40 protein-coding genes and 9 pseudogenes are annotated in these 50,192 nt (G+C 67.4%); 24 read left to right on the forward strand and 25 right to left on the reverse strand.

From position 1 onward, the window contains the following. The first annotated feature begins 576 nt into the window (after positions 1-576). From ACIBK0_RS46410 to ACIBK0_RS46425, 4 genes are all read left to right on the forward strand, one after another. Positions 577-2,970, forward strand: a complete 2,394-nt coding sequence (locus ACIBK0_RS46410; protein ID WP_399094832.1) for a Helicase associated domain protein — start codon at positions 577-579, stop codon at positions 2,968-2,970. 244 nt (positions 2,971-3,214) lie between these two features. Continuing rightward, positions 3,215-3,568 carry a hypothetical protein gene (locus ACIBK0_RS46415; protein ID WP_399094835.1) on the forward strand — a complete coding sequence of 118 codons (354 nt, stop codon included), beginning with the start codon at positions 3,215-3,217 and terminating at the stop codon, positions 3,566-3,568. 409 nt (positions 3,569-3,977) lie between these two features. Next, entirely contained in the window at positions 3,978-4,706 is a 729-nt protein-coding gene (locus ACIBK0_RS46420) for a hypothetical protein (RefSeq protein WP_399094838.1), read from the forward strand. A gap of 249 nt (positions 4,707-4,955) precedes the next feature. After that, positions 4,956-7,445: a DUF3376 domain-containing protein gene (locus ACIBK0_RS46425; RefSeq protein ID WP_399094841.1), complete on the forward strand. Its 2,490-nt coding sequence runs from the start codon at positions 4,956-4,958 to the stop codon at positions 7,443-7,445. Positions 7,446-8,282: 837 nt separating this feature from the next. Here the strand turns inward: ACIBK0_RS46425 and ACIBK0_RS46430 are convergent. The 6 genes and pseudogenes from ACIBK0_RS46430 to ACIBK0_RS46455 all read right to left on the reverse strand — a co-directional run. Beyond that, positions 8,283-8,630 (reverse strand): annotated as a pseudogene (locus tag ACIBK0_RS46430) (DNA gyrase subunit A); the annotation flags it as partial. A 295-nt stretch (positions 8,631-8,925) separates the two neighbouring features. Further along, positions 8,926-9,615 (reverse strand): hypothetical protein, encoded by a 690-nt coding sequence (locus tag ACIBK0_RS46435; protein ID WP_399094844.1) that lies wholly within the window; start codon positions 9,613-9,615, stop codon positions 8,926-8,928. Positions 9,616-10,134: 519 nt separating this feature from the next. Further along, complete coding sequence (locus tag ACIBK0_RS46440; protein ID WP_399094847.1) at positions 10,135-11,019, reverse strand: RimK family alpha-L-glutamate ligase; 885 nt, start codon at positions 11,017-11,019, stop codon at positions 10,135-10,137. Positions 11,020-11,131: 112 nt separating this feature from the next. Next, complete coding sequence (locus tag ACIBK0_RS46445; RefSeq protein WP_399094850.1) at positions 11,132-11,296, reverse strand: hypothetical protein; 165 nt, start codon at positions 11,294-11,296, stop codon at positions 11,132-11,134. Between the two features lie 112 nt (positions 11,297-11,408). Then, on the reverse strand, positions 11,409-11,960 hold the full coding sequence (locus ACIBK0_RS46450) for a hypothetical protein (RefSeq protein WP_399094853.1): 552 nt from the start codon (positions 11,958-11,960) through the stop codon (positions 11,409-11,411). 118 nt (positions 11,961-12,078) lie between these two features. Next, a complete protein-coding gene (locus tag ACIBK0_RS46455; RefSeq protein WP_399094856.1) occupies positions 12,079-12,720 on the reverse strand; it encodes a Crp/Fnr family transcriptional regulator in 642 nt (213 codons plus the stop codon). Positions 12,721-12,899: 179 nt separating this feature from the next. On the opposite strand from ACIBK0_RS46455, the gene ACIBK0_RS46460 reads away from it, so the two are divergent. Next, a complete protein-coding gene (locus tag ACIBK0_RS46460; RefSeq protein WP_399094859.1) occupies positions 12,900-14,942 on the forward strand; it encodes a CHAT domain-containing protein in 2,043 nt (680 codons plus the stop codon). After that, positions 14,935-16,263: a hypothetical protein gene (locus ACIBK0_RS46465; protein WP_399094862.1), complete on the forward strand. Its 1,329-nt coding sequence runs from the start codon at positions 14,935-14,937 to the stop codon at positions 16,261-16,263. Before ACIBK0_RS46460 ends, ACIBK0_RS46465 begins: the two co-directional genes overlap by 8 nt. A gap of 49 nt (positions 16,264-16,312) precedes the next feature. Here ACIBK0_RS46465 and ACIBK0_RS46470 read toward each other — a convergent pair whose 3' ends face one another. Then, a complete protein-coding gene (locus ACIBK0_RS46470) occupies positions 16,313-16,870 on the reverse strand; it encodes a GNAT family N-acetyltransferase (RefSeq protein ID WP_399094865.1) in 558 nt (185 codons plus the stop codon). A gap of 102 nt (positions 16,871-16,972) precedes the next feature. After that, positions 16,973-17,278: pseudogene (locus ACIBK0_RS46475) on the reverse strand (ISKra4 family transposase); the annotation flags it as partial. Between the two features lie 556 nt (positions 17,279-17,834). On the opposite strand from ACIBK0_RS46475, the pseudogene ACIBK0_RS46480 reads away from it, so the two are divergent. Then, positions 17,835-18,320: pseudogene (locus ACIBK0_RS46480) on the forward strand (DUF5753 domain-containing protein); the annotation flags it as partial. A gap of 71 nt (positions 18,321-18,391) precedes the next feature. Here ACIBK0_RS46480 and ACIBK0_RS46485 read toward each other — a convergent pair. Beyond that, positions 18,392-19,300 (reverse strand): recombinase family protein, encoded by a 909-nt coding sequence (locus tag ACIBK0_RS46485; protein WP_399094868.1) that lies wholly within the window; start codon positions 19,298-19,300, stop codon positions 18,392-18,394. 447 nt (positions 19,301-19,747) lie between these two features. Next, positions 19,748-20,827, reverse strand: coding sequence for an alkene reductase (locus ACIBK0_RS46490; RefSeq protein ID WP_095850196.1), 1,080 nt, complete (start codon positions 20,825-20,827; stop codon positions 19,748-19,750). 324 nt (positions 20,828-21,151) lie between these two features. On the opposite strand from ACIBK0_RS46490, the gene ACIBK0_RS46495 reads away from it, so the two are divergent. Beyond that, a complete protein-coding gene (locus tag ACIBK0_RS46495; protein WP_099923278.1) occupies positions 21,152-21,655 on the forward strand; it encodes a MarR family winged helix-turn-helix transcriptional regulator in 504 nt (167 codons plus the stop codon). Positions 21,656-21,790: 135 nt separating this feature from the next. Here ACIBK0_RS46495 and ACIBK0_RS46500 read toward each other — a convergent pair. Together ACIBK0_RS46500 and ACIBK0_RS46505 are read right to left on the reverse strand one after the other, a co-directional pair. Further along, positions 21,791-22,018 (reverse strand): annotated as a pseudogene (locus ACIBK0_RS46500) (transposase); the annotation flags it as partial. A 16-nt stretch (positions 22,019-22,034) separates the two neighbouring features. After that, positions 22,035-22,169 carry a hypothetical protein gene (locus ACIBK0_RS46505; protein WP_399094873.1) on the reverse strand — a complete coding sequence of 45 codons (135 nt, stop codon included), beginning with the start codon at positions 22,167-22,169 and terminating at the stop codon, positions 22,035-22,037. A gap of 447 nt (positions 22,170-22,616) precedes the next feature. Here ACIBK0_RS46505 and ACIBK0_RS46510 point away from each other — a divergent pair. Next, a pseudogene (locus ACIBK0_RS46510) lies at positions 22,617-22,922 on the forward strand (MFS transporter); the annotation flags it as partial. Here ACIBK0_RS46510 and ACIBK0_RS46515 read toward each other — a convergent pair. Continuing rightward, on the reverse strand, positions 22,876-25,872 hold the full coding sequence (locus tag ACIBK0_RS46515; protein WP_399094876.1) for a Tn3 family transposase: 2,997 nt from the start codon (positions 25,870-25,872) through the stop codon (positions 22,876-22,878). The pseudogene ACIBK0_RS46510 and the gene ACIBK0_RS46515 sit on opposite strands and share 47 nt — an antisense overlap. Before the next feature lie 96 nt (positions 25,873-25,968). Between ACIBK0_RS46515 and ACIBK0_RS46520 the strand changes: the two are divergent. Further along, positions 25,969-26,130 (forward strand): annotated as a pseudogene (locus tag ACIBK0_RS46520) (transcriptional regulator); the annotation flags it as partial. Beyond that, positions 26,123-26,347, forward strand: coding sequence for a DUF397 domain-containing protein (locus ACIBK0_RS46525; protein WP_399094879.1), 225 nt, complete (start codon positions 26,123-26,125; stop codon positions 26,345-26,347). The pseudogene ACIBK0_RS46520 and the gene ACIBK0_RS46525, both read left to right, overlap by 8 nt. Before the next feature lie 274 nt (positions 26,348-26,621). Here the strand turns inward: ACIBK0_RS46525 and ltrA are convergent, their stop codons facing one another. Both ltrA and ACIBK0_RS46535 read right to left on the reverse strand, forming a co-directional pair. Further along, positions 26,622-27,869 carry a group II intron reverse transcriptase/maturase gene (gene ltrA / locus ACIBK0_RS46530; protein ID WP_399094882.1) on the reverse strand — a complete coding sequence of 416 codons (1,248 nt, stop codon included), beginning with the start codon at positions 27,867-27,869 and terminating at the stop codon, positions 26,622-26,624. Between the two features lie 566 nt (positions 27,870-28,435). Then, positions 28,436-28,732, reverse strand: coding sequence for a transposase (locus tag ACIBK0_RS46535; protein WP_399094885.1), 297 nt, complete (start codon positions 28,730-28,732; stop codon positions 28,436-28,438). A 67-nt stretch (positions 28,733-28,799) separates the two neighbouring features. Here ACIBK0_RS46535 and ACIBK0_RS46540 point away from each other — a divergent pair. Further along, positions 28,800-28,976, forward strand: a pseudogene (locus ACIBK0_RS46540) (SAM-dependent methyltransferase); the annotation flags it as partial. Between the two features lie 107 nt (positions 28,977-29,083). Beyond that, positions 29,084-29,365 carry a hypothetical protein gene (locus ACIBK0_RS46545; protein WP_399094888.1) on the forward strand — a complete coding sequence of 94 codons (282 nt, stop codon included), beginning with the start codon at positions 29,084-29,086 and terminating at the stop codon, positions 29,363-29,365. 208 nt (positions 29,366-29,573) lie between these two features. Here the strand turns inward: ACIBK0_RS46545 and ACIBK0_RS46550 are convergent, their stop codons facing one another. Then, complete coding sequence (locus ACIBK0_RS46550) at positions 29,574-30,050, reverse strand: hypothetical protein (RefSeq protein WP_399094891.1); 477 nt, start codon at positions 30,048-30,050, stop codon at positions 29,574-29,576. 160 nt (positions 30,051-30,210) lie between these two features. On the opposite strand from ACIBK0_RS46550, the gene ACIBK0_RS46555 reads away from it, so the two are divergent. The 4 genes from ACIBK0_RS46555 (at position 30,211) to ACIBK0_RS46570 (ending at position 34,348) form a co-directional block, all read left to right on the forward strand. After that, positions 30,211-30,993: a hypothetical protein gene (locus tag ACIBK0_RS46555; protein ID WP_399094894.1), complete on the forward strand. Its 783-nt coding sequence runs from the start codon at positions 30,211-30,213 to the stop codon at positions 30,991-30,993. 744 nt (positions 30,994-31,737) lie between these two features. Beyond that, the gene (locus tag ACIBK0_RS46560) at positions 31,738-33,453 is read left to right on the forward strand and encodes a hypothetical protein (RefSeq protein ID WP_399094897.1); all 1,716 of its coding nucleotides are present in this window, start codon (positions 31,738-31,740) and stop codon (positions 33,451-33,453) included. Continuing rightward, the gene (locus ACIBK0_RS46565; protein ID WP_399094900.1) at positions 33,450-33,854 is read left to right on the forward strand and encodes a hypothetical protein; all 405 of its coding nucleotides are present in this window, start codon (positions 33,450-33,452) and stop codon (positions 33,852-33,854) included. The genes ACIBK0_RS46560 and ACIBK0_RS46565 overlap by 4 nt, the downstream gene beginning before the upstream one ends. A gap of 308 nt (positions 33,855-34,162) precedes the next feature. Then, the gene (locus tag ACIBK0_RS46570; protein ID WP_399094902.1) at positions 34,163-34,348 is read left to right on the forward strand and encodes a hypothetical protein; all 186 of its coding nucleotides are present in this window, start codon (positions 34,163-34,165) and stop codon (positions 34,346-34,348) included. 528 nt (positions 34,349-34,876) lie between these two features. Here the strand turns inward: ACIBK0_RS46570 and ACIBK0_RS46575 are convergent. The 3 genes from ACIBK0_RS46575 to ACIBK0_RS46585 are packed head-to-tail and all read right to left on the reverse strand — an operon-like array spanning position 34,877 to position 36,479. After that, complete coding sequence (locus ACIBK0_RS46575; protein ID WP_399094904.1) at positions 34,877-35,731, reverse strand: helix-turn-helix transcriptional regulator; 855 nt, start codon at positions 35,729-35,731, stop codon at positions 34,877-34,879. 6 nt (positions 35,732-35,737) lie between these two features. Then, positions 35,738-36,253, reverse strand: a complete 516-nt coding sequence (locus ACIBK0_RS46580) for a DUF6879 family protein (protein WP_399094906.1) — start codon at positions 36,251-36,253, stop codon at positions 35,738-35,740. Then, complete coding sequence (locus tag ACIBK0_RS46585) at positions 36,228-36,479, reverse strand: hypothetical protein (RefSeq protein WP_399094909.1); 252 nt, start codon at positions 36,477-36,479, stop codon at positions 36,228-36,230. Before ACIBK0_RS46585 ends, ACIBK0_RS46580 begins: the two co-directional genes overlap by 26 nt. 244 nt (positions 36,480-36,723) lie before the next feature. Between ACIBK0_RS46585 and ACIBK0_RS46590 the strand changes: the two genes are divergently transcribed. The 3 genes from ACIBK0_RS46590 to ACIBK0_RS46600 all read left to right on the forward strand — a co-directional run bounded on the left by ACIBK0_RS46590 (position 36,724) and on the right by ACIBK0_RS46600 (position 38,121). Then, on the forward strand, positions 36,724-36,912 hold the full coding sequence (locus ACIBK0_RS46590) for a hypothetical protein (RefSeq protein WP_399094912.1): 189 nt from the start codon (positions 36,724-36,726) through the stop codon (positions 36,910-36,912). Continuing rightward, the gene (locus tag ACIBK0_RS46595) at positions 36,909-37,118 is read left to right on the forward strand and encodes a hypothetical protein (RefSeq protein WP_399094915.1); all 210 of its coding nucleotides are present in this window, start codon (positions 36,909-36,911) and stop codon (positions 37,116-37,118) included. Before ACIBK0_RS46590 ends, ACIBK0_RS46595 begins: the two co-directional genes overlap by 4 nt. A 379-nt stretch (positions 37,119-37,497) precedes the next feature. After that, positions 37,498-38,121, forward strand: a complete 624-nt coding sequence (locus ACIBK0_RS46600; protein ID WP_399094918.1) for a DUF5753 domain-containing protein — start codon at positions 37,498-37,500, stop codon at positions 38,119-38,121. 36 nt (positions 38,122-38,157) lie between these two features. Here the strand turns inward: ACIBK0_RS46600 and ACIBK0_RS46605 are convergent. Next, a pseudogene (locus ACIBK0_RS46605) lies at positions 38,158-38,892 on the reverse strand (transposase); the annotation flags it as partial. An 81-nt stretch (positions 38,893-38,973) separates the two neighbouring features. On the opposite strand from ACIBK0_RS46605, the pseudogene ACIBK0_RS46610 reads away from it, so the two are divergent. Both ACIBK0_RS46610 and ACIBK0_RS46615 read left to right on the forward strand, forming a co-directional pair. Then, positions 38,974-39,135 (forward strand): annotated as a pseudogene (locus ACIBK0_RS46610) (hypothetical protein); the annotation flags it as partial. A 33-nt stretch (positions 39,136-39,168) separates the two neighbouring features. Next, positions 39,169-39,438, forward strand: coding sequence for a hypothetical protein (locus ACIBK0_RS46615; RefSeq protein ID WP_399094942.1), 270 nt, complete (start codon positions 39,169-39,171; stop codon positions 39,436-39,438). A 40-nt stretch (positions 39,439-39,478) separates the two neighbouring features. On the opposite strand, the gene ACIBK0_RS46620 is transcribed toward ACIBK0_RS46615, so the two are convergent. Next, positions 39,479-43,402: a P-loop NTPase fold protein gene (locus ACIBK0_RS46620; RefSeq protein ID WP_399094921.1), complete on the reverse strand. Its 3,924-nt coding sequence runs from the start codon at positions 43,400-43,402 to the stop codon at positions 39,479-39,481. Between the two features lie 111 nt (positions 43,403-43,513). On the opposite strand from ACIBK0_RS46620, the gene ACIBK0_RS46625 reads away from it, so the two are divergent. Both ACIBK0_RS46625 and ACIBK0_RS46630 read left to right on the forward strand, forming a co-directional pair. Next, on the forward strand, positions 43,514-43,849 hold the full coding sequence (locus tag ACIBK0_RS46625) for a WD40 repeat domain-containing protein (protein ID WP_399094924.1): 336 nt from the start codon (positions 43,514-43,516) through the stop codon (positions 43,847-43,849). A 408-nt stretch (positions 43,850-44,257) separates the two neighbouring features. Then, a complete protein-coding gene (locus ACIBK0_RS46630) occupies positions 44,258-45,028 on the forward strand; it encodes a hypothetical protein (RefSeq protein ID WP_399094927.1) in 771 nt (256 codons plus the stop codon). 107 nt (positions 45,029-45,135) lie between these two features. Here the strand turns inward: ACIBK0_RS46630 and ACIBK0_RS46635 are convergent, their stop codons facing one another. From ACIBK0_RS46635 to ACIBK0_RS46650, 4 genes are all read right to left on the reverse strand, one after another. Beyond that, positions 45,136-45,618, reverse strand: a complete 483-nt coding sequence (locus ACIBK0_RS46635) for a hypothetical protein (RefSeq protein WP_399094930.1) — start codon at positions 45,616-45,618, stop codon at positions 45,136-45,138. Positions 45,619-45,789: 171 nt separating this feature from the next. Continuing rightward, on the reverse strand, positions 45,790-46,605 hold the full coding sequence (locus ACIBK0_RS46640) for a hypothetical protein (protein ID WP_399094933.1): 816 nt from the start codon (positions 46,603-46,605) through the stop codon (positions 45,790-45,792). A 1,006-nt stretch (positions 46,606-47,611) separates the two neighbouring features. Beyond that, a complete protein-coding gene (cyaB, locus tag ACIBK0_RS46645; RefSeq protein ID WP_399094936.1) occupies positions 47,612-48,211 on the reverse strand; it encodes a class IV adenylate cyclase in 600 nt (199 codons plus the stop codon). Between the two features lie 92 nt (positions 48,212-48,303). Beyond that, positions 48,304-49,707, reverse strand: a complete 1,404-nt coding sequence (locus ACIBK0_RS46650) for a hypothetical protein (protein ID WP_399094939.1) — start codon at positions 49,705-49,707, stop codon at positions 48,304-48,306. Between the last annotated feature and the right edge of the window lie 485 nt (positions 49,708-50,192).

A 50,192-nucleotide genomic window follows, 5' to 3' on the forward strand; every position in this document is an offset into this window, starting at 1 on the left:
CCCGCGGAGCGGGTACTGCGGCGGCAAGCCGCCGCAGAGTGAACGGCTCCGCTGACGCTCCGCCAAATTCCCGCGCAAGCGCGGGAATTGAATTCCGCAAGCGGAATTCTAAAAGAGTGTCAATTCGCGCAAGCGCGAATTGAGGGAGTCCCCGCAAGCGGGGCCTCTAGGGCTGGCGGCAAGGGGTGGGTGCATCGTGTGCGGCACTGTGTAAACCCTGGGAATCCCAGCCATCACTGTTGCAACGGAGTTGACGGATCATCAGATTCTCGTATGCCGGCGCCGCGTACAGGGAGCAGGCTCCGCTGCGCTCCGCCTAAACCCCACTCCCCCGGATTCCAACCCATGGGTTTTCTTCGGCTTCTCGGGATAACATGACGGACCATCATCCTCTTGCTGAAGGTTGTGAGCTGACCGTCCCGGTCTCGGTCGACGAATCTCTTGGAGGGGGATGCATCATGATGATGCACTGTGTAAAGTTTGGAGTTACAGCGCACCACCATCCGAGAGCCCTCCGGCTCCCGGGATATCCCGTCCGGCTGCGTGCCACATTCCGCGAAAAGGAGATCACCGGGAATGGCCGTGAAACTCCGTGATCATCAGATCGAGGCCGTTGACGCCATTGTGCGCGGCCTCGACATCCCGCCCGCCGGGATTCCTGTGAGGGGGCTGCGTGGGCAGGTCCATGCGGCGTGCGGGACCGGGAAGACCGTCATGGCGGCGGCCGCGGCGCGGCGGCTCGTTCCGCACGGGCGGATGCTGGTGCTGGTGCCGACCCTGGAGTTGCTCACCCAGACCGTGAGGGCCTGGTACGCGGCCGGGCATCGGGGGCCGGCGGTTGCGGTGTGCTCGCTTCAGGAGGATCCGGAGCTGTGGGATCTGCGGGTGCGGTGCACGACGAACCCGATCCAGCTGGCGCTGTGGCACGGCACCGGGCCGGTGACCGTCTACGCCACCTATGCCTCCCTGGGGGTGTTGGCGGAGGCCTTCGAGGGTGTCTACGGGCAGCAGTTGGCGCCGGTGGACCTGGCGGTCGTGGATGAGGCGCACCGGACGTCCGGGTCGCTGGGGAAGGCGTGGGCGGACATCCACGACCAGGCGGTCGTCCCGGCGGCGCGGCGGTTGTATCTGACGGCGACGCCGCGGATCTGGCAGGAACGGCCCCCTTCCTGGGAGGTGACGGAGGGTGTGCGGGAGGCACTGCCGCAGGAGATGGCCGCCTCCATGGACGACGAGACCATCTTCGGACCCGTCCTCTACAAGCTGTCGCTCGCGTCGGCCGTCGCCCGCGGCCTGCTGGCGCGCTACCAGATCATCGTCGTGGAGCTTCAGGACCCGGTGGTCACGCCGGAGCGGCTGCGGGGGCCGGAACGGCGGGAAGAGGAGGTGCGTGGGCAGCGGCTCGGGGCGCTCCAGGCCGCGCTGCTGCGGACCATGGCGGACCACCGGCTGCAGACCACCATCACCTTCCACCACCGCACCATCGAAGCCCAGGCCTACGCGGAAGGACTGGAGCGGGTCGCGGCCAAACTGCACGCCGACAACCCGCAGAAGTACCCGAAGACAATCTGGGCCAACTGGCTGTGCGGTGAACACGTCCCCGAACGCCGGCGCGAAGTCCTGGGCTCCTTCGCCACCACCGCGCGGCGGGCCGTCCTGTCCAACTGCCGCGTCCTGGGCGAAGGCGTCGACATCAGAAGCGTAGACAGTGTTGCCCTGCTGGATCCCAAGGGCGCCCCGCACGACATCGTGCAGGCCATCGGACGGGCACTGCGGCAGAAGCCCGGACAGGGAAAGCTCGCGTCGCTGATCGTTCCGGTCTTCCTCCAACCCGGCGAGCAACCCGAGGACATGTTCACCTCCAGCTCCTACCAACCCCTGGTGAAAGTCCTCCAGGGACTGCGCGCACACGACGAAGAAGCCATCGAACTCCTCGCCATCCCACAAGACAGCAGCACACGATCAAAACCCGTCACCAACATCGGTGAACCACCCAAAAAAGACGAAGAAGAAAGCCGCCTCCTACTCCGCTTCGCAGCACCGCGCGACCCGGTCATGGTCGCGGACTGGGTGTCCTTCAACGTCATCGACACCGAACGACAGGACTGGGCACGCGGCTGGGCAGCACTCCGGAAGTTCGTCGAACGGGAGGCGCACGCACGCGTGCCCTACGACCACAAAGAGGGCGCCTACCCCCTCGGACAGTGGATCGCAGAGCAGCGCCGCGCCTACGGGGCCGGACAGTTGAACGGGAAGCGGGCCGAGCGGCTGGAGCAGCTCGGGATGGCGTGGGACGCCGCCGACGCACAGTTCCAGGAAAGCCTCGCCGCCGCACGCGTCTACCACGAACAACACTGGACACTCTGCGCCCCACGAACCGCCACAGCCCTCGACAAGCCGATCGGGCAGTGGCTCTCCAACCTCCGCAGGCCAGGCGCGCTGGCCGGGCATCCGGAACGGGAAGCCGCGCTCCAGGCGATCGACCCGGACTGGAACCCCGCATGGCCCGCCACCTGGCAACGCCACTACACCGCCGCACACGAACTCCTGCGTGAGGAAACCGGACTGACCGAGCCGACCGAGGTCCTGCCCGGCGTCACCGTCCACGGCATGGACATCGGACGATGGCTCCACCGACAACGCCAGCACAACGTCTGGGCGGCGCTGAAGGCCGGGCAGCGCGAGCGCCTGGAGGAACTCGGCATCACCCCGCTCCCCCCGGAACAGGAGGCCCCCGTGAAGACCCCCAAGGCGGCCTTGGGCGCCTTCGAGCGGGGCCTGGCGGCCCTGGCTCAGTACAAGGGCCGAACGGGCTCTGTGACCGTCCCACGGGGGCACGTAGAGGCGCTCCCCGACGGGACCGAGGTCAAGCTCGGAGTGTTCCTGTCCAACACCAAAACCCGCAGGTCAAAACTCACGGCCCAACAGCGACAGCAACTCGCAGAACTCGGAGTCAACTGGGTCGCGTAGCAGCGGGGCAAGGAGCTCGGAAGACGGCCAGAGGACATGCCGAGACATGCCCGACGCTCCGACTGGCCGCTGCCAGTCACCATAGAGCGGCCAGGCCAGCCACGAACCACGCGGGGCTGGTCGCAGAGAGCAACGACCGGGGGCGGACTTCACTCATCTGGGTCACAGGACGGCCACAGCGCTCAGACACACCTCTCACGCGGCGCATGATGCTCCCTCAGCGCACGCCAGTCCTGGGGGGACCATGAGCCAATTGCCACCGAACGCCTGGGGCCCACCCCCACCCCCGCCGCCCCGGCCCCAGAAGACAGTCGGGAACGTCGCCATCACCGCCGCCGCCGCAGCAGCAGCGTTCTTCGTCGCAGGAGCCATCGGCCAAAGCCTCAACGACGAGCCCAGTACCAGTGCGTGCAAGGCCGCCCTGCAGCGCAACTACGACACCACCGAGACCGAGATCAAAGCCGGACTCGCCCCGGGGCCAAAGGACATGCCCATCGAGTGCGTCGGCGTCGACAACGTCACCCTCGAACGCTACGCAGGCGAGATCGCCCGCCAGGCGCTCGAAGACGCCTTCAGCAGCGCGACAGAGCAGCCGTAGCCAGGACCAGCAACCCACGCAACGGGCGCCCCTACCGCCGCCTCGTGGCATCGCACGCCCTGACCGCCTGGAGGCACAACCGGGAAACCGGCGAGGTCTTCTGGTGGCTGCCGCCGACAGCCAGGGCGGGACATCGGCGGGGGCCCAGCAGACAGCCGCCGACCCCCTGAAGGTATGCAGCAGACACCACCCACGGAGCATCCGGCTCCCTTCCCGGCGTGCTAATCACGGCGCCATCGTCACGCGCCGCTGCCCACGATGCCGCAGCCGGGCCAGCTCGGGCGGGGTGGACAGCCGCGCGGGCAGCGCCGGCGCACAGGCGAAGGATCGGCGAGTGGCTCTGCCGGATGCGATCACCTGGGACAAGAGGTAGTCGTGGGATAGGAGGTGTTCGAGGCAAGGAGCGGCCATGGGAAGCAGCCTGAGCCGAAGAGAGAGACGCGCCAGAGCGGCCAGGAAGGCCCAGCGTAGAGCAGGACAACAGCGTAAGTCTCGACGATGGTGGCGCCGCATCCCGTGGAAGAAATGGGGTACGGCGGCCGGGGTTCTCGGAGCCATCGGCACCCTGGCCTTCACAGGTGTCGCGACCTACTACCAGGCATCTGTCTCAAAGGACCAGCTCAAACAGTCCAAGGCGGATACAAAGCGGGCCATCCGAAATCAGGGGATGCACATCACCTACTGGACAGACCGTGGACCGGACGGTTCACAGAACTTCCATGTGATGAATAGTTCGCCAGACCCCGTCATCAACGTGATCGTGTCCTTTGCCGTGGCCATCGTTCCCGAAAAGCCAGATTCCCAGCCGCGGAAGGGCGAGTCGCTACCCGCGTTCATGTTCGAGGCCGACCTGCCGGGGCTTGCTCCATGCTCGGCGCTGGTGTTCACCGCCGGCATGCTCACTTACCGGGACGCTCACGGGAGAAACCGGGTTCGCCCACCAGACAACTGGCCCTTGTTCGGGCGCGGAATCCAGTTCACGGATAGTGCCGGCCAGACGTGGCTTCGTTCGGGGGGGGACCTTTCGCTTCATGATCCGCGTGACGCCGAGTGGAGGCAGAGCGTGCCTCCGGACTCGTTTGGAGAGGTGAAGGGCGTGCCGAAGCAGGAGCGGCCAGCCTCGTGTAGCTCCAGCTGAGGAGTACTGAGGTAGGAAGGGCCGCCACCGGACACCTCGTTGGTGCCGGGTTCGGTGATGGAGAGTTCGGCACACCGGCCGGGTGCCGGGGATCCCGGCCGTGCAGGTGCATTCGGCTGATCTGTGAGCGCGCATGCCTGTCTGTGTCACCAACAGCGTGCAGGATGCCACGACATGGGAGCACCAAGTTCCGTTCCGCACGGCGCCACGCGAGGAGAGGCGCGGCGGGAGGTAAGGCTTGCGCTGGTCATGAACGGCGGGGTGAGTCTGGCCGTCTGGATGGGAGGTGTCACGCATGAGCTCGATCTGCTGCGCAATGCCTCGGCTCACCCCCCTGGGTCGGCCTGTCCCGGCGAAACCCAGCAGATCTGGAGCGAAGTGCTGGCCGCGGCTGGAGAACGGGTGGTCATCGATGTCGTGTCGGGGACATCGGCTGGCGGTCTCAACGGAGTGCTGCTGGCTACTGCGATCGCTCGGGGCCGTGCGCTTCCCTCACTGCGTGACGTATGGGAGAAGTCGGCCTCGCTCACCCGGCTTCTCGATGGGGCGACCACGTCGAGCATCCTGAACGGGGAGACTTTCACCGCCGAGGTGGCCGATGCTGTCGCGCTGATCGAGGGGTCCGAGACCCGCGATCACAACTCGGTGGAGTTGCTCGTGACTGCCACGGCGCTGGGAAGGTCGGGCTTTCCGTTCAAGGACAGCTTCTCCAATCCGTTCGAGGTCCAGGACCACCGTCGTCTCTACCGGTTCCGGTACGGGGACCGATGGACGTACGTCCGGACGGGGAACGGGTGGGATTTCGAGCGGGGGCGGCACGATGAGTTCACGGCAGACTTCACCAAGCGGCTGGTGCTCGCTGCCAGGGCCTCCGCCAGTTATCCCGCTGCGTTCCCACCAGTCGACAGCCAACCTCTGCAGGACCTTCAGCTGCGCCGTCGGCCATTGTTCGAATCAGATGCCGGCTGTGTCATGGACGGAGGAGTCCTCAATAACGCACCGTTCGAGCCGGTGCTGGCTGCCATCACGAGCCGGGAGATCGCGTACAGCCCCATTCGGCGCGTGCTGGTCTACGTCGTGCCGTCCGTAGGCATGGGCTTGGCAAGCCCTAATGATCCCACCGCCTGCCGTGACATCCCCATCTACAAACCGCCGATGAGCGCGCTTCAGTACCCGACCGAGGCGAACCTGCGCTCTTCGGTAGAGGAGATGCTGACCAGGCTGCAGGGCCGAGCCTGGGACATGCCTAGCGACCTACTGGCCCGTATATGGCAGGAGGCGCGTGAATCCGCAGGTTCGACGGAGGGCACCGGTCTGGCGGACCACCTAATCGAAGCCGCCCAAGGCCTGCTCGGGGAGTACCGCCGCAACCGCGCCTACGCGGTCGTGCTGGACGCCCGTCGACGCCTTGCCGACGGCAGCACCGAGGTCACCTTTGCCACCGCCGACGACGGGGGAATCGAGGGCTGTGCCAGGATTCTGCTCCGCCGGAACGATCTTGCCTGGGGCCCACGCTGTCATTCGCAGGAGTTGACGGGGGGCTGGGATGCATGGCGTTGGGGACTGGCCGCGGCGGAACGCCTGCTCCAGCGCCTGAGTGTGCACCTGCGCCATTTGGCCGATCACGAGCCCTTCGGTAGCGCGCCGTATTCCGAGGTCGCACAGGCGGCTCTCGTAGAGGGGGACCGGCTCGTCACCGATGCCCTCAGAAAGGTGCTGGCCGTGATTGAGAAGGCCGACGCCGACCTGCAGGAGAAGGTGGCAGCTAAGGATCAGCCCGTTGCCGCCGAGGAGCTGGCCTCCTTGATCGACCGGATGTATACGGATCTCCACCTGCCGGACAAGCTGCTGCAGACTGTCATTGAGGCGAGCAGCGCGTACGTGGCTGCCGTCGACGGGGCCGGATTGGGCAACGGCTGGACTGCCGAGATGGTCATCACCCGCTGTCTCGCCATCGAAGTCGTGACGCGGGTGTACGCGACGCCGGGGAAACTCCTCACACCCCTGCCGCCGGAGTTCGCGTTCCTCAGACTCGGCCCGGACAGCATGGGGCCCCTGGTCGACGATCCGACACTCGCGCGTCTCGGGGACAAGAAGCTGTACGGCTTGCGGCTCGGGCACTTCGGGGCCTTCATCGATCCGGAGTGGCGCAGGTCGGATTTCGCCTGGGGTCGCCTGGACGCCGCGCACCACCTTCTGTCGCTCTTTCCGCTCTCCTCCCAGGATCGGCAGAAGTTCGAACGTCGACTGCACCTCGCGATCGTGAAGGAGGAGGCGCCCAGGGCCGACGACGCGCCCCCGCGCGAGGAGCAGGCCCTCAGATGGCTGCAGGAGCATCTCGCCCAGGCAGGAAGACCAGACATCGACATGCTGCGAGACGTCGCGGAGACCGACAACGGCAAGCAGTTGATGCGCGACCTGGCCGGGGCACTCGTCCGGATCGTCGACAGCACCCTGCCACCCGACACACCGGACGGAGGGATGAAACGCCCCTGGCGCAAGGCCGTTCAGGTGGGACGTGTTGCCTTTGCCTCCCATCCGCCGACTCGAGGCCCTGGGGCGTGGCTGCTGCGCGCTCTCACAGCCTGGCCTCGGCTCAGGGCTCATCGGGCGCTGCGTGCCGACCCCCGTGCGCTTCACCCCGAGGTACTTAGTGCGTTCCTGTATAGCGTCGCGGGCGGTGTCGCTGTTCTTATCGGCCTTGCGGTGCTGATCACCTGGCTGGCAAGTCGTCGTTAATCCCGAACGCGCCGGGACGGCCGGCGGGGCGGATCCGGGTGAGGTGTTCGCTCTGGCGCGTGCGGTGCTGTGCGGGTGGTGGGGGCGGGAGGAGTTCTGGGAGCGGGAGCAGGTGTTGGGGGCCCGGCTCGAGGAGGTTGTAGCCGCTACGCGCTGGTGGGGCGCGGAGCAGTGGCGGTGGCGGGTGCCCTGGTGGAGCCGGGCGTACGGCAGCTGGTGGCCGGTGAGGGGGCGGGTGGGCTTGTGCGGGGGCGGGATGTGGATACGCGCCTTGCCGCGGTGCTGGGTGAGCGTCTGAAGCGGCGGTGGCTTGTTGAACTGGAAGCGGACCGGCACGGGGCGTTGACGTCCTGGGTGCGGGCGGTCGTACGGGAGCAGCGTCGTGCGATCGGATCACGGCCGGGGCAGGGGCGTGGGTTGTGGTGGGTGCGCGCCGTGCACCGGCCGGTGGAGGTGGGGGCGGGTCTGCGGCTCCTGGCCGGTTCCCCGGGCTCCGTTACGGATGCGGGTGTGAGTGGGGTGCAGTGCCCTGCGGGCGGAGATGGGTGGGAGGTGGGACCGGTGGTGCCGCGGTGGGAGGGACGAAGCGGCAACTTGCAGCAGCGGCATGCTCAGCAGTTCGCTGAAGGACTCAAGCATGCTCGCCGTCACGTGCGCGAGGTCGGGCATCTGGCCCTCGCACACACGGGTTCCGGTGTACGGGAGGGAGGACCTTGATCGTGAACTCACCGCGCTGGGACATGCCGACCGGTACCGCGGCCCGTCTTGCACATCAACTCCGGCGCCACCGCAGCCGCCTGCGAACGCGGAGGATGTACGGGCACGGCGACCCATGCCACCGTCGACCAGCGGCAGGCGCATCGAGAAGGGCTGGGCCAGGCGCACCAGCGCGTCGTAGATCGACGCGTCTCCGTGCGGGTGGAGCTTACCCATGACCTCACCGACGACGCGGGCGCACTTCACATAGCCGCGATCGGGGCGCAGGCCCATCTCGTTCATCTCGTACACGATGCGGCGGTGCACGGGCTTGAGGCCGTCGCGTGCGTCCGGCAGGGCTCGCGAGCAGATGACCGAGTACGCGTACTCGAGGAAGGAGCCCTGCATCTCGTCCACGACGTCGATATCGAGGATCTTCTCCTCGTACGAGTCGTCGGGCGGCGGGGTCTTCGTGCTGCGGCGGGCCATCGCGAGCCCTGCCGGACGCACGTGACGGCCTCAAGCCCGTGCACCGCCGCCTCGTGCCGCCGGCACCGCCGACGCGCGCGCCGCGTCGTACCTCTCGCTGATCGGTTGTATCGCCGCCGAGGAACCGACCACGGGAGCGGCTCCCTCCCCCACCAGTTGCTCGATGACGGTGAGCCGCTCGTGCTCGAGGTTGTCGGCTCCTGGATGACCAAGGACGTGATCACGTGAACGCACGGGAGGGCCCCCGCCGCTGGATGCGGTGGGGGCCCTCCCGTGTGCGGGTGTGGGTGGGTGGTCAGTCCTCTCGTCGGATCATGGTGCGCATCGGCCGGGTGCGGCGGATGCGGCGCTTGGCGGAGTGTTGCAGGGCCTTGGCGGCGACCTTCTCGCGCATGAGGCCGGCGTAGAGGACGCGGCGGGCCTCGCACCACTGGTGGTACTCGGGCTCGTCGCTGGTCATGCCGAGGCCGGCGAGGATGCCCTTGAGGGCGTCCTCGGTGGGCAGCATCTTGGCGTTGAGGACGTCGGAGATGCTGGCCAGGGCGACCGGGGTGCCAGCGGCGGCGGCGCGGGAGGCCATCTGCTTGTAGGGGGGATTACCCCTCCACAGGCGCAGGTCTCGCAGTGCGATGGCGCAGTCCTGCAGGTTCAGGACGTGGGTGGGCAGCAGGCGCTGGTAGGCGGCGCGCTGTGTGGGGTCGGCGGGGACGCCGGCGGCGCGGCGCTGGCGTTCGGTGGCGCACATCTCCCATTGGGGGCGCCAGTCGTCGGGGTTCTCGCCGACGGCCGGCAGGTACTCGAGCAGGGTCTTCCACGAGGGGCACCCCGTGGGGTCGGTGGCCCGGGACAGCGTGGCCATGGACAGGCCGGTGATCTTGGCCAGTTCCTTGAGCGTGGTGTTGGCGGGCCGGAGTTCGGCGAGCTGCCGGGCGAGGCGGGCGTGCTTGCCGGTGGGGGTGGCGTTGTCGCGCCGGGGTCGTGCCATGTTCGCGTCTCCCTTCGAACCGGGAGTGCTGGTGGCGGGGGGGGGGGGGGGGGGGGGGGCGGCCCCCCGCCCGGGGGGGGTGGGGGGCCCCCCCCGGGGGGGGGGGGGGAGCCCGGGGGGGGGGTGTGGGCGGGGGGGGGTGGGGTTGGGGGCGGGGGGGGGTCCCTTGTGGGCGTCCCCCTGGGGGGGGGGGGGGGGGGCGGGGGGGGGGGGGGGGGCGCGCCCCCGGCACCAGTCACGTCTCAGTTCGCGCCGCCGGCCTGGTCGTCGGTCGGAACCGTGGTGGAAGGGGGGACACGGTGCGTCGGACATGACGGATGCGGAGTGGGCGGCCATCCGGACAGATCGCGCAGGCGAACCCGGCCGGCGACGACCCTCATGAGGCGGTGGTGCCTCTGATCGACCCGGCCGGGCTGCTGTCACACGACGATCCAGGCCGAGTCGCCCATCCCGAGGCCCGGTACTTCGACTGAGGCGAACCGGCGGTCACCGGACTGAGCGACTGATCCGCGCGGGGTTTCAGCCCTGCAGCCAGTGGGCGATCGCCGCGGATATCTGCGACGCCTCGGGATCGGGCAGAAAGAGCCACTGCCCGCCGGGATTGAGATCGATGAAGTACGTGCCGCTCTCTGTCTCGATCCAGTCCTGACTGGAGTACCTGACGGACATTGCCGCCGACAGATCCACTGCCCGCTGTTCGATGTCCGGTGCCTTCAACGGCCGCCACGACGTGTGCGCGGCGACGCTCCTGCGCCAGTCCAGAGGGATGCCTTCTGCCAGGATCTGGAAGGCCCAGGCCTCATCGCACACCGTCACGACCCGCAGATGTCGTACGGCCCTGACGCGTTCTTGCAGAATGAATGGTGCGCCCGCCAGGAGTTCTGCGACCGATGGGTCCTGTGGGTCCACTGGGGCCGCGAAGACGATCCGCGGATCGCCCTGCTCAAGCCAGTACTGCGGGGGGCCGAGGGGTTTGGCGACGAGAGGTCCCGGCAGAGACGACACCTCGGACGCGTCGTTGGTGACCATCAGCGGCGGCACGTCGATACCTGCCCCAGTGGCGGTCCGGCACTGCACGATCTTGTTCTCGGCGGCGAGCAACGCGTCCAGGGACGTCAGCCACTCGCAGGCGGGGTTGCGCAGCAGCGACACCAGCAGCGTGCGCCACGCGCCCTGCACCGCGGCCTGCTTGCTTCCCCATCTCATCCCTACGTCCCAGTCGGCCGGCGCGGGGCGCCGGATCCAGCCGCGGTGGGCGTCCTGGATGTGGGCGGCTCCGTGACCGTTCGTGGTCTCCACGCCGAGGCGAGTTGCGGAGACCACGAACGGGATGCGCTGGACACCGGCCGCGTCGAGGACGACCAACGGTCGGAGCGAGGAGACGCGATCCGCCACCTCACGCACGTGGGGATCGGATTCCTCACCAATGATCACCACTGGGGTGCGTGGGCCAGCGTGACGGCGGTCCACCGGGCCGCAGGATTCGTTCACCGCTCGTGCCACAGCGCATGCCCCGTCAGCTGAAGGTGAACGGGTCATTGTCCGTCGTCTCGACCGACATAGTCGTCGTCCTGCCGGGAACGTCGGCGAAGTCGACGGCCTCGGCCAGTGTGTCGTAGAGACTCGGCGGGAGCTGCCGCTCCGCGGTCACGGGTGCGTCATCCAGTCGATCGGCGCTCATAGGGTTGCCTCTCTTTCCTTTCGATCCCGGGTCGTGCCGATGTAGTGCGAACGGAGCCGGATAGCGGCTGACCCCATCGGAGGTGCAGCCGGGGGTGGTGCCTTTGCCGGGCCTATGCGGCCCTCAGCGACCCCGATCCGCCCTCCGTGCGGTCGTCGAAGATGTCGTCGGCGAAGACGAGCAGGGACGATCCGATCCCCTTGATGAAGGCGTAGTTCAGCGTTCCCCCCACGACAGCCCCCACGAGGGGAATGAGCCGGCCCACCACGCGGGCGCTCAGCCGCTTCAGCACCTCCTGCGCCACCTTGATGACCAGGTACTCCAGGCCCTTGGCACTGGCTTCCACGCCGACCGACAACGCGACGATCTTCATGAACTCCTCGAAGCTGACCGCGTACCGGCCGGTGCGGTGGTAGATCACCGCCAGGGTGACCTTGAACTGCTGGGCCACGGTGTTGGCGATGTCCGCCGGAATGCCCAGCGCCAGGGTCAGACCTCCGCCGGACCCGGCAGCGACACCCGTGGCCGCCGCCAGGCGGGCACAGTGGTCGATGTACCCGTGGATGCCCCGCTTGTCGACCTCCTGCTTGATCTTGAAGGAGTCGAGGTTTCGATGGATGAACTCGAAGGAGCTACCCAGTGGTCCAAAATCTTCTGCGCCCATCAGCCCTCCCTGGCAGCGGCATTCGCAGGTTTCCTGATCGCTGACATGAGGTTGTCGGTTCCTTGGGCGCGCCGTCTCCATCAGAAGACGGAATCGCGGCGACCCGGTGCGGTGGCGACTACGGCCTCCTGTTTCCCAGCTGCCGGATCGCGGTGCAGTCGGGAATCTCCACCCACCGGTATCCCGTCCGGATGACACCGTGCTGGGCGAGCGTGCGCAGGGCACGGCTGACACTCACCTCGGCGGCTCCTATCAGCGTGGCCAACTCGTACTGCGTGAGCCCGACACGGCAGGGAGTCCGGCTGCCGTTCTCCTCGCACCACTCCGCCAATACCCGGCACAGCCTCACCTGTACGGGTACGCCTGCGAAGTCGACCCGCCGCCGTGTGGCGGCCCGCAGCCGCTCGACCACCTGACGACTGACGGCGGCCAATGCCATCGGGTGCCGGTGCAGGAAGGCCCGGAACTCCTGCTGGGAAATGGCCTGGACTCTTGCAGCACCGACAGCCGTCACCGTGGCCACGCGAGGCCGCCCGTCGATTGCCGCCATCTCTCCGACCAGATCGCCGCTGTGACGTACTGCCAGCAGCGTCGACCGGCCGTCCGCGGTCGTGGCACTGACCTTGACGGATGCGTCGACGAGCAGGATCGCATGTGTGGTGCTGTCCCCTTCCGCCAGCAATTGCTGCCCGTCCGCATAGCGGCGCCGGGAGCCGAGGGTGAGCAGAGCATCTCCGGTTCCCGCGGGAAGTGCGTACATCAGACTGTTAGGTGGCCACGGTCCACGCCGGCCAGATGTGCTGGAGCTCGACAAGGCCAACGCCCCCTCTCATTACCGCCCGTGGGCTGTATCCCTTCGACTACGCTATGACAGGACTTCGGCACAATCGGACACTTCTGCCATAGCGCAGATCGTCCAACCGCCAGGGGGAGGGGTTTATGGACGACGGTGTTGCCGATCGTGCCTCTCGACTCCTGCAGCACGGCGCGGAACTGATAGGCCGGGATGCGCTGATCGAGGCGGAGATCGCGCTTCGCAAAGCTGCCGACCTGTTCCCCGTGGACGACCTCCGACGGTCCACCTGCCTGGAGAAGCTGGGCAAGATCCGCGTTGCCCGCGGCAAGCTCGAACAAGCCGCGGCCTCCTTCCGATCTTCCTTCATCGTGGTGGCCGCCAACGCGTATCGCGAGTACACGGGCTCGCTGGAGGTGCGGCGTATTGCCGCGTCCTGCCTCGGCGAAGCGGTGGGCCTGTCTGTGTCCCTGGCGCTGATGGCGTCCAACCCGAAGATCACCGCTTCCGCCATGCGGCAGGTCATGACCTGGAAAGCGATCACCGCTGCACTCACCAAGGTCGAACCGCCGCGAGCCGGCCCGCTGTTTCCCCGTCTGTCGGAGACCTGGAGCCGCCTGCCGGCCGATGGCGTCCTCCTCGAGTTCTTGCGCTACGCGCCTCACGACTTCACCGCTCCGCTGGAATGTGCGGGGCAACTGCCCGACAGATACGCCTGCTTCGCCCTCGGAGGCTGGGCCGACGACCGTCGGGTCACCCTCATCGACGTCGGGCTCGCCAAAGAGATCGACGACTGCGTTGCAGACGTGCGGGAGGAAATGTCCGGGCTGGCCTCCTATCACGGCGGCTGCGTCTCCATGCCCGTCGCGGAGATGCGTCGCCTGTTCGAAGCCGAGGACGACGGGTCCGACGGGCCACCCGTGACCGCACAGATGCAGGTGACCTACAGCCGCTCGCATCAGCTCATCGAACACACGGTCACCATCGACGCCGTCTCGTTCCGGCAGCTGATGTGGGACCTCAGCAACGGCACAAGTACGTTTCCGCAAGAGCAGTTGCATCGCCTGTACGGACTTCAGGCATCGGCCGGCAAGACCGAAAACCCTGACCCTCCCCATCCCCCGGAGCCGCCCTCCAACGTGAGGGGTCGGGCATCACGTGCTCTGGCCGCAGCCGTACTCGAGCCTCTGCGCCCCCTCGTGTCCCGGGCCCGCCGAGTCATCATCGCTCCCGATTCCGAACTGTGGCTGGCACCCTTCGCCGCTCTGCCCAATACCGACGGCAGTCCATGGCTGACCGATGCCACCCTCACCTTCGTCAACCACGGACTGGAACCGACTACGGACGACTCGCTGGCGGTCGGCGCCGGGGATCCCCTGGTCGTCGCGGACCCGGCCTTCGGCGCACCGGACGGCAAACGGAAACGGACAGTCTTCGCGCCGCTTCCCCACGCCCTCGAGGAGGGGAAGATCGTGGCATCACTCCTCGGAGTCGCCGTCACGACGGGCCTCGACGCCACCGACATGCTGCTGCGCAATGTCCGGTCGCCGCGTGTTCTGCATCTGGCCACCCACGCCTTCGCCGTCCGCCATCAGGAAGTCCCCAGTAGGGGTCTCCCCAACGTGAACCACGTCGGCCGATTCCGCGGATTCGAGCTCCTCACGCACTCGGACAAGCCCTGGCATCGCTGCGGAGTGGCGTTGGCCAACGCGGCGCTGTGGGAATCCACGGGTGAGAGTCTGCCGAAACCGGGTGACGGCCTGCTCCTAGGATCTGACATCGCCGGACTCTCCCTGAAAGATACGGCTCTGGTCGTACTCAGCGCATGCGAGACCGGACTCGGCGAGGTCGGGGCGGGCGATGTGCCCTGGTCGGCTGGTCACGCCTTCCGCCAGGCCGGAGCCAGAGTCGTCGTCATGAGCCTGTGGCGCGTTCCGGACGGAACGACCCGGACGGTGATCCAGGAGTTCTACCGCCGTCTCGCTGCCGGCGCCTCGCCGGCGCACGCGCTTCAGCAAGCGCAGAGGAAGGCTTGGTCGGAAGGACTGCACCCTCGGCACTGGGCCGCGTTCGTCTGTCTCGGCGTTCCTGCCCACACACTTCGCCCGTTCGCCCTTGTACCGTCCCAACACCGTCACTGCCGTGGAGTGGCCAGACGCCGTAGGGGGTTCCGTGGACCACGTGGCTGAGGTGGAACTCGTCCTCGTCGACGACAGCAGCCGTTCGTTCGACACGGCTCCCCAAGAGGTCGACATCGGCGCCGTCAAATTTCAGGGCTGGCAGATCCATGCCGTCACGCCGGTGCCCGCGGATTTCCGTGACCATGACGTCTACGTCATCAAAGTGAACACCGACCTGGCCTTACGTCCGTCCTCCTCACCGCCACAGTGGATGGAGTTCGGGTTCACATTCCAGGACAGCGGAGTGTATGTAGCCGACATGGTGCCGAAGGCCGTCAGCTTGCCCGAACCCGCCCGCAGTTACGCAGTGACCAGACATCTCGCCTTCATCGCCAATCCCGATACCACCTCCCGGACCGGCTGCTCTGGGGACATGGTGATGAACGACCTTGTCGTTCCGGCGCTCACACCGACCATTGAAGCGCTCGGAATCGGCAGCAACTCGGTGCGGTGGCGCCACAAAGGAGACACCCACGGGGTCCCTAGTGGCTCGCGCAGCGGCTGGCTCCTGCTGTTGGTCCCCTCCGGCCTGCGTGAACTGAAAGTACGGTCCGACGCCGCCTACGCACTGACACCGTTCCAAGAAATGGGGTTCTCGCCGAAGGGCAGACCCGCAGCGTTCGTCGTCCAACTTCCCCTCGGCAGGACCCCCGAACCCCGTCCGGCCTCGGCTGACGTCACTGGCCGGCGTCAGATCAGGCTTGGCTTCGCCCTCGACGTCCAGGGCTACAGCACCCGCTCCGGCCCCCGGCAGAACGAGGTACAGGACCGAGTGGCTCGGCTCGTCCGCGAGGTGCTGCACGAGGCCGGGGTTCCCGATGAGCGGACGGACGTCCAGCCCACGGGTGACGGCATGAATGTGGTCCTGCCGACCGACACGGACTGCGTCGATCTCCTTCCCCGGCTGATGACCGGTGTGGCCCGGCATCTGGCCAGGGACAACAGCATCCACGCGGACAGAATCCGATGCCGTATGGCGTGCGACATCGGGCCCGTCGCCCGCTCGGCGCTTGGCTTCTCCGGCCCCACGGTGGTGAGGTTCTGCCGCCTGGTAGACAGCCGACAGCTACGGGATGCTCTGGAGAACAACGAGAAAGCCGACCTCGTCGTGGCCGTTTCCGACTGGCTCTACGAGAACGTCTTCCGCCCCGGATATGCAACCGCCGACCGCGGTCCCCTCGGCAACCGCGTCCTCCGCGACGGCACGCCTGGCAAAGGCCCCTTCGACGAAGAAGCCTTCACGCAAGTCCTCGCCGTGGCCAAGGGCTACCAGGCCACCACATGGCTGTGGAGCGTAGATGGGTGTAGCTCTGCCGCAGGGACTGTTTGAGTTGGGGAGACGTCACGGCGGGCTGTGATGCCGGGCTGGTCTCTCCCACTCAAAGTTTGCCTATTGGGTGCAGTTGGGCGAACTCGTCAGCAAGCATGCCCATCATGACGAGGTCGTGGTAACGGCCGGCGAGGAAAACGTGATCGCGGAGGCGCCCCTCTTCGACGAAGCCGAGCCGACGATGAAGCTCCAGTGATGCCTCGTTATGGGCGAAGATCCGCGCTTCGCACTTGTGATAGCGCCGCTCGGCGAACATGAAGTGCAGCAACAGCACCACGGCTTCTGCCGCGTAGCCTTTGCGGCGGTGCTCAGCACCGAGCGTGACGCCGTACTCGAACCAGCCCGCACCTGGATCGGCGTGGTGCGAGCCGATGGCCCCGATTATTTCCCCCGTGTCGACGGCCTCGATCGCCAACCGGAAGCAGTCGCCATCGGCCTTGGCCAGGGCCTGTTCCCTCGCCCAGACACGGAAGCCCTCAGCGGAACGGGGTGGGTGCAGCACGTCCCCCAGCCGCTCCTCGTCCTCGGCGAAGCACAGGAACGCGGTCCAGTCGTCGGGCTCGATACCGCGAAGGCGTATCCGCCTGCCCCTCCAAAACAATGTCATCCCCTATTGGATCAAGGTCCGAGATCTCGTGTCCATGCTTTCCGGAACTCCGGATGGCGAGCACTTCGCTGCTGCCAAATCCTGGCCGAGGGATGGTGTTGATCAGGCGGCGAGAGCATATCCGTCCTGGTGGACGCGGCGGTGCTCGCGGGCGAGGTGAAAGCGCCAGTAGGTGTCGAAGTCGCCATTGCTGATGAGGGCGCGGAGCTTCAGGAGGGCTTCAGCGCCGGCCAGTCCCCAGCGGACGCCGGTGATATCGAGCCGGTCGGCAATCAAGTGCCGGCAGGCGCCCTCGATCACGCCCGTCGCGATCGGCCAGCCCGCGGCCAGTGCGCGCTCGTAGTGCAGAAAGGGCGCCTTGCTTCTCAGGTAGCGCACGCAGACGTCGGCGCCATGACGCTTCTGGGCGCACCGGGCACCCTCACCGTCCCCAGGGCCCACACGGAGACGCTTCCGGACTGGACGCCCGTCCGGCTGGGCATCTGGATCTCCATACCAAGAACCGGAGGGCGAAGCTCACGCCGGAACAGTTGGCGCAGCTGGCGAAGCTGGGGGTGAACTGGGCGTGAGCCGAGCAGTCAGAGGCTTATCGGGGCGTGAGTTCCTCGACGCTGCCTGTGCTCGCCTCTCTCCCCGCCATCCGCGAGCTGTTCCGCACCCACTACTCGGCGGGAAGTGGGGTTTCGGAAGCACAACCAAACGCTACAACTTCCGGCAATCTTCTGCGTGTTGTCGGAACCTTGTCCAGGACCGGCAGCCAAGCGGAGATAACTGTAACGAAGTTGGTGGCCAACTTCAGCGACATGGTTGGGGTAAGTCCTCCTCCTCGCGGCCGGTCCCTGTTACGCCCCTCCCGTCCCGCTGTTCGGGTGAACAAGGCGTGCCGCCCACGCTCGTGGCCTCCTCCAGCGCTCACCCCTGCAAGGCGCACGGGCAGTGGCGGGTGGCAGACCCTACTGCGGGTCGCGTCCATAGCACGGGAAACGTCCTGTCCAACTTCCTGCCGAAGAAGGACGACAGGGCGGTTGCCGATCACTTCGAAGCTGCGCGCGAATTCGAACAACAGGCAACGATGATCCGCGAGTTCGCCTTGTCCTACATGCCCGGCATCCTTCAGACCCAGAGGTACGCGCGGGCAATTCTGAGCACGACCCCGTTTCCGCCTCTGAGCGAGCAAGAGTGTGACAGGGCAGTGGTCACACGGCTGGAGCGCTCCGAAATCCTCAACGACCCGGTGACACCCGTCGTGTGGGCCCTGCTCGACGAGGCGGTCTTACGCCGCCCGGTCGGCGGCACGGATGTCATGGCGGAACAGATCATGCACGTTGTCCGCCTGGTGGAGAGCGGGCGCGTGCGTGTGCATGTGATGCCGTTCGGTCTGGGGGCTCACCCGCTCCTGCAGAGCATGGTCACGCTGATGTGGTTCGAGGATCAGCCACCGGTGACCTACGTGGCCCCGAAGTCCTAGCTCGGACACCAGGGAACATGTAACCCGCCAGTAGCCTTCTGGGCGGTATCTGGTCACTCGCCGAGGGCGTTGACGCGGTTCTCGTACTCGCGGCGGGCCTTGCGCTGTGCCGGAATGGCTCCGGTACCGTCCAGGCTCTGGCAGCGGTCGAGGAGTTGGCGGTGGAGCGCGGGTACGGCGGTGACGCGCAGGGTGTAGCCCATGCCGCGCCGTACGGCCTGGCCGTGGTCGAGTGCGGCCCGCTCGGCGTCGTCCAGGTCGGTCGCACGCAGGAAGTCGGCGACCTTGCCGGGCATGTCGAGGGTGATGGGCAGCTCCGGGGCCGGAACGGAGTCGTCGACAGTGACGTGCTCGGGCAGGAGGTCGGCGACGGCGGTACGGATGGCGCCGCGGCTGACCTTGTGGTCGCGGGCCAGGGCAGCGATGGACTGGCCCTCCAGGTACGCGGCGCGCACGTCGGTGACCGCCTCGCCCGCGAGGGCGGGGCGGCGTCCCCCCTTGTTGCCCTTGGCCTCGGCGGCCCGCAGTCCGTCGCACGTCAGCTCGCGTTGAAGATCGCGCTGGAGTTCGCCGGCGGCCGCGAGGGTCTGCACCATGAACTTCACGGTGGACAGCAGTTCTCCGGTGCGCGGGTGGCGGGCGGTGAGGTCAATCCCGGAGAACGCTCCGTCGTGGATGCGCAGCGCCACCTGATCGCGGTGGAGGACGTCGAGGACGTCGAGAATGTGCCCGGTGCCGCGCACCAGACGGAACATCTCGGAGATGTGCACGGTGTCGCCTGGCCGCGCGTAGGTGAGGAGCTCACCGAACTTCGGGCGCTGGAGCGGGTGGAGGCGGCTGGAGGTGCCGCCGTCCTCCTCGAAAACGATCGGGTCCTCGATCCCGGCCTCGGCGAGAACGAGGTTCTGGCAGTCGGTCGACTGCTGGTCGGTCGACACCCGCTTGTAGACGAGATTGGCCACGCTGTTCCTCGCTCTGTGCCGCCGCATCAGACCCAAGATGTCATCTAACCCTGTCGCCAACCGCCATCGGATCTCATTGGATCCGACGTGCCGTCAGGCCCCGGAAAATCCCGTGTTCATTGGACGCCCGCCACGCCTGTCGTCATTCGTTCGTTTGCCGACAGTTAGGGATGTCGGCGAGCCCCAGAGCGACGATCACCTGGTCGGGGCCGGGTTCGGGTTCTGGCGCCTCTACCACGGACAGCACCTCGGGGCCGCCGAACTCAGTGACCTGCACGACTCGCATCAGTCTTTCGTTTCATTGTTCCCGCCAGAAGGGAGACGGCCTGCCCAAGGGGGCAGGCCGTCTGGCTGGTCGACGGCGTCCGTAATCAGGGCGGCAGCGGCGTCCGACTGGGTGCTCTGGTCCTCTGCGCCACCGGGATGGGGTGCCGCGCCCCGGGGCGGTCAGGCAGGAAGGGAGGGGTAGTCGGTGTAGCCGTGCTCGTCGCCGCCGTAATACGTGGCGCGGTCGGGTTCGTTGTAGGGGCCGCCGGATGCGAGGCGACGGGGCAGGTCGGGGTTGGCCACGAACAGTGCGCCGAAGGCGAGCATGTCCGCGGCGCCGTCCTCGATCAGGCTCAGGGAACGGTGGTCGGTGGGGTCAGCGGAGGTGAAGGGGTTGAGGATGAACGTGCCGGGCCAGTCCTTGCGCAGGACCCCCGTCAGGCTCTGGTTGGAACCTTCGAGTATGTGCAGGTAGGCCAGGCCCAGTGGGGCGAGAGCTGCCGCCACGGTCGTGTAGGTCTCTTCCAGGTTGGCCTGGTCCGTCTCGTCGATGTCGTTGAAGGGGACCCCGGGAGAGAAGCGGACGCCGGTGCGGTGCGCGCCGATGGCGTCGGCGACGGCGCGGGTGAGGTCGATGGCGAAACGGGCCCGGCCCGTGGTGTCGCCTCCCCATCGGTCGGTGCGCTGATTGGTGTTGGGGGCGAGGAACTGGTGGATCAGGTAGCCGTTCGCCCCATGGAGCTCCACCCCGTCGAAACCGGCGGCGATGGCGTTGCGTGCCGCGTCGGCGAAGTCGGCGATCGTCTGCACGATCTCCTCGTCATCCAGCTCCCGTGGAGTGACGAAGTCCTGGAGGCCCTCATGGGTGTATACCTGCCCCTTCGCTGCGACGGCGGAGGGCGCCACCGGTACCAGGCCCGCGGGCAGCAGGCTGGGGTGGCCGATGCGGCCGGTGTGCAGCAGCTGCGCGAAGATCACTCCGCCTTCGCGGTGAACCGCGTCGGTCACCTGACGCCACGCGGCGACCTGCTCGGCGGAGTGCAGGCCCGGAGTGTCGGGGTAGCCCTGACCGACCACCGACGGCTGAACGCCTTCGGTGATGATCAGCCCGGCGCTTGAGCGCTGGGCGTAGTAGGTCGCCATCAGCTCCGTCGCACTGGCCCCCGGCCCGTAGGCCCGGCTTCGGGTCATCGGCGCCATCGCGATGCGGTTGGCCAGACGCTTGCCGCCCAGCTCGATCGGATCGAACGCAGTCGTCATGATCTTCCCTCTGGTCAGGGCCGCCCGGTCGGCGGCCCACTGTCGATGCGCACCATCGCCGCATCATTGCCTGTCCGAACAACTAAATCATGTTTCGGCTTCCCGTCCTGTCATGTGAGCCCAGCCACACCTCGTGCGTGCACCCGTTTCACATGCGGAAATGTGAGAGCTCTCTGGGCGCGACATGACGCAGGGGCGCGTTATCCTCACTGAGTACGGCGCAAGAGAAGCCCGGATTACTGTCCGGCACAGTTCTGCCCGGAGAGGAGCCTTGTGGTGAGCCCGAGCCCAGACGGGGAAGGGTCGAGCAGTCAGCCGGCCCCGGTGACACCGGCCGCCGCCTCGGTGCCGGTACCTGTCGCCACCCAAGGGGGACCTGTCAGCCATGCCATCTTCCGCGTCGCCCGCCTGCACCGCATGATCGGTGGACAGCTTCTGCGTCCGCTCGGCCTCCATCCCGGCCAGGAGATGATCATGATGCACCTGTGGGAACGCGGCCCTCAGCGGCTGACCGATCTCGTACATCTGCTCGACTCTGACGCTGCCACAATGACCCGCAGCATCAAGCGCCTGGAGAACGCCGGCTTCGTCCGCCGCCGCCCCCATCCACAGGACAAACGCGCGATCATCATCGAACCGACTTCCGCCAGCCAGGCGCTACGCGCGAAGGTCGAAGAGTTCTGGTCCGAACTCGAAGACGTGACGACGAGCGCCCTCACTCCCCATCAGCACGCCGAGGCGCTGCGCTCCCTGCAGCTCATCGAGGACACACTCGCCCGCGTGGCAGCGCGGAGACGGTCAGTCAGCCGGCGAAGTGACGACGCCTAGTAGTACTTCGGTAGGTCTGAAGTGATCGAGAGCGCCTTGGCTGACGTGTGGCGGGTAACTCGCGGTGGCAGGTGGGGCATTCGCCGGTCCAGGCCCGTATCAGGTCCTGGATGGCGTCGAGGACTCGGCAGAAGGTCAGGCCGGCGTCTCGACTTCTGGGTCGAGGCGCCGGAGGCTGCGGAAGGCGTGGGCGGCGGTGACGAGGGCGACGTGGTGGTGCCAGCCTCGCCACGTGCGGCCCTCGAAGTGGTCCAGGCCCAGGCCGTGTTTCATCTCGCGGTAGTAGTGCTCGATCCGCCAGCGGATCTTGGCCAGGCGGACGAGGCGGCGGATCGCGGTGTCGGGTGGAAGGTTGGTGAGCCAGAGGGGGCTGCTGCGGTCACTGCTGGTACCTGCTCATCAGGCGCTGAAGGTCCTCGGCGAAGGCCTGCCCGTACCGGTCGGCGGACATCTCGTGAACGCGCTTGGCCAGGATCTCCGCGTCCTGGGCATCGGCGGCGAACTGGCCGAGCACGGACCCATCCGGGCCGCAGATGGGGTACCGGTAAGAACGCTGTCACCAGCCGCAAACGAGGGGCGTCACGTCCGGCGACGTGCAGCGGGGTCGCGCTCGGCGACGTGCCGGGCGACGGCATCGACACCGGGACGCGCGTACCGCTCCAGGGAGCGGACGGAGGCATGGCGAGAGCGGGCCAGCAGCATCGGCGTGGAGGTGCCCCGCTCAGCATCGTGCGTCAGCGCGGAGTGCCGGAGTCGGTGCAGCGTGAAGCCCTCCAGCGCCTCGATCGGCCTCGGGGATCAATGGAACCGTGGTTATCGGTGAGAACGATCATGGTCCCAGGGGTCGATACCACGGAAGGGATCTTCCGCGCAGCGGTTCGGGCGACGGCTAACTGATGCGGCGTCAGCCCGGCTACCCTCCGGCCCGTGCCGGTTGAGTTCTTAACTGATGAGCAGGCCCGAGCCCGGAGTGGGTGTCTCGTCCTGTCTGCTGCTGCTCTGCGGCTTCGGATTCGCCTACAGTCTCGGCCTGCAACGGCCGTTCCTGGACGCCCTGCCGCCAGATGGCCGGGGCCAGGCATTCGGTCTGCTCGGCTCCGGCAGCATGACGCTGCAGGGCGTCGGCCCGGCCTGCTTCGGCGCGGTGGCCGCAGGTATCGGAACAGGCGGCGCAATCGCCCTGGCAGGGGGTGCGGCGGCGCTTACCGCCGGCTGGATTCTCACCTGGCACCCGCCCACCCGGGTTCCCGTGGGCGCGGCACGGTGAGCCCCAGGTCGAGGCGCTTGTCCATGTCCAGGCGGAAGGTGCCGTACGGGTTGACGTTGGACCAGAACAGCGCGGTCAGCCCGCGCCGGTCCTCATCGCTCAGCTTCTTCGCCCAGGCCGGTTCGGCCAGGACCTGCTGGAGGAGCAGGGTGTTGACGTGCACGAGCGCGGACTGGAGCAGGTGCAGGGCGAGCATCGACGTTTCGGCGTGCTCCTTGTCCGGGCCGGTCAGCGCGCCGTCCTTGCCGTAGTGCAGCACGGTGTTCGCACTGTTCCAGTTCTCCACGACCTGGAGCCCGCCGTGAATCTCGCGACGCAGGCCGGGGCTGGCAAGGTAGTCGCAGGCGAAGATGGTGCGCACGGCACGGCCGAGTTCTTCGAGCGCGGCATAGGTGGGGTGCTTGGGGCCACCGCGGGTGAAGCGCCGCAGCACCTGCTCCGCCTCCGCCGTCCCGAGGCGGAGCGCGGTGGCGTACTTGACCATCTGGTCGTACTGCTGCTCGATCAGCTCCCAGCGGATCGGCCGCGTCAGCGAGGCGCCGAGCGCGGGCCAGCCGGGCGGTGTGTCGTCGGGGCGGTACAGGCGGATGCTGCCGATGTTCTTCAACCGCGGCAGCAGGCGGAAGTTGAGCAGCTCGGTGAACGCGAACCCGACCACCGAGGCGCCGTGGGTGTCGACGTACTGGGACTCGATCTCGGCGTCCGTGCAGTGCCGCAGCAGGCCATCGATCATCGCCGCGACCTCGGACGACGAACAGGACTTGAGCTGGGAGTAGATGCAGACGTTCTTCCGCTCGACGTGCCAGTAGATCATCACGCCGTTGCCGCCGTAGCGGGCGTGGTACTCGGTCATGAAGTTCGAGGACCAGGATCCGAACTTCTTGGAGTCCGACGCGCACGCTGTGCCCTGCCCCCACCAGGCGGCATCGCGGGCGGCGAACGTGCCGTTCACCAGCCGGGTGACGGCGGCGCGGAGGTTGTCGACGGTGATGAAGTGCCGGCGCACGTGCCGCAGTGCGGCCTCGCTCTCGCCGTGCTCGCCGGTCGCGACGATCGCGCGGATGCCCATGTTCGTGCCCAGGGCGAAGAGGGCCAGCAGGAGGCGGCGCTGGAGGACGTCGCGGTCGATGCGCTCGTAGGCGGCCACCGAGGAGAACTCGTCGGTGAAGCCGGTGAGGAAGTCGGCGTTCTTCAGCACGTCCAGAAGGTCGAGGACTCCCCACCGTCGTACGACCTCGTCCTTGAGCGCCTGGAGACCGGTGGGCTCGGCCAGCGGCTCCAGCTTCGGCACGGTGATCCACGGCTCGCCCTTGCGGGTGGTGACCTTCACTCCGCCCGCCGAGCCGTCCGCGAGCGCCGCCGAGAGCCCGTCAAGGGCCGCGGTCATGCGCTTCTTCAGATCCGCGATGAACGCCCGCGGGTTCAGCGGCTGGCGGATCGCGGCGTAGTGCACCGCACGGGTGGCCTCGAAATCACCGGGCAGATCGTCCTCCGGATTGCCCCAGCGGGCCGCGCCCTCCACGTAGATCTCCCGGCGGCGCACCGCGTCCCGCAGCGCCACCAGCACGCACAACTCGTACGGGATGCGCTCGACCCTGTCTTTGTCGTCGACGACCGCCTCCCGCCACTCCTTGCGCACCACGCCGTCCATCGGCACGACATCGGCGGCATCGTAGAAGCGGGTCTTGCCGTCGACGCCGGCGTACTTCTTCAGCAGCTTCATGGCGTCCATCACAGGCTGGTAGGCGGTGTTGTTGCACTTGAAGCCCAGCGTGTTCAGCAGCGGCGGCAGCATCTGCCGGTAGTACGAGCTGTAGGAGGAGCGCAGCGTGGTGCGGACCTTCGCCTTGAAGACCTTCTCGTTCGCCTTCGCCTCGGCCACCAGGTCCTTGAGCGTCTTCTCCCCGACCACCGGATACAGCGCCCGCCGCACGACCTCGTCCGGTTTGCCGACCGCGGCCTCCGCCAGCTTGAAGAGGATCCCCTCCTTGCCCCGGACCTTCTTCAACTCCGCCGTCAGCTGCTTCTCCACCCGCCGCTCCGCACGGGTGTTGATCTTGTGAACCAGAGCGATCAGGAGGTCGACCAGGGCATCGGTGATCTCCGCCTGCCGAGATGAGCACAGCGCCGCGAGCAGCGTGATCCGTACGTCCTCGCTCGTGTCGCGGAAGTCCGATGGGTACATCTTGATCGCCCGCGCCCGCCACGCGGCCACCAGCTTCTCCGAGCAGTCCGCGAACAGCCCGTCTGGGAGGGCGAGTTCCCGCACCGACGTGAGCTTGAGGATCTCCATCAGCAGGGCGTCCAGACCGACAGCTCCCGGGTCGCGCTTGAGCGCGGCCAGCAGCGCGGTGCCCTCGTCGTTCCCCTCGGCGATCAGCGCCAGCAGCCGGGCCCTGCCCACTGTTCCCAGGCGTTCGATGGTCCGGGCGCAGAACACCCGCTCCCACCTGCCCCGCGCCGCGACCAGGACCTTCTCGATACGGGTGGGGCCTGGCGGCTCGATCTTCCGCGTACGGCACTCCACCAGCAGGGCTTCGCGCTGCCGGTCCTCCACCAGCTCGACCGGGCACACTTCCGCGGCCAGCCACGCAGTCAGCGACTCCTCGTCGGCGCGTGTCGGCGGCCGGAACTCCAGGGCCTCACGGATCTGCTTGCGGTGCCGTTTCGCGCCCGCCAGGTCGTACTTCGCCAGATCCGCCGCCGGCACCTTCACCAGACCCGCGACGTACTCCACCGCGGGCTGAGGGAACTCCTCGATGAACTCCGGGAACCGGGCCTCGATCTCGAAGAACTTCAACATCAGGCAGAAGCCGAGCCTCGTCGGCCCGGTCTTGTTGGCCACGAGCTTCCAGTCGCCATCCACCAGGGTCCAGCTCGCCAGCAACTCCTCCGGCGACCACTCCTGCCGCACACCCGCCCCTTTGCCGTCGACCTCCCGGGCATTCACCCGGACAGCCCAACGAGGCGTCCCACCACCGGGATACGGGTCCCAGAACCTACCGGCGGGTTACTTGTTCCCTCGTGTCTGAGCTAGGACTTCGGGGCCTACGTCGAAGGTCTCCACACGGGCAAGGTGCATGACGCCCCGGCGATGGTGGAACGCTTCCAGGGCACCTACGATCTTGCGCTAAGCGATGCACTGCCGCTGAAAGAGTCACTGGCCCTGATGCGGGCGACAGCGAAGGACTACAGACACCATGACTGAGCACAGCATCCCGAACGCCTCGACCCTGAGCGGATGGTGTAAGTCGTCCTACAGCGGCGGCGACCAGGGCAGTTGCATCGAGGTACTGGACGGGTACCCCTCTGGCGTTCCCGTCCGGGACTCCAAGAACCCGCACGGCCCGGCCCTCAACATCAAGCCATCCGCCTGGACATCGTTCGTGTCCGCCATCCAGAGCAGGACACTCCGGAACACGTGACCCCGCCCCTCCCCCCATCACAAGGCCCCGTCGCCCCAGGTGACGGGGCTTCACGACTCCCAGCAGTCACGGTTGCTCGCAGCTGAGCGGCACGAGCAGTCCCGAAAAGCGCAAAGTTGTCGGCCTCGCCGTCGATGAACTCGTACTTCTCCGTCACCGGTATTCCTGGGCGAAGAAGGCCGCCGGTCGGGTGGCCCGGAGGAATCTCACCCCCGGGCTCCCACAGATCCCGGCGTGACAGTCTCCCGTCACCGGGCTCTTATCATCCTGATCTTCAGGTGACGTTGACCCATTTCCAGTGCGCGAAGAACGACGGGTAGGACTTGACGACCTGATCCCATCTCCGCGATGCCTTCTTGTAGGTCTTCAGCCGCTTGTGTTTCTTCCGGACCCAGCGCAGCAGGTAGAAGTTGATGCGCTGGAGGAGGGGATACAGTTCGGTTTGGTAGAAGGCCCCGTAGTACTGCATCCATCCGCGAATGATCGGGTTAAGCCATTTCGCGAACTCGCCGAAGGAATAGGTGACGTGCATGTGAATCCGCCAGGAGCGGACTTCCGTGCTCATCTTCTTCAGGGCGTCCTTGCTGACCGCCGGGAGGAAGGACGTGAAGACCTTGCCATGGCGGTCCTGTGCCGGTCGGTTGCGGAATGTGAAGCCCAGGAAGGTGAATGAGGTGGCAGTGTCATCACGGCGTCGTTCCCTTCCGCAGTACACGATCCGCGTCTTGTCCGGGTGCAGTTGGAGCCCGACCTCTGCCATTCTGCCCTCAAGTTGCACCAGGACCTCTCGGGCCTGCCGCTCCGACGAGCAGTGGATCACTGCATCGTCCGCATAGCGTTCGAACTGGACACCCGGAAAAGTCCGGGTGAGCCACATGTCGAATGCATAATGCAGAAACAGATTCGCCAAGATCGGAGATACCGCAGACCCTTGTGGGGTTCCGCAGTCTCTCTGCTGCAAGGTGCCGTTGGGCATCAGTACGGGAGCGGCAAGCCACCGCTTCACATACAGAATTACCCACGCGGCGTCAGTATGGGATTCCACCGCTTTCATGACCAGATCCCAGCGGACACTGTCGAAGAACTTGGCGATATCAAGGTCAATCACCCACTTCTTCTTCCAGCACCTTTCCCGACACGCCGACACCGCGTCCAGTGCCGACCGTCCAGGACGGTAGCCGAAGGAGTACGCATGGAACAATGGCTCCACCCGTTTCTCCAGATGCTTGGCCACCACCGTCTGGGCGATCCTGTCCGAAACTGTCGGAACGCCGAGCAAACGGACCTCGCCGCCATGCGACTTGGGAATTCCTACACCTTTCACCGGGGGCGGAAAGTAACTTCCCGAGGACATCCGATTCCAGATCTTGTAGAGGTTCCCCCTCAGATCCTTCTCGAATTCCTCGATCGTGCAGCCATCCACCCCCGCAGCACCCTGATTAGCCTTCACCTTCAGATACGCCTCCCAGACCTCTCCTTTCGAGATATCAAACGGCTTCCCTGTCGACTTCAGCTCGCTCACGCAGCTCCTCCCGGGCAGAACCCGGTTGACCAAACAAACGAACCACGGACAATCCGGCCCCTTCGCTCCACCCTCACCGCGCCGAGCAAGAGCTTCATCACTACTACGAACCGGTCCGCCGACACGGCTTGCATCGGTACTCAGCCTCTCGCGGGTTCCCCGCTTGAGGTTCTCCCTTACGCGGCGTCATCCAAATCGGGCTGCCGCAGCATCAAACCGTGCCTTCCCACGTTCCGCACGAGCGCCGCAGACCAGGATCACGTCGCCTCTACGCCGGGCACCACCTGGCCAGTAGATCGGGTATCCGCCAGGCTCATCCCGGGGCAAAAAGTAACCCCCGGTTTTGATGCCACCTAATCCTTAACGACGCGTCAACAGCGTCCCCATGTACGGGATTCGCGCTCCGTCTTCCTGATCCCCACCTGACGCCTCTTGGACGCCTTTTCCACATCGCTCACCACGGTCGCGTTACCACTTCCGCAGCATGTGGCGGTTTGTAGCCTCCCCCCGCAGGGCGGCTCCGAAGGGCCTACCTTCATCACTCGTGCAGCACCACGTTCCGTCGCTCAACTACCCATAGCGAACTCCCGTGTTCGTGGCACACCTTTTCCCAGGAACTCGGTCTTCATGCGGAGTTCCCGGTTCTCGCGTTCCAGTTCGCGCAGGCGGGCGCGTTCGCTGATGTTCAGGGGAGGCTCCTCCCCGGCGTGCTCTTGCCGGTACCGGCTGACCCAGGTGCCCAGCGTTCCCTCGTTCACTTGTATCTCTCGGGCGACCTCGGCGATCGGGCGGGACTCCACGACCACCATCTTGACCGCCTCGTCCCGAAACTCCGGACTGAACTTCCTACGCTTCTGTGCCACGTGCTCTCTCCGCCGTTCTGGACTTCGATCCTATGGGGACCGCTGTCCGAGAACTTCGGGGCGCCTCAGCATGCACAAGGGCGGCTTCGCGGGGAAGGCGATGTACTCCTACCGGTACAGCTACCGGCCCGAGGTGTGGGAGCGATTCTTGATCCGGGCCGGTTTCGCCACCGCCAAGGCGGAAGTCCTCGAGGCTCCGAAGCCCGGCCACATCGGGACGCTGATCGTCGCCGCCCGTGCCTGAACCGCGGTCCCGGCCGGACCGGAACCCCGGCCGGGGCCGCTCCGTGTCCGGGCATTTGAGGGCGCTCGGCAACGGGCATACCCACTGCAGAGAACCGGGGGGATGCCATGGTGCATTACGAGCGCAAGCGGTTCGGCCTGACGATCTACTTCACCAAGGAAGAGACCGAGGACCTTGCAGACTCGGCATCTGCCGTAGCTATCGTGGCTGCCGCGATCCCAGACTCCACCGTCAGCAAAGTTGTGGCGGCGTCTGCCGGCATCATCGCCTTGCTGGCTCAGCGGGCCAAGCGCAAAGGCCAGGGCCTGGGGCTCTCGTGGATTGGGCTTGGCGTCGCACCGATCCCGTTCTTCTTCGACGAGCCACCGAAGGCCGCCCGCGCCCTGTAACAGTCAGCAGCCGTTCGGCTCCCTCCTCGCGGCGGTCGTGGTGGCCGGCGGGCTGCCGGCGTTTTCCCGTCATCCGCCCCCCGCTCGTCTCGATCCTTCCGGGCAACAGGCTCTTGGCTGCAGCGCTCCACCGCCGCATGGGGCGTCCAGCGCGTAGCGGGCGGCAGTGCGATGGTGAGGTGACGCAGGCATGCGTCGTCGGCGCCGTTCAAGCAGCCAGAGCGGTGTTGGTGCCGAAGACTTCCTCGAAGGGATGGGCTTGGCGGGTGCCGACCAGGACCCAGGCTCCGCTGGGATGGTGGTGGGTGTGCGTGCTGTAGTGGTGGACCTCCGAGGGGGTGAGGACTTTGAGGTCGCCGAAGACGTAGTAGAGCGGTGTGGGGGCGTGGGTTGCGGTGAAGAGCAGGCCGGCCCTCAGCGTGGCAGCACTGATCGCGTAACGGTCCGAGTGGGTGCTGGGCATGCGGTCCTTGGCGTCGATGGTGACCAGCTCGCCGTCGCGGGCGGCTATGAGGTCGGGGAAGTGCCGCAGCGCGGAGTCGGTGCGTGCCAGGGCGTCCTGGATCGTGGGCGGGTAGGTGCCCTGCCCGCAGCGCTGGACTGTCCACCCGCGCCTCTGCAGTGCAGCGGCGACGCGTTGTTCGTGTGCGTCGCCGACGTTCTTGCGGTCCTTCCAGTGCGTCACCGTGGTTGCCCTCCCACCAGCCGACTGCGTGATACGAACCACTCCCTTTTCGTGCCACTCTCATATGGCTATGATGCCCCGCATGGCGGCATACATAGACCCACGGTTTCGTCCCACTCTTTGGCCGGGAACCCCCGTCCCCGCACCGGAGCTGAGGCCCGTGCCCGGCGCACGCGCCGACGGCGAGTGGATCGTCTGGGACCCCCATCTGCGCTCCCAGGGCGCGACTGTTGCGCTGCCAGAGGACTTCTATCTGCGCGAGTTCATGGAAGTTGATCCCGCCGATCTCGACGCCGTGGCCGCCCTGATGCGCGCCTACGGGTCTCTGGGTGGCAGCATCAACACGGGCAGCTGGGACGTCGACGTGTACGAGCGCCTCAAAGAGCTCACCGAGCGCGAACACCCGCGCCACGGGACGTTCTGTCTGCACGGCGAACTCGCCACGCTCTACCTCACGGAGGCACAGGCGGCCATCACCACCTGGCTGGCCCTGCGCCGCGAGGGCGGACTTGACGCACTCGTCGAGCCCGAGGTCAGCGAGGAACGACTCGCGCACTGGCGCTCCCAGAACACGCACCGAAAAGATCCATGGCCGCGCGATCTGGACCATCTGCGCGAGCTCGTCCTGGAAATACGGATCAGCGACCTGGTAGGTGAACTGAACGCCGCGCTCGAGCCGTTCAGCATCGGCATCGGCAGCCTGACAGACCGCTACCCCACCATCCTCTCGATCGCCTTCCTCCAGCTGTACAACCATCTCGCCGAGGACGCCACGATCCGCGAATGCGCCAACGAGACCTGCCGTCGGCCCTTCGTACGCCAACGCGGCCGTGCCGAGTACGGACAAAACCGCACCAGCGGCATCAAGTACTGCACCCGCGAATGCGCCCGCGCTCAAGCACAACGCGAACACCGCCGACGCCGCAAACAAACCGGCCCCTGAACCACTCTTGGACCGCGAGCGCACACAGAGCCCGGTCGGTGACGGTCGGGCCGGCAGCTCGGCCATGTCGGCACGGATGAGATCGCCGTCGACGCCGCCGAGGTTCTCAAGGAAGGCCGGGCAGCCGGCTTCCTGATTCCCACGGTGGCCGTGAAGGCCTGGGACAGGGCTCTGCCGGAACCTGGTCTCATGCCCGCTTGGGCTCGTACGGGCTCCAGCCATGCAGGTACGGGCGCAGATCCTCTGGTGTGATCGCCGGTGGATCCGGTAGTCCTGGGTTCTGCGAGCAGCTGGCGGCTCGACAGGGTGAGTCCGCGCACGATCTGGGCCAGCACGTTGACCTTCGGAAGGAAGAAGTCGGCATCCTCCTGTGTCCAGTCAGCCGGAGCGATAGCCGTGAGGGGGTGCTCGGGATGACGACGTTTGCCGCAGTCAGGTCGCCGATCTCCTGCTCGACCTGCGCGAGCGCGCGGTGTCACTCGCTCAGACTGAAGCAGCTTCCTGGCCGCTGGCCGCCAAGATCATTTGACAGACGGTCAACGAGGCGGCCTGCGGGGTCGGAATTCGGTCAAAGCTTCGCTCATTCAATGGCGTTGAGCGCATTGTCGCGTTTGCGCTCTGGTGCTTTGCCGCGTTGGCCGTGAGGATGCCCGCCTGATCGGTGCACCGGGGGGCGGTATGGGACTGGGGCGGGGGCTGCGTGTTCGGGAACGCGGTGCGGAGGGGATGTCCGGGTGGCCGGCAGTGCCGGTTCAGGCCGGGGCCGCAGACGCCACCAGCAGTTCCTCCGGTGAGGTGGATCCGACGTCGTCGGAGGTGACCCGGCTGCTGTGCCAGTCCGTCTACTCGCGCCCTGACCAGGTGAAAGCCGTCACGAAATGGTGGCGCAGGATCCGCGGCAAGACCAGCAAGGCGAGCAAGCCCCGGCGCAGTGTCCGCAGGCGTATCTATCTGGAGGGCAGTGACGACTGCCCGCCCCTGGGTGAGCCTATGGCGGGGTGGGTGGTGGATCATGTCCTGCACGGGCCGCCGCTGCCCGTGCCGTCGTACGGCTTCGATCTCGTGCCCGTGGTCGCGCACAGTCTGCGCAGCAGACGACGGCAGTGGCTGCGGCGGGTGCTGGTAGTGCTCTGGGCCGCTGCTGTGGCGTACGCGATTCCGCGTGCTGGCGTCGTGTGGGGCGTGATTGTCCTGCTGGCGCTGGTGATGCGGTGGGCGGCGCTGCGGGCGGTCCGCAGAGGAAAGAAGTCGCGGCTGGCGCCGTCGCCCCGTGCCGCGTATGTCGTGCTGTGTGTGCCGCTGCTTCTCGCGGTGGTGCCGTATGAGCCCATCCGCAGCGAAGTGGTCCCCTTGCGGCTGGGCTTGCTGCTGCTCCCGCTCGTGCTGCTGGCCGGAGCGGGACTTGTCTGCATGGGCGACCGGCTGGCCGCGCGGGCGGCACTGGCGGAGATCGCCGGCGAGAGTGTCGCGGCTGGCCGTCTGCCGTGGGTGGCGGCGAAGGGTGGGCGCCGGATGGCTCAGATCAGCGCGGAGCAGAAGCGGCAGGAGCTGCCCTACAACAATCCGGAGCGGTTCGTCGGGGCCGGGCGCGAGGTGTGGGGCGTCGCGGACATCGGTATTCCGCTCAAGCCCAGGGACCCGCAGGAGTCGGTCAGATCCTTCGGTGAAGACGAGCTCCTGCGGCGGATGGGAACCGCTCTCAAGGACCTGGGGCGCGGCGCACGGGAGATCACCGATCCGCTGCCCGGCTTCTCGGTCACGCAGGTGAAGGGGCTGCCGTCCGCGCTGTGGCTGCGGCGCACCCGTGCCGCGAAGCTGGAGTTGCCCGACCTGCGGGGCCGAGGGCGCCGATCGCCGTCCAGCGTCCCGGACCGGCTGTACCTGCGCGCCCAGTGCGTCAGCTGGGACGGCCAGGTCGTGGTGAGCGTGTTCGTGCACGCCGCACTGGAGGCCGGCGAGCTGCGCCTGACCCTGCGACCGCACGTGATGACGCCCCTGTACAACGAGTTGAGAGTGACCGACGCGCCGCTCGCCAAGCGCGGGCTCCGGCTCCTAGGCTGGACGGCGGTACAGGCGATGCTCGACGCAGCCGAAGGCCCGCTCTCCTTGTGGCAGTTCGTGACCCGCCTCGGGCAGGGCCAGCAAAGGGACGACGACTCCGCCGAGGAGAAGGATCCGCTCAGCCTGCGGGACCGGTACTCCATCGAGGAAGTCACCGACATGCACCAGAGCGACGATGCCAAACGGCACGTGGTGCTGATGCAGACATGCATCTTCCGGGCCGTCGCGGAGTACCTCGTCGAACTCGGTGTCGACACAGCCCAGTTCGATGAGCAGGTAGCCATGGTCATCACCAACATCCAGGTCTACGGCGACAACAACGCGCCCATCCAGAACGTCGCCGGCAGCGGTATCAGCAACATCGGCCAGAACAACAGCGCCCAGGGGGGAACGAAATGATGGTCGGGGGACGACGCCGCCACGAGGACGAACACGGACATGGCTCGGGCATCAGCATCGGCGGCAACAACACCGCCCCGCTGCAGAACGTGGTGGGACACAACATCTCGCACGTTCACCAGTCCGCTGCCGCCGCAACCACCCCCGTAGACCTCGACACCCTGCGCGATCTCCTCACCACCTTCCGCACCGAGGTGGACCGCAGCGCGGAAGACCTGCGCAACACACAGGTACTGCAAGCCATGGCGGACTCCATCGACACCTCGCTCACCACACCGGACGCACAAGCACAAAGCACCCTGCGCGGAGCCGTGCAAGCACTGCCAGCCCTCGTGGCCGGCACCGTCGTGCAACAAGGCGGCGAAGCACTCGCCCACGCCCTCGCAGGATGGCTGGGCTGAGAAGAAGCAGCAGCCGATGACCTTCACCTAGACCGTCTAGCCCGAACCTCGGACAGCGGTCACCCACTTCAGCGGGACCGATGACGGGCGATGATGTCCGCTCGTATGCTCCCCGAATGCGAATCTCGATCGGGATGGGCCCTCTGCGGGTGTCAGGACGTCTCGGGGGCGGTAGCCGTCGGACCCGGAGACTGACCCCTCAGCAGGTGCACAGGCGAAATGCTCGTCTCGACTGGCTGAGCCGAGTTCTGAAGCCCCGCCGACAGGAACCGGAGCGAAAGCCCGCGGCTCCGCTGGATCCTGCTCTGGTGGCCACTACGACGTACGACGTGCTGGCCTCGCCGACATCGGTCGGCTGGTCGCTCATGGTGCAATACGTCGGCAAGACGACCTGCAAGCATCTTGGAGAGGCCGAATCCGCCGCGCGGGACCTGATCATCTTCCACACCGGCATGCCGCAGGAGCGCATCCGTGTGAAGCTCGACCGTGTCTAACCCGCCGTGTCGAGACCCAAGTCGACCTGCCCGACCGGCCCCGACCTCCGGGCACGCGCCTGCGCACCCCACCGCACTGATAGAACAGAGCAAGCGCTCCGGTCCACGCCGCACATCCGCACCGGCCGCCATCCCCACGGGGACCGACGCGGTGGCGGATGCCGCGCGCGACGTCCTCGAGCACACCGCCCGGCTCGGCACGACCATCCCCTGGGAGCGGTTGTGTGCACAGGTCAAAGGACTGAGCGCCGCGCCCTGAAGTCCGTGTCCGCCCGCTCCCGTTCCACCACGCCACTGGCCGCCCTGATCACCGCCAACAGGCGCCGCACCCGCACTACCGGCACCTGGCCAAGACCGGCGACGACCCGGCCACCCGGAGAGCCTGGCAGCAGGCCGTCGCGAACATCCACGCCTCATACCGGCCCGCTCCCCCGCCGTCCGGCGCCCGCCCGGACAACAGCCCCACCTGACGCGAATCGGGCCCCGCCCTCCTTCAGGAGGGCGGGGCCCGATTCGTCGTGTCCGGGTTCAGCTCAACGCGTCGATGGCTTTCACGATCAGGGCGCGCGCGTCGGCGCCGTAGACGGCGAGCTCCGTGAGTCTGGTGAACGCGCGCAGGTAGATGTCCAGTTCGCCCGGGGCCGTGACGGTCACTTTCGCGGCAAGCAGTTCCACGTTGACTCGAGCGTCGTCGAAGGCCGTGAATTGTTCCAGCGGCCACATGATCTGCTCTCGCGGCGCCTGGGCGGGGATGATCCCCAGGGACATGGACGGCAGCGTCATGGAGGAGAGCAGATGGCCCAGTTGGCCGGCCATCACCTCCGTGTCCCCGATGCGGTGGTGGAGGACGTTCTCCTCGATGAGGGTCGCGAATCGGTGGTCGCCTTCATGGATGACGCGTGAGCGCCTTATGCGGGCCTGGACTGCCTGGTTCACGTCGTCGGGGGTTCCGCGGAAGCCGGCGATGGTGCCCATGAGAGCCGTGGCGTAGCCGGGTGTCTGCAGGTAGCCCGGAATCACGTGGGAGGCGTACACGCGGAACTGGCGGGTGCGCTCGTATAGGGGCGTGGACGCCTCCTGAAGGTTCTTCAGGCCGGTGCGCTGGAGTCGTCTCCAGTGGACGTACAGGGAGTCGGCCTGCCGGTTGGCCGCGACCAGGTCCGCCGCCTGCCCGTCCGCGTCACAGGCCGTGCACCAGGCCCGTATGTCCGCGTCCGAGGGCGCGGTGTGGGCGTTCTCGATGCGGGAGGACTTGGCCACGGACCATCCGCAGCGCTGGGCGAGTTCCTTGCCGGTGATGCCGGCGTTCAGGCGTATCTCCCGCAGGCGTGCGGCGAGAGCTGCGCGTGCTTCCTGCACGCTGGACGTGGGGAAGGGGGGCATGTCGGGTTACTTGACCTCGTACTCGTCGTGCGGGGTGGCGCGCTCCCAGATCTTCTCGAACGCAGCGGAGGACATGTGCACGATGCTGGGGTCCTCGCGTAGCTCTTTGCTCTCCCAGTTTCCGTCGCCGGAGAAGTGGTGCACGCGGATCAGTCGGTCGTCGAAGATCCAGAAGTCGCAGCCGGGCACGAGGAGGTCCGCTGTGCGGTGCCGGGGCAGCCAGCGGACCAGCTCCCCGGCTTCCACGTTGGCGCGGGTGACGTAGTGCTCCCAGCGGATGTACTCGCTGACGGGCTCGGAGATGATCCGGGCCCGGCGGATGCGTACGCCTCGGCTTGCGGCGTCGGCGATCTGCTGGTGGAAGGAGCGCCACCAGGAGGCTCGGTCGTCCCAGTCGGTGCGATGTCCCTGCTTCCATGCCTCGAAGCGCGGGTTGCTGTAGTAGCTGTCTCGCATCTCCAGGTGGACTGCCGACTGCTTGGCGGCGGCGAGGAGTTCACCGAACTCCGGGATCGAGCTCATCGCACGCCTTCCTGATGACGGGAATCATCCGCTGGGGGATCCTGATGACCGTCTCTGCAGGCGGGATCGGGGCACGGGCTGGGGACAGTGCGTCGCAGCGTGCGGTCGACTCGTCGTCGGCTTTGTAGCTCTGGATCAGCAGATCTGATGTGTCCGTGTCGACCCATACCGTCGGGCATCCGTCGTCATCCGTGTCGGGGTCGATCCCGACGAACTGAATGTTCATGGTGGCGCGCCTCCCGCACTCGTGGGTTGCAGCGATTTACACCACCGTCACGTCCTCAGACGACGCAGTCAAGAGCACGTACCGGCCACGAGCTGCAGTCCTCAACTCCTGTGTAATTCGGTGCAACTTCGTAGCGGGTGCAGTGCTCTGGTTCCTAACGTCGTCAGAAGCGACAAGCCCACCACTCTGCTCCCGCCCGCCGCATGTCGGCGCCGGGGCAGACCTACACCAGCGGAGGCACTGCATGACGACCATGGATCCACCCGTCACCCTCGAACTACCTCTCGCTCCGCCGGCGCCGGCGCCTGGCTGCGGCGTCTGCGGCGCCCTCGCCCGACAGCGGGCCCAGGCCGCCGACGACGCCGATCTGTCCCGCGCGACGGACTGCAGCGTCGAGATCCGCAACCACCCCCATGCGGAAGGCGCGTCATGAGCGGCTTCAGGCAGGAGTGGCGCGACGCGGGAAGCGCATCCGGCCACATGCAGACGGTCGCAGACAGCGGCACGTACAACCGCATGCAGACCGCGTACCGCGCCTACATCGGCCACTCCGCCATGTGTGACGACTGCGGACACGGAGAGAAGCGCTGTGCGGAGGCCGAAAGGCTGTGGAGGGCCTATCGCGCGGCACGCAACTAGCCTGGCCCGCCTCGGGCCAGCGGTGGTCACGGCACAGCGAGTTCACGCACAGCCTCGGGCAAGAGGCGCGGGCGCCGGTTGCTGCTCGACCGGACCAGCAGAGCGGCGGGCTCCTGCTCATCGCTGTCCGGCTCCCGATCTCGCATCGCTGGCCTGGCCTTGTGCCATGCGGCAACTTCGGGAAGCTGGTCCCAGATGCCTCGCACCGTAACCAGGAGCACGCTGTCGCCGTAGGTCACCGGCAACGAGATCCGGTACGACTACCAGTTGTGTCGGTTCGGTGTGCCCGAGATCCTCAAGGCAGCTGAACCGATCCCTGATGCCCCTCGGTCCTTGACCGTCCTGCTCAGCCACCAGCCCTGAGAGGGGATCCCCGCTCATGACGGACCAGCTTGCCCAACAACCGAACACTCCATGGAAGCAGCTTCTCGACAACGGCCTCGACGCCGTGCAGAGCACCTATCTGGACCGCTACCGGCAGACCCGCGAGGGCTTGCACTACTGCGCCGACGTCGTCTGGGGAAACCTCCAAACGCCCGCCTATGCCCGCGCCATGCTGACCTTGGTCGCCGACGTCCACGGCGGCAGCCACGACACCATCGAGGAGGCCGTGGCGACCCGTACAGCACGGGGTGCGCTCATCGGCAAGGACGGCCGCACCAGCCACCTGCTCCTGGGCGAGCAGGCCCTGCGCACCAACATCGGCGGCACCGACGTGATGCGCAGCCAACTCGACTATCTGGCCGACGTGATGGACCGTGACGGGATCACCTTGGGGGTCGTCCCGGCTCGTGCACCAATGCCGTGTCCGCCGCCCACGACGTTCACCGTGTTCGACCGCATGCTCGTCGACATCGAGACCGCATCGACGCTGATCCAGATCACCGACCCGCCCGAAATCGCCGTCCACGTGCGCACCTTCGAGCTCCTGAAGACCGTCGCCGTTTATGGCCAGGCGGCGCGGAACCTGATCCTTACCGAGCGTGACAGGCACCCTGGGTGAGGACCGCACAGGAGGACGCGGCCCTCAGCTTGGCGTTTATCCTCGCTGAGCTAAGTGCTCCTTGATCGATTCGGCGCGTTTGGCTGTCTTGCCGACGTCGTGGTGCCTGGCCCGGTGCTTGTTCGTCGAGCCGGCAGGCCGTCCCGGTCCTGGCCGGGACGGTTTCGGTGCGGCTGCCGGACGGGCCGTGGTCGCGCGGACGTAGCGAAACCCGCGCCGCACCCGGGCCGGGGTGAGGCGGCGGGGTTCGGTGCGGCGTTCCCAGGGGCGGCGCAGGTCCTCGGTGAGGGGGCGGGCGAGACGGAGCTGGGTGTGGGCGGCGACGACGAGCCAGGTCCACAGGTCGGCGGTGTCCGCGTGGCGGATCTTCGGTGCGGTCCAGCCGAGGGTCTGCTTCATCAGCCGGAAGGTGTGTTCCAAGTCGAAGCGGCGCAGGAACGACTGCCACCAGCGGTCGATGTCCGCGGGTGTGGCACTGTCTGCCGAGGACCACAGCCAGACGGGTTTCAGGTCGCGGTCGCCCGGCAGGTGCTCGACCTTCAGCCGGATCAACGTTCCGTGGAGGATGGGTAGTTCCTCGTGCTCGTGCTCCAGCCAGGGGCCACGGTGGGTGAGTCTGGGGTGCATCCGGTCACAGGAGGTCGCCTCGGCGGTGCCGTAGCGGGTGGTTGCGGTGGAGGTGGTGAGGTCGGGGGTGTGCCAGGTGTCGGGCTTGGCGAGGGTGAGGACGCCGCCGTGGCGGCGCGGCCGCCCGCCGCGGGGTCCGGAGCGGGTGGGGCCGGCGTCGCGGAGCATGACGCGGTGCACGAGGCGGAGGTGGGAGTGCTCATCGTCGACGCCGATGTCGTACGAGTGGAACGCCAGCTGCGTGAGGGCGCTTTGGAGTGCCCGTCGTGCAGGGCGGGTCTGGCGCCGTGGGGTCACGGGCGGCCGCGGGAAGTACGCGGTGATCTCGGAGCGAGGCTGTTCCTGCGGCCACGCCGGACGCGGTGCTCGGGCTGCAGGGTCACGCATGTTCTGCTGGCCGAGTTGGTGGTGCCGCGGCGGATGGACGCGGCCGAGGTGATCGGCGCCGGGCTGGAGATAGCGGCCCTGGGCATGGGCCACCGCCAGATCGCCGCGGTGCTGGGCCGGGCTGATGCGACGGTCCGCGGCTGGATCCGCCGCTTCAGGGTGCGGGCCGAGGACGTGCGTCGGCACTTCACCGTCGTCCTGGTGGCCCTCGCGGACGACCCGGTGATGCCGGCCCCGGAAGGCTCGCCGCTGGCGGACGCCGTTTCGGCGCACGCCAGATCCACAGACAGACACGGCCCGTGACCGGCCCGGCTGTGGGTGGCCAGGTTGTCGAGCTGTTGGTTTAGACGCCGCTGGCTTCCTTGAAGGCAGCATTGCGTGCCCGTTGCGCAGAGATACTGCTGTACCCGTCCATGGCTCTACGAAGTTTCCGTGCTGTCTTGGGCAAGGGCCGCAGGGCAGTGCCGATCGCCGTAGCGAGCGTGGGTTCGGCCTCACGCAGCGCGGGGGCGAGGGCGGAGACGAGGTCGTCGGGTACCGAGTCCGGGTGATATTCGATCAGGGCTGCGAGGAAGGCGGCCGCTCGGGCGGCACTGCTTTGGTCCTCCGTCATGGTGGGCAGGACGTGCTTCCAGATCACTGCTGCGTCGTGTACGTGGGCGATTGCGGCACTCGCGGGCTCAGGAGTCCACTCAGGTTGTGCCAGGCGGTTATTGAGATACAGGACGACCGCGTCGTCGAAGGCCGACGCATCCTGGGTCAGGCTGAGCAGGCTGCTGGTCTGTGCGCCGGCCTTGACGAGGGCGGTAGTGAGAAGGTCCGCGTCGGCCTGGGCGGCGCACTGGGCGAGCGCCGGGCAGCGGCCGTCGGCATGGGCCAGCAGGCTGCTTTGCTGATCCGCGGTGGCCTGGGGCCAGAGGGTGTCGGCGTACTGCCATGGTTTGGCGTCATCGGTCTCCAGCAGGTGCTGGACCAGATGGTCCCGCAGTGCGGGAACGCCGGGCAGTTCTGTGCGCCCGGCTGCAGCGACGGCGAGAGTGCGTGTGCTCTGCTGAAGGTCCGGCCAGCTTGAGGCAAACCAGTTCAGCCAGTTCACATCGAGCGCGGTGGTGGTGATGTAGGGGGCGGCAAAGTCCAGCGCGATGTGAGGGAAGGGCGTGCTGATGAACTGTTGGACCCGCGCGATGACGGCGGGCAGTTGAGCATCCCGCGCTGCGGGATCTCGCAGCAGGACGTGGAGGCTGGGCAGCAGTTCCTGCGCATGGCTGGGGTCGGGGGCCAGGGCGCCGGACAGGCGGTTGATCAAAGACGTCGTCATCTCGGAGCCGGGAGCGGTGGTCAGCAGCTTGGGCAAGGTGCTGCGGGTGAACCGTCCGGCCGGGGAGATGGTTTCCACGTCCGCCGTCAGCGCGTCTAGACAGTCGGCGATCGCACCGCGGGTGGCTTCTGCCGCGGAGGTTTCGCTGCGCCGGAGATACTCGATCAGCGTGTCCCGCAGAGTGGTTCCGATGGCATCGTGGAGATCACGGTGCTCGGCGAGTTCTGCTGCCATGGTGGTGGCGCAAGACGCCGCCTGTTCCTCGGGGAGTTGGGCAAGGATGATGCCGGCGGCGGCTGTCAGGTCCGCGCGGACGGCGGCTGCGACGGCGGTGGCGTTCGCGATGGCCCCCGTGGCGATCGCGGCCTCGGGCAGTTGGTGGGCCGCGGGGAACCATCGGGTCAGCAGGTCCATCGCCACGGCCATCTGGTCCGCATCGTCCTCGTTGCGCAGGCCCAGGGCCACGGCCTGGATGATCTGTGTGGCCAGCAGGGTGCTTTCGCCGTCCTCCACGCCCTCCCCCCATTCGGCCGAGGGCTGGGGAGCTCGGAAGAGGATCTGGACCGCTTCCTGACGCACCTGAGGGCTGGAGGACAGGCACTCCCGCAGGGCCAGCAGGACCGCGGGATCCCATCCACGGTCGTCGCCGCGCTGGATGATCAATGCGCCCGCCTGCTGGACGGCGTCGGCATTGTCATCGCGTGCAGCCATGATCAGCAGGGCGCCGAGAGCGGCGGGTGGCCAGGCAGCGCTGCTGGGCCGGCTGCTCTGGTTCTCCCAGAAGGCCAGGTCCTGGCCGCCTCCCTCAGCGGCAAGGGCGTCGAAATAGGTGTCCAGCACGGGGGCCAGGAACTCGGCGTTCTTGCCCGCAGGCAGGTCAAGAAGCGTCACGGCCCAGGTCCGGGCCTCCTGCGCGTTCGTGGGGACGTGTCGCAGGATCTGCCGCAAGCGCTGCACATGGGCCGGGACCGTCAAATCAAGCAAGGGCACGAGCAAGTGGCTGGGAACAGGAAGGGTGAGGCGGTCATGCTGGCGGATGACGCAGTCCGTCAGCGCGTGCACGGCGTGCCGTTCGTCCTCGCTCATGCCGGCGGTGAAGACGCTCGCAGTGGATCCGATGGCCTCAAGGACGGCCACGACGGCATTGTCGAGGTCCTGTCCCTGGCGTGCGGCCTCCAGTGAAGCGGTGGCGGCCTCCAGGACGCGGACGCGGTGCCCTCTTTCGGCCAATTGTGCAGCCAGTGTGGCCCCGTTGCGCTGGACGAGTCCGTACTCGATCTCCGTGGCCATCTGACTGCCGAGCAGACGGCTGGCCCGCGAGGACCCCAGAGTGATCAACGCTCCGATGTGGGAAGGTCGCTGGGTACGGGCGCGGGCGGCCGTGGCTTTCAGGAAGGCCAGGCCGGGATGGCGGTCCAGGTCGACCTGCCCCGGATCGCCAGGCGTCGTGTAGGCGGCGAGAAGGGGGTCGGTGACGGCTTCCTGCAGGCCCAGAAGGGCGTCGTCCAGGAGGTGCAGTAGGCGGTGCTCGGCGTAGACGGCGTCGTAGAGGTCCCGGAAGTCGTGCCGGAGCACGGTGAGGCGTGCCAGCTCGATGGGGTGGCCGGTGGCTTCGCCGGGTGAGATGCGCGCCGGGCGTGTGCCGACCGGCTGCTCTCTGCGCCGGGCGAGCTGGTAGTCGCTGAAGAAGGAATTGAGCAGCCGAAGGACGTGGCGGGGATCGCGCACCTGGCGGTGGATGAGGACCTCGAGCAGCGTCCGGGTCTGCGTCGGTCCGCCCAGTTCTGCGACGACGGGATGGTGCGGGCTGGTGGCCAGGAGCAGTTCCTCTGCATAGTCCCGCAGGTCCGCGTCGTAGTGTGCGGGCAGGACCAGGCGGATGGTGAACAGTTTGTTCAGGTACTCCTGGGCGGCTTCCTCGGTTGCCTTGCGTACCGCGGCGTCCGCCTGTCGCGGAGCCGGCGGTGGTGCGGCAGTTGACGATTCGGGTCCGGTGCCGGGCGTGGTGGGCCGGTGGGCGAGGCCGGGCCGGACGCCGACGATCGCCTCACGCACGATGTCTTCATCGCAGGAGAGCACGAACACCGGCTGGTGCCGGTGCTGAGTTCCTGTCAGCAGGAAGCTGCGCACCGTGGCGAGCGCGTCCAGGACGTCGGAGGCCGCTAGCCGGTCGATGTCGTCCACCGCGATCACCAGCCGCCGCTTGATACAGCTCAGAAGCCGGGAGAAGGCCTGTTCGAGCTCGTCGGTGGACTCCGGCCGCGGGCTGCTGACGGTGATCTCGTAGGCCTTCAGCGACTGCAAGGCTCCTTCCCGGCCTGCGGCCAGGATGGCCGCGATGGCAGCAGCGCTGACCAGTACACCGGTCAGCGACGTTGCCCCCTTCGGTGCGAACCAGGTCCAGGCCGATACCTGGTGACCGGCCCCCAGCAGATGCACGACCGCCACCGCGCCGACGCCCAGCAGCCACAGCAGCACCAGCATGGCGAGCACCCAGCCTGCGCCGGCACCGGCGGCACGCAGATAGCGCCACCCTGCGGGCCTGCCCGGCGTGTTGGCCTGAGGGGTGGCCCGCGGGAGCGTACGCTGCCTGCTGCCCTCCAGACAGGATCGCTGGACGGCGTAGGTGTCGTCGTCTATCAGCTTCTTGTGGTGTGCGGCCTCGAGCAGGGCATACAGCAGGGCGCGCGCCCGGGCGACACCGGTGTGGTGCTCGGCGCTCACGTGCAGGACCGCCCAGTCGGGATTCACCGCCAGCTCGCTCGTCAGCAGCTGCACCACGGACGACTTGCCGCTACCGAACGGCCCGATCAGGCCAACCGCCATAGACCCGGTCGTCTGCCGGACCGTGCGCGCCAACTGCTCGGCCACCGACCGGTGATCGAACAGGTCCTGATCGCTCCGAGCGATCGCGACATCCTCGATCGCCCAAGGTCTCGGAGACTCCACTTGTCACATCCGTTCCACAACTCACTCGTGTCCAGATAGTACGAGTGAGCACTGACACCGCACCCGTCTGCCCACGGAACTGCCCAGCCCAGCAGCGCCCTGGGCACGTCGGTGGCCTTCAGCCCCGACGGACACACCCTCGCCACAGGCAGTGACGACAAAACGGTGCGGCTGTGGGACGTCACCACCGGCAAAACCCGCACCACCCTCACCGGCTACCTTAATGGCGTGTCGTCGGTGGCCTTCAGCCCTGACGGACGCAGCCTCGCCACAGGCAGCACCGACTACACGGTGCGGTTGTGGGACGTCGCAAGCGGCAAAACCATCGCCACCCTCAGCGGACACACCGAGTCGGTGAATTCGGTGGCCTTCCGCCCCGACGGACGCACGCTCGCCACAGGCAGCACCGACAAGACAGCGCGGCTCTGGAGTCCTGCCTCAACCTGATGCGGCCATCCGACAGATATGCCGTGCCGTCAACCGCGACCTCTCCCAACAGGAACGCACGGCATACCTACCCGACCAATCAGTAGGCTCTGTATGCCACCTCACCTGAACCGACGTGCCTGCCCAGGATGCCTGGTCCCTCGTCGCGGACGTGCGAAAAGTTGGGGGTTCCTCGACCGGTCCCGGAGGCGGTGGATTATCGACCAGATTACGGCTGTCAATGAGAAACGGCGGCGCTGTCATGTCCGGGAAGGCCCGGAGGCTGGGCCAGTAACGGCCTTTCTGGTCGCACAGGCCGGTCCGGTCCTGGGACGCGTGGAGCTGGGTAGGGATACGCTCGGTGCCCGCCGGCCGTCTGCGTCGGCTGACGCAGACAGGTGACGGGGCGGGAAGTTCGGGGGCAGACCGGTGGATGCGCTGACGTTGGTGTCCGCGCTCGTGGCGCTGGCTGGTGCGGCCATGGCGGCGGTACTCGGCTACTGGACGCAGCGGCGCCTGCGCCTGCTGGAGCAGCGAAACCTGATGGACTCCTACGGGGCCTCGCTGGCCTGGGCCGCCTACGACCTCAATGCCAGGATGTACAACATCCTGCACGGCCATAAGGTCGACCTCTCCTCGGGCCCTTCCCGCGGCTTTATGACCTCATTCCATCTGCATGGCACGCCGGAAGAGCGGGAGTATGTGCGGCGCAGCACGGTGTTCGTGCTCGCCGAGTACTTGGGGTGGGTGGAGATCCTGCGCCGGGACGTTCAGTTCCTCGACCTCGGTCAGTCACGGGCCAATCAGCGCGCCATGACGATGATCTCGTCGATCGGTACAGCTCTGAGTCGCATTTCTGCTTCCAGCAACGCACTGCGCCTCTTTCGCGCGCAGCAACGGGCCGTCGGCGAGCTGATGGCCCATCCGGAGGGGGAGCCGGGGCGGCGCAGGTGTCTGGGATACGCCGAGTTCTGCGAGAAGCTCGATGGTGACGAGACCTTCCGTCGCTGGTTCGCCCCGCTCCTTGCGGACGTCGACCGGCTCGCCGAGGACACCGCACCGGCGGTGCCCCGGCTTACCGAAGTCCAGCAGAAACTCATCAGCCTAATCGACCTGTTGGACCCAAAGGCCGAGCGGTTCCCGCAGTTTCGGGAGCCCTTTCCTCAGGCGTCCGCCGACGGCCGGACAGGACGGCACTGAGTGTCGGAGCGGCCAACTGAACCGCCCAGTGGCTTCCCAATGGAGAAGTCAAGCTTCGGAGCGTGTGTTGGGCCCGGCGGACCGCGTCCCGATGGGACTGACGTTGATCAGCGGGTTGGGAAGGAAGTCAGAGCAAGATCCCACTGGTCAGCTGCGTCAAGCAGTGCAGCTGTATCCACCTGGATCTCCACGGAGTACTGGTAGATGTCCGCCCTGTCATCACCCTGCCGCCATGGGGGTGCCGCTTCCAGGGACAAGTGAAGGCGAATCACCGCCCCAGCCTCGCTTCGGTCGGCGAGGCTGAAGGCCAGGACCGGCTCGTTGAACCACGTGTCCGGGGACGAATAGCCTTCGGTATCAGGTTGGGTCACAGACACCGTCCCCGCGGCCACCGCGCGCAACCAAGCAGCGACCTGGCGGGCTTCGTGGGTCAGCAGAGATGGATCGGTAAAGGACCAACTGCCCTCGGCAGTCGTCACCGTACCACCGATGACCAGCCAGTTGTCGTCGTAACGGTTGCCCTGAACTGTGGCGAACTGATAGCGCAGCGGGCGAAGCTCGACACTGCTTGCATGGTCACTCAACAGCACTGCCGCAGGATGTCACGGGCCCTCCGGCGGTGAACGGCGTGGGTCAAGATCAGGGCGACGCTGGGACAAGTGGCGGCCGGGTCGTCAGAGGGCGCCGGGCGGCCAAGCCACTGCAGCCACGGATGGCAGCCAACTAAAAGGCGTAAGCACTCTTCTGCTGATCGTGGCGGGTCAGTCTTCGGGGTGCTGTCGCGCGCTGCGGATGATGTGGGACCAGGTGCCTGCGGTGCCGCCGTGCTCGTGGGCCAGCTGGCCGGCGAGTTGGGCCGCGGGAGTTTTGGGGTTTGCCTTGATCGCGGTGCGGGCCTGGTCCAGGCGGGGATCGCCGTCGTAGGGGTAGCGGCGTTCCGTGTTGGTCGTTCCGGTTGGGCGGCCGCCTCCACGTTCGCGGCGCTCGGCGTAGGTCCAGATGTCGCCGCGCCGGTATTTTCGCTTGACGAAGCCTTTGTCCGTCGTCGTCTCCTCGGCTGGTGCCGGCCAGTGCTTCGGCGGCCTGACCGGGTATTTCGTGATGCTGGTTGGTTCCATGCCCAGGACGCGGGCGGCTTCGGACAGCGAGATCAGGTCCTCGGCATTTCCGCTGAGGTCGACGTTCGTGCGCCACTGCTGGCTGGTTTTGTAGCCCTCGTACCAGGTGTCCCAGGTCTTCGGGTTCCAGTACATGGTGTTGCCGATGGTCTTCTCCGGCTCGGGGTGCCGGTTGGATTTCCTGTCCCGCCACAGCAGTTGGAGGGTGCTCAGGCCCAGGCCCGTACGGTCGTGGAGGTCCGCGCGGCTCTCCAGCTCCGCGACATCGGTGTGGCGCTCGTACCACTGGTGCCAGTCGGCGGCGTCCCAGACCAGCGCGCGGTTGATGGTGCCTGCGGCCTCGGGATGGCCGTTGGCCTCGCGCTCCCGGTACAGCCTCTCCAGGTGGGTGATGCTGAGCTCGTAGGTGTCGGCGATTTCCTTGCGGGTCAGTACGGGACGTTGGTCCAGCGTGGCCATGGGGGTGTCCTTTGTGGTCTGTGGGGCTCGCGGCAGGGCCTCACGCGTCATGTTCGGCTTGCTCCTCGCGGCGGTCGTCGTGGTCGGCAGGCTGCAGCAGGAGCACCACGCCGGTCTCGGTGAGCGCGTGCTCTCACCGCACCGCGGTGGACTCGGTCGGCCTCGTGGCCGTTGCGATGTCGCTGTCCTTGATCGTCGATGCCCGGTCCGGAGCAGCATGCCCTGCTCGTCGGCGGGCGGGATGAACCAGGTGCCGCCGGTGCCGGGGAGCAGGGTCGTCCTGAACGCGGTGGGTCACACCCGGGTCGCCGGCGCGGGAGGTCCCGAGGTCGTCGAGGGCGGGGGTGTGTCGAGCTCTGCGTCGTCTACCATCATGTGCAGATGCCTTCCTGGATATGGGCTTGTTGAAGGGCCTGGGGCCAGGGAGGCATAGGACGGCCGGCACTACTCCTATTGGGCCGGCCGTCCGCCCCGTCTTCGGCGGGTTGCGCGGTGGCGAAGCCGAGACCCTTAGCCTCTCGATTTCACTAATTCTGCCTTACCTTTTTCTCTGCGTCCAGCCGGTCGCCCGATCCGCGTCGGCAGACCGTACACCGGTTGGCGACTTACCGCTTTTGGAGCCTGCTCGGCGCCCTTCGCACCGGGACCTACCGGCGCGAAGCGCCGCACTGCCGCCGCCGCAGGCGGTCCACGCCGCCCGACGAAGGAGGGCGGCCGGCCCGCGACGAAGGAGCCGGCCCACACAGCCACGCCGCCAGGCGTGCCCTCCAGCGCCGAAGGCGCATGGGCAGCCGCGCCCCCGCGGGGCGCGTCCACGGTCCGGTGCCCGGAGGGACTGGCCGGAGCGCAGCGGAGAGCCAGACCCGCAGGAAACGCACCGGACCAGCAGGCGGCCGCCCCGCCAGGGGCGTCCATTTCCCGGGCCGGAAATCACGCCCTGTGGAGGGTGCGAGCCGCGCCGCCCCTGTGGATGAGCGGCGCGGCATTCAGCGCAGAAGTGGTTCGATCACCGGTGAGCTGTAGGTGTCGCGGGCTGTTCGTGCTGCTGGAGCACCAGATCGCGGTAGGGGAACGCGACCGTGGGGTGCTCGGTGATGCTGAGTTGCTTCTCGATGTGCTCGATGAGTTCGGCGGCGCCGTCGGCGGTGGGTCGGTTGACCTCGGTCTCGACGAAGGTACCGGCGCCGTGGACGGTGTCGATGCTGACGCTCACGCCGGGCGTCTGCGGGTGGTGGTAGGTGGTGCGGGTCTTGTTGACGCGGACGAGTTCACGCATGCCGATCGAGGTCAGCAGCCTCTCAGCCGTGCGTGCCTGGGTGCCCTCGCGCAGGATGACGTTCGTCTCGATTTTGGACACGACGTCGTCGGCTGCGTGGGTCGTCGGGGTGGAGGCTGGCTTGTATGTGATCTCTGCGAAGTCGCCGCGATGGCGCACGCGCAGGCACTCGACGGTCTGCAGGTAGTCGACGTCGGGGCGGCTGTAGTAGGTGTCAACCTCGGTGACGGGGGCGGATGCGACGTAGCCGAGTTGGGCGAGCAGGGGCGTAAGACTGCTGCCGTCGTCGGGCAGTTGGCGCTTGCGCTCCACTTCGATGGTGTCGGTCATGGGGTCATCCTCCTGTGCTGTTTGCGCCGTGCATGCGGGCGGGTGCCCCGGGGGGCGGGGCCCTCGGTCGTGGTCCGAGGGCCCCGGGGGGGTTACATCATCTGGGTGAGTGCGCCGTTCAGTCGGGCCATGGCCGCGCGGCTGCACAGCGGTCGAAGGGCCTCGATACCGGCTGCGAGTGCCTGGGTGTCGTGGGCGGGGATGTTGGTGAAGAGAACCAACTGCTTGCCGTCGGCAAGGGGGTTGGGCAGGCGCTTTTGGAGGTAGCGGGTGTAGTAGGCCCGCTCGGGGGTGACGACGTCGCGGGGCGTGTGGGGCATCATCACGGTGTTCGTGTTCGCCTGTGCCGACGTGATCGCGAACTCGGTGAGGAGTTCGTTCAAGGTGAGGTAGACGTAGGTCTCGTGGCCTTCGCGCTCGATCCACTCTCGCCACACCGCCGCGCACCGCTCGTCGCCGTTCTCGGCAAAGGTGAGGAGTTCGATGAGGGCGGCGTCGGTGCACTCGTCGAAGAGGTCGCCGTCCATGGCGTAGTGGTCTGCGTACGGCTCGCTGACGCTCTTCAGCAGCGCTCGCTGTCGCGGGGAGATCCATTCGGCCTCGGTGAGGGTGAAGTGGACCCGCTTGTGCCCGGCTGCCGCGTCGATCCAATCGGCGGAGAGCTGTCCTTCGAGGCGGGGGAGGAATCCGAGGACACCGGAGCGCCACGCGTAGTCGCGGAAGGTGATGTAGTGGCGCTGGATCTCGCGGAACAGGCCGATCGGTCCGGTGATGACGGCGCTGGCCTTGGGGTCGATGCCCTCCAGGGCGACGATGCGGGAGCCCTGACGGATGGTCGGGTCGTCGCCGGAGTGGTGGTAGGGGTGGCGGCTGTTGTTCAGGTACTGCGGGGTGAACATGCGGATGAACTGGAGCCATCCGCGATGCGTGTAGGTGTGGGTGGCCGTTTCGTGGAGGGTTGCGGCGTCGGTGGTGCGGATGTCGCGATAGGCGAAGTGACCGCCGGGCTTCAGGACGGTGGGCAGGGTCTGCATCATCGCGTGGATTCCCCGGTACCCGCTGCCGTAGGAGTAGACCTCGTGCATGAGTGCGGACGCGGCGACGATGTCCACGGGGCGGTCGAGGATGGTGCCGAGGTCCTGCGCGAGACCGCTGGTGAGGGTGCAGGTTCCCAAGTCGGCCGCGTGGTAGCCGTCGATGGCGCGGGCGAGAGCCTGCGAGAGGACGCCGGGGGCCTCGATGAGGGTGATGTCCAGCGTGCGGGGCCGGTCTGCGGTGCGGGTGAGGCTGTCGGTGAGGTGCTGGAGGGCGGCGCCGCCGCCGGGTCCGATCTCCACGAGATGCGGCGCGTCGGCCTTGGTTCGCGCGAGCGCGTCAAGGACCATCCGAATCTTCTCGCGGCCATGCAAGTTCGCGGCCTCGTCGAGGTAGCCAGCGGCGGACTTCGCGGCGGTGGCGAACGCGTGGCCCGCTGCGGTTTCGGTCTGCACGGTCATTCTGTTCTCCGTGTGGCGTTGAAGGTTTGGGGTCCTGCCGTGCCGTCCGGGGCTCCTATCCCCTTCCGACACATATAATTATGCCTTATTCGAGGTGGGGTGTCCACCCTCAACAGGCCCTCGACATAGGCGACTTGGACCATAAATCCGCAGCTCAACGCCCCTCCCACCCTCGACCCAGTCGACGGCGGCAGGCCTCCGCCACACCCCTACCCGGTGGGCGGGGGCTCCCCTCGGTTGGCCGGGCAGCTCCGCCACACCGCCGGAGCTGTGGGGGCTGCAAGGACCACCGCGAAGCGGCGCGTCCTTGCAGCCCCCACAGGTTCGGTGGTAGCCCGAAGGGTGCCCGGACAGCCGAGGGGAGCCCCCCCCCCCCCCCCCCCCCCCCCCCCCCCCCCCCCCCCCCCCCCCCCCCCCCCCACCCCCCCCCGGGGGGGCGCCCCCCCCCCCCCGGGGGCCCCCCCGGGATCCCCGGGCCCCCCCCG

The organism is Streptomyces sp. NPDC050564 (genome assembly GCF_044457265.1).
Taxonomy (GTDB): domain Bacteria; phylum Actinomycetota; class Actinomycetes; order Streptomycetales; family Streptomycetaceae; genus Streptomyces.

Excerpts from the sequence above, each read along its gene's own strand:
- ACIBK0_RS46410 (WP_399094832.1), top strand. The coding sequence starts at position 577 with ATGGCCGTGAAACTCCGTGATCATCAGATCGAGGCCGTTGACGCCATT.
- ACIBK0_RS46415 (WP_399094835.1), top strand. The coding sequence starts at position 3,215 with ATGAGCCAATTGCCACCGAACGCCTGGGGCCCACCCCCACCCCCGCCG.
- ACIBK0_RS46420 (WP_399094838.1), top strand. The coding sequence starts at position 3,978 with ATGGGAAGCAGCCTGAGCCGAAGAGAGAGACGCGCCAGAGCGGCCAGG.
- ACIBK0_RS46425 (WP_399094841.1), top strand. The coding sequence starts at position 4,956 with ATGAACGGCGGGGTGAGTCTGGCCGTCTGGATGGGAGGTGTCACGCAT.
- ACIBK0_RS46435 (WP_399094844.1), bottom strand. The coding sequence starts at position 9,615 with ATGGCACGACCCCGGCGCGACAACGCCACCCCCACCGGCAAGCACGCC.
- ACIBK0_RS46445 (WP_399094850.1), bottom strand. The coding sequence starts at position 11,296 with ATGAGCGCCGATCGACTGGATGACGCACCCGTGACCGCGGAGCGGCAG.
- ACIBK0_RS46450 (WP_399094853.1), bottom strand. The coding sequence starts at position 11,960 with ATGGGCGCAGAAGATTTTGGACCACTGGGTAGCTCCTTCGAGTTCATC.
- ACIBK0_RS46455 (WP_399094856.1), bottom strand. The coding sequence starts at position 12,720 with ATGTACGCACTTCCCGCGGGAACCGGAGATGCTCTGCTCACCCTCGGC.
- ACIBK0_RS46460 (WP_399094859.1), top strand. The coding sequence starts at position 12,900 with ATGGACGACGGTGTTGCCGATCGTGCCTCTCGACTCCTGCAGCACGGC.
- ACIBK0_RS46470 (WP_399094865.1), bottom strand. The coding sequence starts at position 16,870 with ATGACATTGTTTTGGAGGGGCAGGCGGATACGCCTTCGCGGTATCGAG.
- ACIBK0_RS46490 (WP_095850196.1), bottom strand. The coding sequence starts at position 20,827 with ATGACGACTGCGTTCGATCCGATCGAGCTGGGCGGCAAGCGTCTGGCC.
- ACIBK0_RS46525 (WP_399094879.1), top strand. The coding sequence starts at position 26,123 with ATGACTGAGCACAGCATCCCGAACGCCTCGACCCTGAGCGGATGGTGT.
- ACIBK0_RS46545 (WP_399094888.1), top strand. The coding sequence starts at position 29,084 with ATGGTGCATTACGAGCGCAAGCGGTTCGGCCTGACGATCTACTTCACC.
- ACIBK0_RS46565 (WP_399094900.1), top strand. The coding sequence starts at position 33,450 with ATGATGGTCGGGGGACGACGCCGCCACGAGGACGAACACGGACATGGC.
- ACIBK0_RS46575 (WP_399094904.1), bottom strand. The coding sequence starts at position 35,731 with ATGCCCCCCTTCCCCACGTCCAGCGTGCAGGAAGCACGCGCAGCTCTC.
- ACIBK0_RS46580 (WP_399094906.1), bottom strand. The coding sequence starts at position 36,253 with ATGAGCTCGATCCCGGAGTTCGGTGAACTCCTCGCCGCCGCCAAGCAG.
- ACIBK0_RS46585 (WP_399094909.1), bottom strand. The coding sequence starts at position 36,479 with ATGAACATTCAGTTCGTCGGGATCGACCCCGACACGGATGACGACGGA.
- ACIBK0_RS46590 (WP_399094912.1), top strand. The coding sequence starts at position 36,724 with ATGACGACCATGGATCCACCCGTCACCCTCGAACTACCTCTCGCTCCG.
- ACIBK0_RS46595 (WP_399094915.1), top strand. The coding sequence starts at position 36,909 with ATGAGCGGCTTCAGGCAGGAGTGGCGCGACGCGGGAAGCGCATCCGGC.
- ACIBK0_RS46600 (WP_399094918.1), top strand. The coding sequence starts at position 37,498 with ATGACGGACCAGCTTGCCCAACAACCGAACACTCCATGGAAGCAGCTT.
- ACIBK0_RS46615 (WP_399094942.1), top strand. The coding sequence starts at position 39,169 with ATGGACGCGGCCGAGGTGATCGGCGCCGGGCTGGAGATAGCGGCCCTG.
- ACIBK0_RS46640 (WP_399094933.1), bottom strand. The coding sequence starts at position 46,605 with ATGGCCACGCTGGACCAACGTCCCGTACTGACCCGCAAGGAAATCGCC.
- cyaB (WP_399094936.1), bottom strand. The coding sequence starts at position 48,211 with ATGACCGACACCATCGAAGTGGAGCGCAAGCGCCAACTGCCCGACGAC.
- ACIBK0_RS46650 (WP_399094939.1), bottom strand. The coding sequence starts at position 49,707 with ATGACCGTGCAGACCGAAACCGCAGCGGGCCACGCGTTCGCCACCGCC.